The 55,634-nt window shown below is 62.2% G+C and carries 55 protein-coding genes (2 of these 55 cut by a window edge); 25 read left to right on the top strand and 30 right to left on the bottom strand.

Annotation, left to right across the window (positions count from 1 at the left end):
- From ATY78_RS18585 to ATY78_RS18575, 3 genes are all read right to left on the bottom strand, one after another.
- Window positions 1-1,144, bottom strand: the 5' portion of a protein-coding gene (locus ATY78_RS18585) for an ABC transporter substrate-binding protein (RefSeq protein ID WP_088683766.1). The gene continues 761 nt to the left of window position 1, outside the view; only the first 1,144 of its 1,905 coding nucleotides appear in the window; the start codon lies at window positions 1,142-1,144; its stop codon lies off the left edge, out of view.
- A 188-nt stretch (window positions 1,145-1,332) separates the two neighbouring features.
- The gene (locus ATY78_RS18580) at window positions 1,333-2,841 is read right to left on the bottom strand and encodes an alpha-N-arabinofuranosidase (RefSeq protein ID WP_088683765.1); all 1,509 of its coding nucleotides are present in this window, start codon (window positions 2,839-2,841) and stop codon (window positions 1,333-1,335) included.
- Between the two features lie 211 nt (window positions 2,842-3,052).
- Window positions 3,053-3,979 (bottom strand): ArsR family transcriptional regulator, encoded by a 927-nt coding sequence (locus ATY78_RS18575; protein ID WP_190237487.1) that lies wholly within the window; start codon window positions 3,977-3,979, stop codon window positions 3,053-3,055.
- Between the two features lie 204 nt (window positions 3,980-4,183).
- Here ATY78_RS18575 and ATY78_RS29000 point away from each other — a divergent pair, with 204 nt between their 5' ends.
- The 3 genes from ATY78_RS29000 to ATY78_RS18560 all read left to right on the top strand — a co-directional run bounded on the left by ATY78_RS29000 (window position 4,184) and on the right by ATY78_RS18560 (window position 6,249).
- A complete protein-coding gene (locus ATY78_RS29000; protein WP_280950450.1) occupies window positions 4,184-4,318 on the top strand; it encodes a hypothetical protein in 135 nt (44 codons plus the stop codon).
- A gap of 559 nt (window positions 4,319-4,877) precedes the next feature.
- On the top strand, window positions 4,878-5,141 hold the full coding sequence (locus ATY78_RS28905) for an ankyrin repeat domain-containing protein (protein WP_245313598.1): 264 nt from the start codon (window positions 4,878-4,880) through the stop codon (window positions 5,139-5,141).
- Window positions 5,142-5,343: 202 nt separating this feature from the next.
- Entirely contained in the window at window positions 5,344-6,249 is a 906-nt protein-coding gene (locus ATY78_RS18560) for a hypothetical protein (protein ID WP_088683763.1), read from the top strand.
- A 13-nt stretch (window positions 6,250-6,262) separates the two neighbouring features.
- On the opposite strand, the gene ATY78_RS18555 is transcribed toward ATY78_RS18560, so the two are convergent.
- Window positions 6,263-7,567 carry a cytochrome c peroxidase gene (locus ATY78_RS18555; protein ID WP_088683797.1) on the bottom strand — a complete coding sequence of 435 codons (1,305 nt, stop codon included), beginning with the start codon at window positions 7,565-7,567 and terminating at the stop codon, window positions 6,263-6,265.
- Window positions 7,568-7,763: 196 nt separating this feature from the next.
- On the opposite strand from ATY78_RS18555, the gene ATY78_RS18550 reads away from it, so the two are divergent.
- Window positions 7,764-9,308 (top strand): acid phosphatase, encoded by a 1,545-nt coding sequence (locus ATY78_RS18550; protein ID WP_088683762.1) that lies wholly within the window; start codon window positions 7,764-7,766, stop codon window positions 9,306-9,308.
- Between the two features lie 52 nt (window positions 9,309-9,360).
- On the opposite strand, the gene ATY78_RS18545 is transcribed toward ATY78_RS18550, so the two are convergent.
- Window positions 9,361-10,119 carry an IclR family transcriptional regulator C-terminal domain-containing protein gene (locus tag ATY78_RS18545; RefSeq protein WP_088683761.1) on the bottom strand — a complete coding sequence of 253 codons (759 nt, stop codon included), beginning with the start codon at window positions 10,117-10,119 and terminating at the stop codon, window positions 9,361-9,363.
- 130 nt (window positions 10,120-10,249) lie between these two features.
- Here ATY78_RS18545 and ATY78_RS18540 point away from each other — a divergent pair, with 130 nt between their 5' ends.
- From ATY78_RS18540 to ligD, 9 genes are all read left to right on the top strand, one after another.
- Complete coding sequence (locus ATY78_RS18540) at window positions 10,250-10,957, top strand: 3-oxoacid CoA-transferase subunit A (RefSeq protein ID WP_088683760.1); 708 nt, start codon at window positions 10,250-10,252, stop codon at window positions 10,955-10,957.
- Window positions 10,954-11,643 (top strand): CoA transferase subunit B, encoded by a 690-nt coding sequence (locus ATY78_RS18535; RefSeq protein WP_088683759.1) that lies wholly within the window; start codon window positions 10,954-10,956, stop codon window positions 11,641-11,643. Before ATY78_RS18540 ends, ATY78_RS18535 begins: the two co-directional genes overlap by 4 nt.
- Before the next feature lie 10 nt (window positions 11,644-11,653).
- Window positions 11,654-12,859, top strand: coding sequence for a 3-oxoadipyl-CoA thiolase (gene pcaF / locus ATY78_RS18530; protein WP_088683758.1), 1,206 nt, complete (start codon window positions 11,654-11,656; stop codon window positions 12,857-12,859).
- A gap of 49 nt (window positions 12,860-12,908) precedes the next feature.
- A complete protein-coding gene (locus ATY78_RS18525; protein ID WP_088683757.1) occupies window positions 12,909-13,391 on the top strand; it encodes an N-acetyltransferase in 483 nt (160 codons plus the stop codon).
- Window positions 13,392-13,526: 135 nt separating this feature from the next.
- Window positions 13,527-14,741 (top strand): MFS transporter, encoded by a 1,215-nt coding sequence (locus ATY78_RS18520; protein ID WP_088683756.1) that lies wholly within the window; start codon window positions 13,527-13,529, stop codon window positions 14,739-14,741.
- A gap of 324 nt (window positions 14,742-15,065) precedes the next feature.
- The gene (locus tag ATY78_RS18515) at window positions 15,066-15,860 is read left to right on the top strand and encodes an SDR family NAD(P)-dependent oxidoreductase (RefSeq protein ID WP_088683755.1); all 795 of its coding nucleotides are present in this window, start codon (window positions 15,066-15,068) and stop codon (window positions 15,858-15,860) included.
- A gap of 104 nt (window positions 15,861-15,964) precedes the next feature.
- Window positions 15,965-18,121, top strand: a complete 2,157-nt coding sequence (glgX, locus tag ATY78_RS18510; protein ID WP_088683796.1) for a glycogen debranching protein GlgX — start codon at window positions 15,965-15,967, stop codon at window positions 18,119-18,121.
- Between the two features lie 15 nt (window positions 18,122-18,136).
- On the top strand, window positions 18,137-19,144 hold the full coding sequence (locus ATY78_RS18505) for a DNA topoisomerase IB (RefSeq protein WP_088683754.1): 1,008 nt from the start codon (window positions 18,137-18,139) through the stop codon (window positions 19,142-19,144).
- A complete protein-coding gene (gene ligD / locus ATY78_RS18500) occupies window positions 19,141-20,019 on the top strand; it encodes a non-homologous end-joining DNA ligase (protein WP_088683753.1) in 879 nt (292 codons plus the stop codon). The genes ATY78_RS18505 and ligD overlap by 4 nt, the downstream gene beginning before the upstream one ends.
- A 12-nt stretch (window positions 20,020-20,031) precedes the next feature.
- Here the strand turns inward: ligD and ATY78_RS18495 are convergent, their stop codons facing one another.
- The 6 genes from ATY78_RS18495 to ATY78_RS18470 form a co-directional block, all read right to left on the bottom strand.
- Window positions 20,032-20,757: a glutathione S-transferase gene (locus tag ATY78_RS18495; RefSeq protein WP_088683752.1), complete on the bottom strand. Its 726-nt coding sequence runs from the start codon at window positions 20,755-20,757 to the stop codon at window positions 20,032-20,034.
- A 6-nt stretch (window positions 20,758-20,763) separates the two neighbouring features.
- On the bottom strand, window positions 20,764-21,054 hold the full coding sequence (locus tag ATY78_RS18490; protein WP_088683751.1) for a DUF3175 domain-containing protein: 291 nt from the start codon (window positions 21,052-21,054) through the stop codon (window positions 20,764-20,766).
- A gap of 38 nt (window positions 21,055-21,092) precedes the next feature.
- The gene (locus tag ATY78_RS18485) at window positions 21,093-21,407 is read right to left on the bottom strand and encodes a plasmid stabilization protein (RefSeq protein WP_088683750.1); all 315 of its coding nucleotides are present in this window, start codon (window positions 21,405-21,407) and stop codon (window positions 21,093-21,095) included.
- A 140-nt stretch (window positions 21,408-21,547) separates the two neighbouring features.
- Window positions 21,548-21,727 carry a hypothetical protein gene (locus tag ATY78_RS18480; RefSeq protein ID WP_088683749.1) on the bottom strand — a complete coding sequence of 60 codons (180 nt, stop codon included), beginning with the start codon at window positions 21,725-21,727 and terminating at the stop codon, window positions 21,548-21,550.
- Between the two features lie 231 nt (window positions 21,728-21,958).
- Window positions 21,959-22,213: a DUF2934 domain-containing protein gene (locus ATY78_RS18475; protein ID WP_088683748.1), complete on the bottom strand. Its 255-nt coding sequence runs from the start codon at window positions 22,211-22,213 to the stop codon at window positions 21,959-21,961.
- A 143-nt stretch (window positions 22,214-22,356) separates the two neighbouring features.
- The gene (locus ATY78_RS18470) at window positions 22,357-22,998 is read right to left on the bottom strand and encodes a UdgX family uracil-DNA binding protein (protein WP_088683747.1); all 642 of its coding nucleotides are present in this window, start codon (window positions 22,996-22,998) and stop codon (window positions 22,357-22,359) included.
- Between the two features lie 163 nt (window positions 22,999-23,161).
- Between ATY78_RS18470 and ATY78_RS18465 the strand changes: the two genes are divergently transcribed.
- Both ATY78_RS18465 and ATY78_RS18460 read left to right on the top strand, forming a co-directional pair.
- Window positions 23,162-24,625: a phosphatidylserine/phosphatidylglycerophosphate/cardiolipin synthase family protein gene (locus tag ATY78_RS18465; protein ID WP_088683746.1), complete on the top strand. Its 1,464-nt coding sequence runs from the start codon at window positions 23,162-23,164 to the stop codon at window positions 24,623-24,625.
- A 96-nt stretch (window positions 24,626-24,721) separates the two neighbouring features.
- Window positions 24,722-25,537, top strand: a complete 816-nt coding sequence (locus ATY78_RS18460) for an endonuclease/exonuclease/phosphatase family protein (RefSeq protein WP_088683745.1) — start codon at window positions 24,722-24,724, stop codon at window positions 25,535-25,537.
- A gap of 4 nt (window positions 25,538-25,541) precedes the next feature.
- Here ATY78_RS18460 and ATY78_RS18455 read toward each other — a convergent pair whose 3' ends face one another.
- Window positions 25,542-26,117 (bottom strand): hypothetical protein, encoded by a 576-nt coding sequence (locus ATY78_RS18455; RefSeq protein WP_088683744.1) that lies wholly within the window; start codon window positions 26,115-26,117, stop codon window positions 25,542-25,544.
- Window positions 26,118-26,385: 268 nt separating this feature from the next.
- On the opposite strand from ATY78_RS18455, the gene ATY78_RS18450 reads away from it, so the two are divergent.
- The 7 genes from ATY78_RS18450 (at window position 26,386) to pepT (ending at window position 33,923) form a co-directional block, all read left to right on the top strand.
- Window positions 26,386-27,108, top strand: coding sequence for a FadR/GntR family transcriptional regulator (locus ATY78_RS18450; protein ID WP_088683743.1), 723 nt, complete (start codon window positions 26,386-26,388; stop codon window positions 27,106-27,108).
- Window positions 27,105-28,277: a PLP-dependent transferase gene (locus ATY78_RS18445; protein WP_088683742.1), complete on the top strand. Its 1,173-nt coding sequence runs from the start codon at window positions 27,105-27,107 to the stop codon at window positions 28,275-28,277. The genes ATY78_RS18450 and ATY78_RS18445 overlap by 4 nt, the downstream gene beginning before the upstream one ends.
- Before the next feature lie 33 nt (window positions 28,278-28,310).
- Window positions 28,311-29,570 carry a sugar ABC transporter substrate-binding protein gene (locus ATY78_RS18440; RefSeq protein WP_088683741.1) on the top strand — a complete coding sequence of 420 codons (1,260 nt, stop codon included), beginning with the start codon at window positions 28,311-28,313 and terminating at the stop codon, window positions 29,568-29,570.
- 192 nt (window positions 29,571-29,762) lie between these two features.
- Window positions 29,763-30,698, top strand: a complete 936-nt coding sequence (locus ATY78_RS18435) for a sugar ABC transporter permease (protein ID WP_088683740.1) — start codon at window positions 29,763-29,765, stop codon at window positions 30,696-30,698.
- A 4-nt stretch (window positions 30,699-30,702) separates the two neighbouring features.
- Window positions 30,703-31,533 (top strand): carbohydrate ABC transporter permease, encoded by an 831-nt coding sequence (locus ATY78_RS18430; protein WP_088683739.1) that lies wholly within the window; start codon window positions 30,703-30,705, stop codon window positions 31,531-31,533.
- Window positions 31,534-31,537: 4 nt separating this feature from the next.
- Entirely contained in the window at window positions 31,538-32,596 is a 1,059-nt protein-coding gene (ugpC, locus tag ATY78_RS18425; protein ID WP_088683738.1) for a sn-glycerol-3-phosphate ABC transporter ATP-binding protein UgpC, read from the top strand.
- Window positions 32,597-32,690: 94 nt separating this feature from the next.
- A complete protein-coding gene (gene pepT / locus ATY78_RS18420) occupies window positions 32,691-33,923 on the top strand; it encodes a peptidase T (protein ID WP_088683795.1) in 1,233 nt (410 codons plus the stop codon).
- Window positions 33,924-33,955: 32 nt separating this feature from the next.
- Here the strand turns inward: pepT and ATY78_RS18415 are convergent, their stop codons facing one another.
- From ATY78_RS18415 to ATY78_RS18395, 5 genes are all read right to left on the bottom strand, one after another.
- Window positions 33,956-34,834 (bottom strand): cell wall hydrolase, encoded by an 879-nt coding sequence (locus tag ATY78_RS18415; RefSeq protein ID WP_088683737.1) that lies wholly within the window; start codon window positions 34,832-34,834, stop codon window positions 33,956-33,958.
- 161 nt (window positions 34,835-34,995) lie between these two features.
- Window positions 34,996-36,036: a sulfate/molybdate ABC transporter ATP-binding protein gene (locus ATY78_RS18410; protein WP_088683736.1), complete on the bottom strand. Its 1,041-nt coding sequence runs from the start codon at window positions 36,034-36,036 to the stop codon at window positions 34,996-34,998.
- Between the two features lie 10 nt (window positions 36,037-36,046).
- Window positions 36,047-36,919: a sulfate ABC transporter permease subunit CysW gene (cysW, locus tag ATY78_RS18405; RefSeq protein ID WP_088683735.1), complete on the bottom strand. Its 873-nt coding sequence runs from the start codon at window positions 36,917-36,919 to the stop codon at window positions 36,047-36,049.
- Window positions 36,909-37,766, bottom strand: coding sequence for a sulfate ABC transporter permease subunit CysT (gene cysT / locus ATY78_RS18400; protein WP_088683734.1), 858 nt, complete (start codon window positions 37,764-37,766; stop codon window positions 36,909-36,911). Before cysT ends, cysW begins: the two co-directional genes overlap by 11 nt.
- 8 nt (window positions 37,767-37,774) lie before the next feature.
- Window positions 37,775-38,800, bottom strand: coding sequence for a sulfate ABC transporter substrate-binding protein (locus tag ATY78_RS18395; protein ID WP_088683733.1), 1,026 nt, complete (start codon window positions 38,798-38,800; stop codon window positions 37,775-37,777).
- A 362-nt stretch (window positions 38,801-39,162) separates the two neighbouring features.
- Between ATY78_RS18395 and ATY78_RS18390 the strand changes: the two genes are divergently transcribed.
- A complete protein-coding gene (locus ATY78_RS18390; protein ID WP_088683732.1) occupies window positions 39,163-40,179 on the top strand; it encodes a porin in 1,017 nt (338 codons plus the stop codon).
- Window positions 40,180-40,223: 44 nt separating this feature from the next.
- Here ATY78_RS18390 and ATY78_RS18385 read toward each other — a convergent pair whose 3' ends face one another.
- From ATY78_RS18385 to ATY78_RS18345, 8 genes are all read right to left on the bottom strand, one after another.
- The gene (locus ATY78_RS18385; protein WP_088683731.1) at window positions 40,224-40,679 is read right to left on the bottom strand and encodes a PTS sugar transporter subunit IIA; all 456 of its coding nucleotides are present in this window, start codon (window positions 40,677-40,679) and stop codon (window positions 40,224-40,226) included.
- A gap of 70 nt (window positions 40,680-40,749) precedes the next feature.
- The gene (locus ATY78_RS18380) at window positions 40,750-41,442 is read right to left on the bottom strand and encodes a response regulator transcription factor (RefSeq protein WP_088683730.1); all 693 of its coding nucleotides are present in this window, start codon (window positions 41,440-41,442) and stop codon (window positions 40,750-40,752) included.
- Complete coding sequence (locus ATY78_RS18375) at window positions 41,439-44,147, bottom strand: sensor histidine kinase KdpD (RefSeq protein ID WP_088683729.1); 2,709 nt, start codon at window positions 44,145-44,147, stop codon at window positions 41,439-41,441. Before ATY78_RS18375 ends, ATY78_RS18380 begins: the two co-directional genes overlap by 4 nt.
- A 177-nt stretch (window positions 44,148-44,324) precedes the next feature.
- Window positions 44,325-44,894, bottom strand: a complete 570-nt coding sequence (gene kdpC, locus ATY78_RS18370; protein WP_088683728.1) for a potassium-transporting ATPase subunit KdpC — start codon at window positions 44,892-44,894, stop codon at window positions 44,325-44,327.
- A gap of 19 nt (window positions 44,895-44,913) precedes the next feature.
- Window positions 44,914-46,974 (bottom strand): potassium-transporting ATPase subunit KdpB, encoded by a 2,061-nt coding sequence (gene kdpB / locus ATY78_RS18365; RefSeq protein ID WP_088683727.1) that lies wholly within the window; start codon window positions 46,972-46,974, stop codon window positions 44,914-44,916.
- Between the two features lie 65 nt (window positions 46,975-47,039).
- Window positions 47,040-48,743, bottom strand: coding sequence for a potassium-transporting ATPase subunit KdpA (kdpA, locus tag ATY78_RS18360; RefSeq protein ID WP_088683726.1), 1,704 nt, complete (start codon window positions 48,741-48,743; stop codon window positions 47,040-47,042).
- A gap of 68 nt (window positions 48,744-48,811) precedes the next feature.
- Window positions 48,812-48,901: a K(+)-transporting ATPase subunit F gene (locus ATY78_RS18355; RefSeq protein WP_003547774.1), complete on the bottom strand. Its 90-nt coding sequence runs from the start codon at window positions 48,899-48,901 to the stop codon at window positions 48,812-48,814.
- Between the two features lie 306 nt (window positions 48,902-49,207).
- A complete protein-coding gene (locus tag ATY78_RS18345; RefSeq protein WP_088683794.1) occupies window positions 49,208-49,570 on the bottom strand; it encodes a copper resistance protein CopC in 363 nt (120 codons plus the stop codon).
- Between the two features lie 498 nt (window positions 49,571-50,068).
- Between ATY78_RS18345 and ATY78_RS18335 the strand changes: the two genes are divergently transcribed.
- Window positions 50,069-51,112 (top strand): NAD(P)-dependent alcohol dehydrogenase, encoded by a 1,044-nt coding sequence (locus ATY78_RS18335; RefSeq protein WP_088683723.1) that lies wholly within the window; start codon window positions 50,069-50,071, stop codon window positions 51,110-51,112.
- 12 nt (window positions 51,113-51,124) lie between these two features.
- On the opposite strand, the gene ATY78_RS18330 is transcribed toward ATY78_RS18335, so the two are convergent.
- The 4 genes from ATY78_RS18330 to ATY78_RS18315 form a co-directional block, all read right to left on the bottom strand.
- Window positions 51,125-51,694, bottom strand: a complete 570-nt coding sequence (locus ATY78_RS18330; protein WP_088683722.1) for a DedA family protein — start codon at window positions 51,692-51,694, stop codon at window positions 51,125-51,127.
- A gap of 33 nt (window positions 51,695-51,727) precedes the next feature.
- On the bottom strand, window positions 51,728-53,095 hold the full coding sequence (locus ATY78_RS18325; RefSeq protein WP_088683721.1) for an FAD-containing oxidoreductase: 1,368 nt from the start codon (window positions 53,093-53,095) through the stop codon (window positions 51,728-51,730).
- Window positions 53,092-53,553 carry a DUF4126 family protein gene (locus tag ATY78_RS18320; RefSeq protein ID WP_088683720.1) on the bottom strand — a complete coding sequence of 154 codons (462 nt, stop codon included), beginning with the start codon at window positions 53,551-53,553 and terminating at the stop codon, window positions 53,092-53,094. Before ATY78_RS18320 ends, ATY78_RS18325 begins: the two co-directional genes overlap by 4 nt.
- Window positions 53,554-53,634: 81 nt before the next feature.
- A complete protein-coding gene (locus ATY78_RS18315) occupies window positions 53,635-54,822 on the bottom strand; it encodes an acyl-CoA dehydrogenase (RefSeq protein ID WP_088683719.1) in 1,188 nt (395 codons plus the stop codon).
- A 172-nt stretch (window positions 54,823-54,994) separates the two neighbouring features.
- On the opposite strand from ATY78_RS18315, the gene ATY78_RS18310 reads away from it, so the two are divergent.
- Window positions 54,995-55,333 (top strand): cupin domain-containing protein, encoded by a 339-nt coding sequence (locus tag ATY78_RS18310; RefSeq protein ID WP_088683718.1) that lies wholly within the window; start codon window positions 54,995-54,997, stop codon window positions 55,331-55,333.
- Here ATY78_RS18310 and ATY78_RS18305 read toward each other — a convergent pair whose 3' ends face one another.
- Window positions 55,334-55,634, bottom strand: partial view of a LysR family transcriptional regulator gene (locus ATY78_RS18305; RefSeq protein WP_088683793.1) — the end only. 653 nt of this gene lie beyond the right edge of the window; 301 of the gene's 954 nt are visible here — the last part of the coding sequence; the start codon falls outside the window, past its right edge; the stop codon is at window positions 55,334-55,336.

Raw genomic sequence — 55,634 nt, 5'->3', positions numbered from 1 at the left:
AGGGCTTGATCTTGCTCTTGCCGGTATCGATCTCGAAATCCTTCAGCCAGTCCTGCATCGGCGCCTGATAGTCTTTCATGGCGACCGCCGTCGGCGGCACGCCGAGCGCCGAGAGCGTCGCCGCCCCGCGGTAGCTCGCCATGTCGACGGCCTTGATGTCGATCAGCAGAGCCAGCGCCCAGCGCACGTCGGCATTGTCGAACGGCGGATTCTGGTTGTTGAAGATGACAGCCGGCAGCGTCGGGTCCGGATGGGCGAAGGGGAAGCCCGGGAACCAGGTGTCGATGGTCTTCGACTTCTCCTTGAGGGTGAACATGCCCTCCGGCGTATTGTCGTGAATGATATCGAGATTGTGCTCGAGCTGGGCGATCGTGCGCTTATCCGGCGGGCCGGGATCGGTATAGGTCACATATTTCGGGGCCGGCTCGCCGAAGCGGGCAAGCGAGGTCCGCTGCCAGTCGTCGCGCTTCTCCCAGGTATACCATTTGCCCTGCGGATCGTAGGATTTCAGCTTATAGGCGCCGAGCGAGACGGGATTGGCGAAATCGTAGCGAAGCGGATCGGCCACCTTTTCGAACACGTGCTTGGGCATGATCCAGGCGCCGTTCCAGCGCACGGTGAAGATGGCGTGGAAGCGCGAATTCGGCTTCTTCAGCTTGAACACCACGGTTTGGGGATCGGTCGCTTCGACACTTGCCACCTGCACCGAGAAGGCCGCACTCCAGATCATGCCGGGGTGATCCATCTGCGTCTTGACGGTATAGACGACGTCATCGGCGGTGAATTCCACGCCGTCGCTCCAGAAGAGCCCCTTGCGCAGTTTCACGGTCATCTCGGTGAAGTCAGCATTATATTGCGGCTTGTCGGCGGCGAGCGAATTGTCCCAGGCCGCGCCGCCAAGCCCCTGTTCGGGGTCGATATACCAGAGTGTATCCATGGTCAGCTGCTGCAGGCCTGTGGAAACACCGCCGCCGCCATTGACCCAGATGTTGAACCAGCCGGGATTCTTGATCGTCCCTTCCGGATTTTCGACGATGAGCGTCTCCTTGCGCGGCAAGGAGGTATAGTCATCGGCCTTGGCTGTCGCTGTCAGGCCGAGTGCGGCCAGCGCGACGCCAAATGCGAGCCTCTTCCACTGTTGCATGAACTCCTCCCTAGAAAGCGACGATATGGCGGCCGCTGAGGCACGCATGGGCACGTCGCGGTTGTCGGTTCGCAGCCACCAGGGCTTCACAAGCCCCGGCCTCAGTGAACCATCCCTCCAGCTCGTCTGCCTCCTCGCAGTCGAGCCGAATACCCTCAGCCGGGGCCGATCGGCGCCCGGCGCAGCTGTCAAACCGACAGCCGGATGACGTTGTAGGACAGCGGTTTCAGCGCCGCCCGCACCCGACCGTCCTCGATATTGGCACTCTCGACAGTGACCGGGGCGACTGTTTGCGGCCGCTGTGCCGTGTTGACGGCTTCGAGGTCGCCATGGGTCATTTCCACCTGCTCGATCAGGCGGGCGCCACCAAACCCTTCCAGCCGCACGTTGAGATCGAGCGCACTATCCGGATGACGGTTGACGGCAAAGAAGGTCAGCGTCCTGCCATCCTCGGAATGGACGGCCGAGACGTCGAGATAGGGAACCTCGTTCTCCTCGTCGCTGTCATAGGTCGGGCCGTCGACAACGAGTTGCAGCGCCGTGCCGCGGCCATATCGGGAGGCGTAGTAGAAGGGATAGTAGATCGTCTGGCGCCAGGCAGCCCCGCCGTCCTCGGTCATGATCGGGGCGATGACGTTGACGAGCTGGGCGATGCAGGCGATGCGCACGCGGTCGGAGCGGCGGATGAAGGTGTTCAGGATACCGCCGACCTGCAGTACGTCCTCGAAATTATAGACGTCTTCCAAAAGATGCGGCGCATCCGGCCATTCGTCGCGCGCCAGGATCTCCTTGTCCTGCTGGTTGGAGTGATACCAGACGTTCCATTCGTCGAAGGAAATGCCGATCGTCTTCTTCGAGCGCTTCTTCGCCTTGATGTAGTCGATCACCCCGCCGATCGTGGTGATGTAGCGGTCGAGTTTGGTCGCGCGAGCGAGGTAGTTGAGCGTGTTTTTCTCGCGATTGGCGAAATACATATGCAGCGAGATGTAATCGGCGCTGTCATAGCACTGTTCGAGGACTTGGGCCTCCCAATCGGGATAGGTCTTCATGTCGGAATTGGACGAGCCGCAGACCACGAGTTCGAGCGATTTGTCGAAGCCGCGCATCGCCTTCGCCGTCTCGTCCGCCAGCCGGCCATATTCATAGGCCGATTTATGGCCGACCTGCCAGGGGCCGTCCATCTCGTTGCCGAGGCACCACAATTTGACATCGTGCGGATTGGACCAGCCGTGCTTGCGGCGCAGGTCCGACCAGTAGGTACCGCCGGGGTGATTGCAATATTCCAGGAAATTGCGGGCGGCGTCGAGGCCGCGCGAGCCGAGATTGACGGCGAGCATCGGCTTGGTATTGGCCTTCTTGCACCAGTCGACGAATTCGTTGACGCCGATCTGGTTGGCTTCACGGGTGCGCCAGGCCAGGTCGAGGCGAACCGGGCGCTCCGAACGCGGGCCGACGCCGTCTTCCCAATTATAGGCCGAGACGAAATTGCCGCCGGGATAACGGCAGTAGGGCGTATCGAGCTCACGGACGAGATCGAGCACGTCGCGGCGGAAGCCATCCTCATCGGCCGTGGGGTGTCCGGGCTCGTAGATGCCGCCGTAGATCGCTCTGCCGAGATGCTCGAGAAATGAGCTGTAGAGCCTGGCGTCAATGGTCGCGATGCGAAAATCGCGGTGGGCAACGACATTCGTCTTCAACGGATCCTCCCGTTTATGTATCAGGAATTTTGTTTTCTTGCCCCTAACTTGATATCAGGAATGTTGGGATGTCAACCGAAACGCGGATTTAATCATACTAATGCGACAGACGATAAAATACATTTTATTTCAAGTGCTTAGATATGTTCCTCTATCGCCGAGGCACGAAATAAATGCGATTTCCAAATCAGGATATCCGATATTATAAAATTCAGACATGCAGCCGCATGATGATATCGCGGCCGTGATTTCCGAAGCCGCGGCCGAAGATATTGACGCCGCCGGTATGGCCGGCATTCTCGGCGATGCCGACGCGCAGGCGGATGGAGGAATGCTGGCCAAGCGCCAGATCGTTGAGCGTGACATTCGATGCGGCGACACCGTCGATGAAGGTGCCGCGCGTCGAGATGCGCCAGGTCTTCATCATCCCGTATTGCGAACCTTCGAGCTTCCACCAGGCCGGCGTGAAGGCGCCGCGCTTGTCGCCGTAATCGCCCGGCGACGTCCAGGTTCCGATCGCCATGCCGTTGACCCAGAGCGTGATGTCGGAAGGCCAGTCCGGATTGGTGCCGGGCACCTCGGACGACAGCTCCAGCGAAAATTCGATGGCGCGGATATCCTTGTTCAACACCTTGGCATTATTGGGGAATTTATATTCCACATAGCCCCGGCCGAACCACACCAGCCCAGCCTGCATGCGCTGCGGATCAAGGAAATAATCGGGCACATCGAGCGGGCCGATGACGCTCTCGCTGGAGCAGAGACCGCAGGGCGCATGGACATCGCAGCTGGTGTAGAGCCCGACCGGCATCTCGACTTCGATGATATTGTTCGCCCGTTGCGCCGCACTTTCCTCGAAGCTGATCAGGATTTCGCTATAGGTCGCCGAGCAGATCTTCTGGTTTCCCTTGCGCGCCTTCGCCAGCCGGGAATCGACAAGCCCGGCATCTTCCAGGATCTGAATACCGGTCGCGACAGTGGATTGGGGAAGGGAAAGCGCCTGCGCGATGTCGTTGATATTAAGCGGCCCCTTGGCGCAGAGCAGCTTCAGAATCTCGATCCGCGCCGGCGCCGAAAGCGCCCGTATCGCATCATTATTCTCGCCGGCGGCGATCGTCAAAAACGAACGTTCCATCATTTCCCCATCATTTCCGATAGAATGATGTATATCGGAAATTATGATACGGCAAGTGCGTAGGAACAAACGGAACGGACATGGCCCCTGGGAAGCTCAATAGCAGGCCGAATGGTACATACTCTATATTAAAATAACGACCCCGGCCGGACCGTTTACAACCTGCAAACCGCTGTGCCAGAAGAACTAGGCTCTCGGGGTTACGAGATGGGTTATATCGCTGCCACATGTAAATACGGGTTGGTAATATGGAAAGCTGCTCTGGCCGAAAAAACCCTTGCCCGGCAAGCTCTTGACGACGTGATGCAGGGCATCGAAGGCTTTTGCTCGGTTGACCGCTGAGGCGGACGAGATTGAAAGGTGGGGTAACTGACGGATGCCGTTTCAAGGCTGTGTGCCTGGTTTGAGGGACAATGCATAGACGAATGGCATGAGGACCGCGGGATCAAAATCGATACCATCGACAATCCCGGTTGGTCGATGAAAGCCGACCTCAAGGGAACGGTCCTTCAAGGCAAGGAATTTGAGGAGGTCCGAGTCGAAAGATCGGAGCGTGATTGGTTTGTCGCTCGCAGAAATGGGCAAACCTTTGAGGCATTTGGTGGGCCAACGAACCTCACTGAAATGATTGAAAGCTTTCTCGCATGGGCGGTGTAACTGTTGCTGAGACGGACTGCGACCGTCTCTCCTAAGGCAGGTGATCAATGGAAACCATTGCGGGGACTGACGACATACTGAACCGAGTTGAACTCGGCAACTTCAGCATGCTTCCATGAACGGCCAGTCGAAGATTGAGCAATTCATTGGGCGAATAGTGGCCGGCGCTTCACAAGCTTAGCTGGAGGTCGAGTCTAAGGAACTCGACTTGAACCAAGTCGGCCTACATGGTCGGACACCGCTCATGGTCTCCGCAGCTGAAGGTTTGCTTGCAGCGGTTGAGACGCTGGTGCGAAACGGTGCATCAGTAGACGCGGCAGGTCGTGGTGAAGTGATGGCGCTGCACGAGGCATCTGCGAATGGCGAAGCAGCCGTTGCAAACTACCTCCTATCCCTTGGCGCGGACGTTAACGCCGAGACGGTCGATGGCGTGACCCCGCTGATGTGCGCGGCGGCTTGGGGAAACACCAAGTTGCAAAGCTATTGCTGGAGAACCATGCGGACGTGACAAAGACCGATCGCACTGGCGCGACGGCCGCCGATATTGCACGCGAGAAAGGTGAGGACGATGCCGCGGACTTGATCAACTCATACTCGTCGCGGGAGAGTGCATAGTCCTCTGAAAGCTGATTTCTTGAAGGCGTTCGGCATCGAGCCAGCCGAAAAAGTCCGCGCATAGCGCACCGCGGGATCGATGGGCTTAGGAGGAGGTGGATGTCTTCTTCGGCGCAATTGCCGGGCCGTTCCAGGTGGTGCTGCGATATGACGGCACAGAAGTGGTGACGGTGTCGTCGTTGAGATCGACGAACGCGAACGGCGAGCCTGGGAGGCGGAGCTTCAAGATCGAAAAAACGAAGAGAAGAAAAGTAATCAAGATAAAAACGGTGATGATAGACACAACGAAAGCGAGAACAACACAAATGGCGGAACCTGGGGGCAAAAATCAAGATAGGTATGGTCTCTCATCCCATTCAACGGCATCGTTGCTTGGCTTGATAAAGGATGAAAAGATCGCCGACGAGGACTTAAAATTTGATGCTCACCTACACTTGTTCAGAAGGTGGCAGGATGGTCAAGATTTGGACTTCCTTGTTGGGTTCTTGATTTCTCCAACGACCGAGGAACGATTAAGGGGCGCTTATTATCTCAGTGAATCAATGCCCAAAAGCGAGGTCGTGAGGGATGCCGCAATCGAGCTTGCCGATGACCCCCTTGGCTATTGCAGACGAATATTCATCGAATACGTTTTAAGTTCGAAGCTTTATGATGATGTCGTTGCTGTTCGCTTGGCAAACAGCCTATACGATTTCGACATCCACGTTCGAATTGAAACAATATATTGGGCAGCCTCTACGCACGACCAAAGATTTGACCATTTTTCCAAATTAGTTTTGTCGGGGGCGGGCGCCAGAAAGCCTGAACCCTGGCGGGCCTTCGACCTCAAGCGCGGTGCGAGAGGGCTGGAAATTGCACGACGCATAAGAGACGGCGAAGTCATCGAGAAAATTGCGGAGGACATGCCGGGCGAGGATAGCTTCACCTTCGACTACCTAAAGAATTTTGAGGGCCGGTTATCGCGCTATCGTGAAAAACGCAAGGCACGCCCATTACACTAGGACCCGTTGAGATTCATCGTGAGTTTATGACTGCTGCGCTCACCTGCGGCTGCAGATCGGCATCCGTGAGAGTCCCCAGGAAGGCGACGATATCGTCGATCTCGGGATCGGTCAGCGCAGGCGCGTCTCCGGGTTTCCGGCCGAAGGGCGGGTCCTGGTTGAGATTGTCCCAATAGGCCTGCGGCAGGTCGTCATATTTACGAACCGTGCCGTCTGCATTTTTCGGATACCAGCGGCCGGGATCGCTGTCGCGGGTCGCGTAGAAGGAGACGACGTCGCGCAGCGTGTGGAAGTAGCCGTTGTGGAAGAAGCTCTTCTTCAGCGCCACATTGCGCAGCGTCGGCGTGCGGAACAGGCCGCAATATTCGCTGTGGCCGGCAAGGTCTGTGCGCTGAGGGCCGCAGAGGCCGAGGTCGTGATAGCCGGGGTTGGCGTTGGCCGGGATCGCCATGTTGCGCGGTGCGCCGAGGCCGAGGAAGCCGAAATCGGAAAAGAGTGGCGGCTCGCCGTCATTGGCGGGTTCGCTGAGATGGCAGCTCGAACAATTGCCCTTTGCGGGATCTTCGAACAGCTGCCGCCCGTGCAATTCCTGAGCCGTCAGCGTCGCCTTGCCGGCGAGGAAGGCGTCGTAGCGGCTGGAATAGGGATAGAAATCCGGGCCGCTCTGTTCGAAGGTGGCGAGCGCCTCGGCGGCGGCGGTGAACGTGTCTTGCGGATTGTCGAACACGGTCGCGCCGAAGGCAGCCTCGATGTCGGCGGCGTAGGGCGCCTTGCGCAATTTGGCGGCGACCTCGGCCGCATCCTTGTTGCCCATCTCGAAGGGCGAGAGCAGCGGGATCCTCGCCTGGTCGGCGCCGTGGTCGACCCGGCCGTCCCAGGTCAGGCCGCCGGTCGGGCCATTGTCGACGCTTTCGTCGCCCTCGTCCTCGGAATCGTAATAATGCTCGGTGAATGCGGGCACGGCCTGCAGATAGCGCAGCGTCGGGATCGCGCGTAGACCCGGCCGATCCATGTGTTCGCCGCCCATTTCGATCGGCGCGGCGGATGCCGGGCCGAAAGCGCGAGCCGGGTCATGGCAGGAGGCGCAGGCCTGCAATCCCGAGGCCGACAGCGAAGTATCTGAGAATATCTTCCGGCCGAGCGCGGTCAGCGTTTCGGCCCGGGCGAAGGCCTCGGCGCGCGACATCGGGCCGGGATGCACGCCGGAAGCTGCCGCCGCGCTGCTTTGCCGCAGCGGCAGAATGGCCAGACACAGTGCCGTAACACCGATGCCGACCGCCAGTCTGGACCGCGCAAACCGGAAAGTCGTCTTCGTCATCATAAGGATTCCAATAGCTTAGGACTGCCTTCCATCATCATCAAACCTCGCTGCAACAAATTGATGACGGTCGCTCTCCCGCCGCTTCGTGACAGAACCATGTCACAAAGTTGATAGATGGCGGGTCTAGCGTCGGTGCGCCCCCGAGCGTTCCCCGCTCCCTCTAGCCAACGCCCCCTAGCCATGAGGTACCCCCGTGAAAAGACTGAAACTCCTCGCCTCGATCTGTCTCGCCGGATCGGCCTTCGTTCCGCTCGCCATGGCGGCATCAGCCCATGCCGCACCGGCCGGTTACGACAAGATCGACAATATCGTCGTCATCTATGCCGAAAACCGCAGCTTCGATAATCTCTATGGCGGCTTTCCCGGCGCCAACGGTCTTTCCAATGTCAGCCCCGAGCAGGCCCGCCAGCTCGACCGTGACGGTCAGCCGCTCGCCGAACTGCCGCCGGCCTGGGGCGGCCTGACCGCCAAGGGCGTCACGCCTGCCATCACCGAGGCGCAGTCGGCCCATCTTGCCAATGCCAGCTTCGCAATCGACGATCCCAAGGGTTTTGCGCAGGCGCCGACGGTCATTACCCGCGATCTCTGGCATCGTTTCTACCAGGAGCAAATGCAGATCGACGGCGGCAAGAACGACAAGTTCGTCGCCTGGGCCGATTCCGGCAGTCTCGTCATGGGCCATTATGACGGCTCGATCCTGCCGATGTGGCAGGTCGCCAGGAAATACGTCCTTGCCGACAACTTCTTCCAGGGCGCCTTCGGCGGCTCCTTCCTCAACCACTTCGCGCTGGTCTGCGCCTGTGCGCCCTATTATCCCGATGCCGACAAGAGCCCGGCCAAGCCTGTGATCGCCAAGGTCGATGCCGACGGCACGTCGCTTGTTGTAGCGGACAATGCCCCGAAATCGGCGCTGGACGGCGCGCCGAAATTCGTCTCCGATGGAACGCTGACGCCCGATTTCTACGCCGTCAACACCATGCAGCCGCCTTACGAGCCGAGCGCCAATCCGCCAGCCAAGGACGGCGATCCGGCCTATGCCGATCCCACCGCGGCGACGACGCTGCCGCCGCAGCATGAGACCACCATCGGCGACCTCCTGTCGGAGAAAGGCGTCAGCTGGGCCTGGTATGGTGGCGCCTGGCAGGCGGCACTCGACGGCAAGAACGCGACGCCGGTGCCGAACTTCCAGTTCCATCACCAGCCCTTCAACTATTTCGCCAATTTCGCCCCGGGCACCCCTGATCGCGCCGAACATCTGAAGGATGGCGGCCTTGCCGGCGAGGCCTTCCTCAGGGATATCGACGGCGGCAAGCTGCCGGCGGTTTCCTTCTACAAGCCGCAGGGCAACCTCAACGAACATGGCGGTTATGCCGATGTTTCGAGCGGCGACCAGCATCTTGCCGATATCGTCTCGCATCTCGAAAAGAGCCCGCAATGGGGCCATATGCTCGTCATCGTCACCTATGACGAGAATGGCGGCTTCTGGGATCACGTCGCGCCGCCGAAGGCCGACCGCTGGGGCCCGGGCAACCGCATTCCGGCCTTCATCATCTCGCCATTCGCTAAGGCCGGCACGGTCGATCACACCCAGTACGACACGACCTCGATCATCCGCCTGATCACCGCGCGCTACGACCTGCCTGTTTTGCCCGGCATCGTCGCCCGCGACACGGCGCTGCGCGAAAACGGCGAGCCGCCGATGGGCGATCTCACTGCCGCGCTCGACCTGACGCATTGACCAATTGGAGCGGCTCCGGTGTCGGTCGGAGCCGCTGCTTTCAGGTTGGTCATCACCGGCGCAGCAGCGGTCGCAATGCGGCCTGTGCTTCCTTCAGCAATAGTAGGTACCGTTCCTTCATCTCGGCCGCCGGGACAAGGGCGGCGGGTGCGCCGATATTGATCGCCGCGACCGTTTCGCCGCGGTCGTTTTCGATCGGCACGGCGATCGAGCAGAGACCAATCTCCAGCTCCTGGTCGATGATGGCGTAGCCTTCGGCGCGCACGCGGCGGAATTCGGCGATCAGCTCGTCCGGATCGATCTTGGTATTGGCCGTGTTTTGCTTGAGTTCGCTGCGGGCCAGGATGGCGCGCGCCTCGTTTTCCGCGAGAGCCGCAAGCAGCACGCGGCCCATCGAGGCGCAATAGGCGGGCAGGCGGCTGCCCGGTGTGAGATTGATCGACATGACGCGGCGCTGTGCTGCGCGGGCGATATAGACGATTTCTGTTCCGTCGAGCACCGAGGCCGAGGCGCTCTGGCCGGCCTTTTCCGAGAGATGATCGAGATGCGGCTGCAAGAGCGCCGGCAGCGGTGTGGCCGCAAGATAAGCATGGCCAAGCCGCAATATCTTCGGCGTCAGGGTGAAGAACTTGCCGTCATAATCGGCATAACCGAGCTCGGCGAGCGTCAGCAGCGAGCGACGCACGGTGGCGCGGTCGAGCGCCGTCAGCTTGGCGGCCTCGGCGATGGAAAGCCGCGGGCGCGTTTCGCCGAAGGCTTCGATGACTTTCAGGCCGCGGGCAAAGCCGCTGACGAAATCCGTTTCGCGCATGGTTCGGGTCTCCAGTCTTTTATCCATAATGTGCGATATACGAACAAATGTCAAATAACGCACAAACATCTTGCCGCTGTTCCTGCTGCGGTTTATTTCTGACGCCAAGAACGGGCTGAGGAGATCCTATATGGACAAGACAATCGGGAGCACGGCGGAGGCCGTCTCCGAGATCGGGGACGGAGCGACCGTCATGATCGGTGGTTTCGGCGGCTCGGGTGCGCCGATCGAATTGATTCATGCCCTGATCGACAAGGGGCCTAGGAATCTCACCGTGATCAACAACAACGCCGGCAACGGGCGCATCGGCATCGCTGCGATGATCGATGCCGGGATGGTCCGGAAAATGATCTGCTCGTTCCCGCGTTCGTCCGATCCGCGCGCCTTTACCGACAAATATCTGGCAGGCGAAATCGAGCTCGAACTCGTGCCGCAGGGAACGCTGGCCGAGCGCATCCGCGCCGGCGGCGCCGGCATTCCCGCCTTCTACACGCCCACCGGCTATGGCACCGAACTGGCGGAAGGCAAGGTCATCGCCGAATTCGACGGCCGCCATTATGTGCAGGAGCGCTGGCTGAAGGCCGATTTTGCCATCGTCAAGGCTTTGGTCGGCGATACCCACGGCAACCTCACCTACAACAAGGCCGGCCGCAACTTCAATCCGCTGATGTGCATGGCGGCAGCCAAGACCATCGCCCAGGTCTCATCCATCGTGCCGGCCGGCGGCATCGATCCCGAGTATGTCGTCACCCCCGGCATCTTCGTCGATCGTGTCGTCACGGTTCCCAATCCCCAGCAGGAAGAAGAGCTCATCCGAGCCGGAGTGGCCTACGTATGACCATCGATATCAGGGATGACATCAAGCTTTCCAATGCGCAGATCGCCTGGCGTGCCGCGCAGGACATTGCCGACGGCGCCTATGTGAACCTCGGCATCGGCTTTCCCGAAATGGTCGCGCGCTATCAGCCGCCCGGCCGACAGGCGATCTTCCACACCGAAAACGGTATCCTCAATTTCGGTGAGCCGCCTGATGAAGGTAAAGAGGACTGGGATCTGATCAATGCCGGCAAGAAGGCGGTGACGCTGAAGCCCGGCGCGGCCTTCTTCCACCATGCCGACAGCTTTGCCATGGTGCGCGGCGGCCATCTCGACGTCGCGATTCTCGGCGCCTATCAGGTCGCCCAGAATGGCGACCTCGCCAATTGGCGGGTCGGCAGCAAGGGCGTGCCGGCCGTCGGCGGCGCCATGGACCTCGTGCATGGCGCAAAGCAGGTCTGCGTCATCACCGAGCACGTCACGAAGACGGGCGAGCCGAAGCTGGTGGAGAAATGCACCTTTCCGCTGACCGGCGTCGCCTGCATCACCCGCATCTATACGAGCCATGCCGTCATCGACATCGTCGATGGGCGCTTCGTCCTGCGGGAGAAGCTTGCCGCCATGTCGCTGGAGGAATTGCAGGCGATGACCGGCGCGCCGCTCCATCTCGACGGGCCGGTGGGCGACCTCGTCGTTCCGAAACTCTAAAGGAAAAGCCATGACCGAAGCCTTTATCTGCGACTATATCAGGACGCCGATCGGCCGCTTCGCCGGCGCGCTTTCCCAGGTGCGGGCCGACGATCTCGGCGCCATCCCGCTGAAGGCGCTGATGGAACGCAACGCTGCCATCGACTGGGAAGCCGTCGACGACGTGATCTTCGGCTGCGCCAACCAGGCGGGCGAGGACAACCGCAACGTCGCGCGCATGTCCGCCCTTCTGGCCGGCCTGCCGATCGCTGTTCCGGGCACGACGATCAACCGGCTCTGCGGCTCCGGCATGGATGCAGTGATGACAGCTGCGCGCGCCATCCGCGCCGGCGAGGCGGAACTGATGATCGCGGGCGGTGTCGAAAGCATGTCGCGGGCGCCCTTCGTCATGCCGAAGGCCGAAACGGCGTTTTCGCGAGCGGCCGAAATCCACGACACGACAATCGGCTGGCGCTTCGTCAACCCGCTGATGAAGAAGCAGTACGGTGTCGATTCCATGCCGGAGACCGGCGAGAACGTCGCTGAGGATTACAAGGTCAGCCGTGAGGACCAGGATGCGTTTGCAGTGCGCAGCCAGGCGAAGGCGGCCGCCGCGCAGGCGAACGGACGGCTGGCGAAGGAGATAACCCCGGTCATCATCCCGCAGCGCAAGGGCGATCCCATCGTCGTCGAGAAGGACGAGCATCCGCGCACAACGACGATCGAAACCCTGGCGAAGCTCGCCACGCCCTTCAGGAAGGAAGGCGGTACGGTGACGGCAGGCAATGCTTCCGGCGTCAATGACGGAGCGGCGGCGCTGATCGTCGCGTCCGAAGCGGCGGCGCGAAAATATGGCCTGACGCCGATCGCCCGCATCCTCGGTGGCGCCGCTGCCGGTGTTGCGCCAAGGGTCATGGGTGTGGGGCCGATCCCGGCTTCCCGCAAGCTGATGGCGCGGCTCGGCATGACTCAGGAACAGTTCGACGTGATCGAACTCAACGAGGCCTTCGCCAGTCAGGGGCTGGCGGTGCTGCGTGAACTCGGGATTGCCGATGACGACCAGCGGGTGAACCGCAATGGCGGCGCGATCGCGCTCGGCCATCCCCTCGGCATGTCCGGCGCCCGCATCACCGGCACGGCGGCGCTGGAGCTTCTGGAAACCGGCGGACGCTATTCGCTGTCGACCATGTGCATCGGCGTCGGGCAGGGGATTGCGATCGCGCTCGAAAGGGTTTGAGGGCGCTTGAACCGTTGCGCCCGGTGCCTGGCTTCTGTAGAAATCGGGCATGCTGATCCGGCCCGCAAACAATGATGATCGAGATGCGATCTGGAGGATCATCGGCCCGACGATCCGCGCCGGCGAGACCTATGCGCTCGATCGCGATCTCACGGAAGCGGATGCGCTCGCCTATTGGATGGGGCCGGACCGCGAGACTTTCGTCGCGGAAGAGGATGGCGACATCCTCGGCACCTATTACATCAAGGCCAATCAGGCCGGCGGCGGGCGGCATGTCTGCAACTGCGGATATATGACCGATCCCGCCGCGGGCGGCCGGGGCGTTGCCCGCCGCATGCATGAACATTCCCTGGAGCATGCACGCTTGCGGGGCTTTCGCGCCATGCAGTTCAATTTCGTCATCAGCAGCAACCGCCGCGCCGTCGCGCTGTGGCAATCGCTCGGCTTCGAGATCGTCGGCCGTCTTCCCGGCGCCTTCCTTCATCCCACCGAGGGCTATGTCGACGCACTGGTGATGTTCCGGACTCTCTAGGCGACGCGGCAGAAAAAAATCTGAGGGCGCTGTCGAATTCGCAGCCGCCCGGACGTCTTTAGATCGCGAGGCGTGGAGTGCAGTGGACCGGCCGCATGCGTCGCGATCACTCTGTCGGCATGGAGGTACGAAGCCATGAGTGTTTCCTATCGTTGGGTCATCGTCGCCGTAGGCGCCTTGATGTCGTGCGTAGCCATCGGCGCGATGTTCTCGCTGGCGATCTTCCAGGAGCCGATCGCCACCGCGACCGGCTGGTCGCATGTCGGCATCGCCAGCGCGATGACGCTGAATTTCATCGTCATGGGTTTCGGCGGTTTCCTCTGGGGTGCGGCCAGCGACCGCTTCGGCCCGCGCCCCGTCGTGCTGATCGGCTACGTGCTGCTCGGCGTGGCGCTGGTGCTCGCAAGCCGCGCCGAGACGCTGATGCAGTTTCAGCTCACCTACGGCATCCTCGTCGGCCTGGCCGCCAGCGCTTTCTTCGCGCCGATGATCGCGGCGACCACGGCCTGGTTCGACGAGAACCGCGGTCTTGCGGTGTCGCTCGTCTCCGCCGGCATGGGGGTCGCGCCGATGACGATCTCGCCTTTCGCGCGCTGGCTGATCTCAGCCTATGAATGGCGCCCCGCCATGCTGATCATCGGTGTTGCGGCCTGGGCGCTGCTCCTGCCGGCCGCCCTGCTGGTCAGGCGTCCGCCTGCGGACGCGGTGGATGCGGGTACGGATTTCTCGGCGGAAGGCGCCCGGCCACAGCTGTCGAAAGTCTTCCGGTCGCCGCAATTCATCGTGCTCGGCCTCACCTTCTTTGCCTGCTGCGCGGCCCATTCCGGCCCGATCTTCCATATGGTGAGCTATGCGACGATCTGCGGCGTCGCCCCGATGGCGGCCGTCAGCATCTACAGCGTCGAAGGCCTCGCGGGCCTTGGCGGCCGGCTGCTCTATGGCAGCCTTGCCGACAGGATCGGGGTGAAGCCGGTCCTGGTTGCCGGCCTGTTGGTGCAGGCGGGCGCTCTCGCGACCTATCTCTTCGTCAGCCGGCTCGGGGAATTCTATGCGCTCGCCATTATCTTCGGCAGCGCCTATGGCGGCGTGATGCCGCTCTATGCGGTGCTGGCGCGCGAATATTTCGGCCAGCGCATCATCGGCACCGTCCTGGGCGCGGCGACGATGCTCTCCAGCCTCGGCATGGCCTTCGGGCCTCTGATCGGCGGCTGGATATTCGATACTTTCGCCAATTATTCCTGGCTGTTCATCGGTTCGGCCATGGTCGGACTCGGGGCCGCTGCGATCGCGCTGGCCTTTCCGCCTCTTGCTCGTCAGAAACCACAGCCGGCTCTCGGCGTGCCTTTGTGAGGAGGTTCTCTAGTCAACGAGCTCTACCTGACCAAGCCTCAAGAAAGACCCCTCCCCAACCCCTCCCCACAAGGGGGAGGGGTTAACCTGGAGCACCGTCTCGCTCCTTCCGAAACGCCAAAGATTTGGAATGCGGGTGCGGCAAGTTAAGCCCTCCCCCTTGTGGGGAGGGGTCTTCGGTTGCTCCGAACTGGCCAGCCATCAGCATTCCCCCACGACGCAGATCTCCCGCTTTCGTGCATTGCCCATCGCCGATTCCCCCTGATAGACTTCCCCTGTCTGTTTCATCACCTATGTCCGTGATTTTGGGAGGCTATCCTAGCCATGGTAGAACTTGCTCAATTGCTCGCATCCATCAAGCTGCCGGATCTTGCCGGCAAGGCCGTGCTGATTACCGGCGCCTCGACCGGGATCGGGGCGGCGCTTGCCCGCGCCTTTGCGGCTCAAGGGGCCAAGGTCGGCGTGCATTACAATGCCAGCCGCGAGCCGGCGGAGGCACTCGCCGAGGAGATCCGCGCTGCCGGCGGCACCGTGCATCTGATCCAGGGCGACGTATCGAGGGAAGGCGAGACGGAGCGTGTCGTCGAGGAGACGGCGAAAACCTTCGGTCATCTCGACGGGCTCATCAACAATGCCGGCGGCATGCTCGGGCGCAAGCCGACCGCCGAATATACCGATGCGCATTATGCCGCGGTGATGGATCTCAATGCCCGCTCTGTGCTGGCGGCGACGCGGGCGGCCCATCCGTGGCTGAAGAAGCAGGGCGGCTTCATCATCAACACCACCTCGATCGCTGCCCGCAACGGCGGCGGCAATGGCGCGATCCTCTATGCGGCGTCGAAGGGTTTCGTCTCGACGATCACGCGCGGCCATGCCAAGGAATTCGTCGCCGACAGAATCCGCGTGAACGCCGTAGCCCCGGGTGTGATCGCCACGCCCTTCCATGAGCGTTATACCAATGACGAGCAGATGGAGCTGCAGCGCAAGTCGATCCCGATGGGTTTCGTCGGCTCGTCGGAGGATTGCGTCGGCGCCTATCTCTTCCTCGCCTCGCCGACGCTGTCGGGCTACATCACCGGTCAGATCATCGAGGTCAATGGCGGCCAGCTGATGCCGTAAGATCGTCCTCGGGGACGGGCGTCATGTCCTTTTGCCCCGGGGATGACGGAACTTTCGAAGCGCCTTCACGTTTCCTGCTTGATCAAGTCTTCAAGCGGGGCGCCATGAGCTTTTCATTTTCGGAACTCGACTTCCTCAAACCGGAGCTCGGGGCGGAATATATTGGTTCAGGTACCCATTTCGCCGTTTTTTCGGCCCATGCGGAACAGATAGAACTTTGTCTTTTCTCGCCTGACGGCAAGGATGAGATTGCCCGTATGCCGCTGCCGAAGCGCGAGGGCGACATCTGGTCCGGCTATATCGCCGGCGTCGGCCCCGGCACGGTTTACGGCTATCGCGCCCATGGCCCCTATGACCCGCAAGCCGGCCATCGCTTCAATCCCAACAAGCTGCTGCTCGACCCCTACGCCAAGCAGGTAGCCGGTCAGCTCCAATGGGACGACGCGCTTTTCGGCTATCGGATCGGCGAGGATGACCTCTCTTTCGATGAGCGCGACAGCGCGCCCTTCATGGTCAAGAGCGTGGTGCAGGACCCGGATTTCGATTGGGCGGGGGAAGAGGCGATCCGCCGTCCCTGGCCCGACACCATCATCTATGAGGCGCATGTTCGCGGCCTGACGATGACGCATCCGAAAGTGCCGGACCGGCTGCGCGGTACCTTTCTCGGCATGTGCAGCGATCCGATCATAGATCATCTCGTGAAGCTCGGCGTGTCCGCGATAGAGCTTCTGCCGATCCAGTATTTCCTCGACGATCGTTATCTCTCGGAAATGAACCTCAGCAATTATTGGGGCTACCAGACGCTCGGTTTCTTCGCGCCGCAATCGCGCTACATGTCCAGCGACAAGATCACCGAAATCAAGACAATGGTGAAGAAGTTCCATGCCGCCGGCATCGAGGTGATCATGGACGTGGTCTACAATCACACGGCCGAGGGCAGCGAGAAAGGGCCGACGCTCTCCTTCCGCGGGCTCGACAATGCGAGCTATTACATCCTCTCTCCCGACGATCCGCGCCATACCTTCGATACGACGGGCACCGGCAACACTCTGAATGTCGCCAATCCCATGGTGATGCGCATGGTGCTCGACAGCCTGCGTTACTGGGTCGGCGTCATGCATATCGACGGCTTCCGTTTCGATCTCGCCAGCACGCTCGGGCGGCAGGATCTGGAGTTCGACCGTCAGGGACTATTTTTCGGCGCCATTCGTCAGGATCCGATCCTTGCTGGCGTCAAGCTGATCGCCGAACCCTGGGATATCGGCGAGGGTGGCTATCAGGTCGGTGGTTTCCCGCACCCTTTCCGCGAGTGGAACGACAAGTTCCGCGACGACGTGCGCCGTTTCTGGAAGGGCGACGGCGGCATGGTGTCGGAGCTTGCGGCGCGCGTCACCGGCTCGGCGTTGCAATTCAACCATTCGGACCGGGGCGCGACCTCCTCGATCAATCTCCTGTCGGCCCATGACGGTTTCACGCTGATGGACACGGTCTCCTTCGACGGCAAGCACAACGAGGCGAACGGCGAGGACAACAGGGACGGCCATTCGGACAATCATTCCGACAATATGGGCGCCGAAGGCGCCACCGATAATGCCGACATCAACGCGGCGCGGGCGCGCCGCCGCCGCAACATGATGGCGACGCTGATGCTGTCCCAGGGTGTGCCGATGATCCTGGCCGGCGACGAACTCGGCAACAGCCAGGGCGGCAACAACAACGCCTATTGCCAGGACAACGAGATCGGCTGGACGGGCTGGGAAGGGCTCGACGATCCCTTCCTCGATTTCTGCCGGCAGGCCGTCGCCTTCCGCAAAGCCCATCCCGTCCTGCGGCAGGAGCGGTTCCTGACCGGCGAAACCAGTGACGACGGCCGCATCGAGATCGCCTGGTACAAGCCGGACGGCAGTTTCATGGATGACGGCGCCTGGAACGACGACGGATTGCAGGTGCTCGGCGTCTACCTCTCCAAGAGCGTGCATGCGCTCGACACCGAGACGATGGACGATCTCTTTCTCGTCTTCAACGCCGGCGGCGATTGCGAAGTCCACCTGCCCGAGGTGAACGGGCTGACGCAATGGTCGCGGGTTCTCGACACGGGAGCGGAGACCGGCGCCTTCGAGGTGCACGATCAGGACAACCCGGTCATCGTTTATACCCAGAGCGCGGCCGTCTTTGCGCCGACAGGGCAGACCCAGCCGCCGGAGGGCGCGACCAAGGCCCAGCGCCGCCGGTGGTTCCAGTTCGGCCGGCGCGGCAAATAGCAGGTTGCCCGAAGCATGAATGCCGAAGCGATCACCGATCTTGGCCTTGTCTATGTCAGCGATACCGAACCCGGCATCCGCCGGCGCAGGAAGGGCAAGGGCTTCAGCTATGTGATGCCAGACGGCACGACGCTTGCCGACGAATTGCAGCGGGCGCGCATCGGCGCGCTCGGCCTGCCGCCGGCCTATGAGAATGTCTGGATCTGCCTTTACGAGAATGGCCATCTGCAGGCGACGGGTTTCGATGCGCGCGGGCGCAAGCAATATCGCTATCACAAGGACTGGCAGTCCTTCCGCAGCGCCGGGAAATTCCACCAGCTGATCGAATTCGGCTGGGCGCTGCCGAAGATACGCCGCACGGTGCTGCGCCATCTCGATACCGGCGCGGAGGATATCAACGGCGTGCTTGCGGCTTTGACGACGCTGCTCGACGAGGCGCACTTGCGTGTTGGCAACCAGGCCTATGTCCGGGAAAACGGCACCTATGGCGCGACGACCTTGCTCAAGCGGCACCTGAAGATCGTCGACGGGCAGATCGAGCTGAAGTTCCGCGCCAAGGGCGGCAAGCGCGTCCAGCGCAGCCTCAGGCATCCCAGGCTCCAGAAGATCCTGGAGGAGATAGCGGATCTGCCCGGCCGTCAGCTTTTCGTCTGGAAGGACGAGAGCGGAGCGTTGAAACCGGTCGATTCCGGCCGGCTGAACGCTTACCTCGCCGAGATATCGGACATCCCCATTTCGGCGAAAACCTTCCGCACCTGGGCCGGCTCGCTGGCGGCTTTCGGTGCGGCGCGCGAAAAGATCATGGGAGGCGGCCGGCCGACGGTGAAGGAAATGTCGGAGGCGGCGGCCGAGGCGCTGCACAACACGCCGGCGATCTCGCGCTCGAGCTATATCCATCCCGCGATCATCGCGCTTGCCGGCAACGACCATTCGCTTCCCGAGGATGGCGGCGAGCCGTTGCGCGGCTTGCGCGCGGGGGAAAACAGGCTACTTGATTTCCTGACACGCGAGATCGAAGGATGAGCCCGAGCAATTCGCAGAGATCAGATGTATCGCTGACCCACCCCGACCGGCTCTACTGGCCGGACGAAGGCGTGACCAAGCAGGGGCTGGCGGATTATTACGCCGAGGTCTGGCGCTTCATGGCGCCTTATCTCGTCAATCGGCCCCTGGCGCTGCTGCGTCTGCCGGACGGGATCAAAAGCCACCAGCGGTTTTTCCAGAAACATGCCTGGAAGGGCATGAATGCCCATATCGAGGAGATCGCCGATCCCCAGGATGCGGATGGCGAAAAGCTGCTGCGCATTGCCGATTTCGACGGGCTGGTGGCGCTGGTGCAATCGGCCGTGCTGGAAATCCATCCCTGGGGCACGACAACAGACCATTGGGAAAAACCCGATATGATCACCATGGACCTCGATCCCGGTGAGGATGTCGCCTGGGATGCGGTGACCGCGGCTGCGCTTGACGTGAAGGCGCGGCTGGAAGCACGCGGTCTTGCCGCCTTCGTCAAGACCTCAGGCGGCAAGGGGCTGCATGTGGTGACACCGCTTGCGCCGAAGGCCGGCTGGACCGAGGTGAAGGATTTCGCCCATTCGCTTGCCGAGAGCATGGCGGCCGACGCGCCGGAGAAGTATCTGGCAACCGCGACGAAAGCAAAGCGCGGCGGACACATCTATATCGACTATCTCCGCAACGGCCGCGGCAACACGGCGGTCGCGGCCTATTCGACACGGGCGCGGCCGGGTGCCCCGGTTTCGATGCCGCTCGATTGGCGTGAACTGCATGAGGTGACAGGTCCAGCGGCCTTCACGCTCGCCAACGTGCCGCAGCGCCTGCAGATCCGGCCATCGGACCCCTGGGGTGATTTCTTCGCTGCCGCCGTGCCGCTGGATTGAACTGATCTCAACTCATTCCGCACCATCGAGCTCGGGATAATGCCGGAAGATCCCTTCCTCGTTGAAGGCGAGGCGGCGAGGGGATGCGAGATAGCGGGCAATGTTCGGACGCTTCGCCACCGCACCATGCAGGGCGAGCAGGCCGGGATATTCCGCCCTGCGCTTCGCTATGGCCTTCGGAAAGGCATAGCTCAAGCCCTCGATCACCTGGAAGAGCGACAGGTCGACATAGGTGAGCGCGCCGCCGACCAGGTGGTTGGTTCCTTCGGGATTTTGCCGCAGCACGCGCTCGAAATAGCCGAGGAATTTCGGAATGCGCTCGCGGATGAAGGCGGCGGAGCGGGCTTTCGCCTCCTGCTTCTGGTCCTCGTAATAGAGCGAGGTGTCGATCGGATGGTGCGTGTCGTGCACTTCGGCGACGAAATCGGTGACGGTGAGCTGCAGGCCGTTGGCGACGTAGCGAAGCCTTTCGTTCTCAGGCGTCAGGCCGAGCTTCGGGCCGAGATAGAAGAGGATGTTGGCGACGTGCGGGATGATGAGATCGCCGTCCTTCAGGAAAGGCGGCGCAAAGGGAATGTGCGGCTCGCTTTCGCTCTTCATGATCGCCAGCATCGCGCCGGTCCCGCGCCCCGGCTCACGGGCGACGTCGATGTAGTCGGCTCCGGCTTCCTCCAGCGCGAGCCGAACGAATTCGCCGCGGCCCTGAATGCCGTCCCAATAGTAAAGCTCGTATGCCATCTGTCCCTAACCTTTCGGCTTCCGACCGAAGTCTTTTCGCAGTTCGTCCTTGGCTTTTTCAAGGGTGCCGCGCTGCTTCTTCGTCAATTGCTCGCCCGCGCGGTTGATATAGAAGGTCAGCATCGACATTGCGGCGCGGAATGGGCTCGACTTGCGGCGATCGCTCTCCTCGGCGGAATGCTTGACCGAGCGGGCGATCTTCTTCGGATCGTCCGACTTGAATACGCCTTCCCTAAGGTCCATCGCGTTGCTGTGTTCGGTAACGTCCTGCGACCATTTCTTCTTCGATTTGGCCATGGCTGAATTCCTTTGCCGGATGCGTCCGGCGGGCTTTGCTAATGGTGGCTATGGTGTTCATGGCGCTTGCGCGTCGCGGCTGCCTTCTTGGCGGAAGCCGATTTCTCCTCCTTCGAGCGGGCGGCGGATGCAGCGCCGCCGATGCGGCCACCCTTTTCGGAGGATTCATGCGTATCCTTCTTGCCGCGGCCGGAACCGGATTTGTTGCCGCCGCCGCTTTCCTTGTTGACGGTCGCCCAGGCCCGCCGTTCGGCTTCCTTCTCGGAAACGCCGCGCTCCTCGTAGCTCTCCTCGATGTGCTCGGCTTTGCGTTTCTGCTTGTCGGTATAGTCGGATTTGTCACCTCTCGGCATCGTCGCCTCCTCTGGTTTGCAAAGAGGTTGAACCGGCGGCGCTTCCAAAAGTTCCGGCCCCATCGGGCAAGCTCGGAGCTCTTCAAGGGCCGGGCGGGCGCCCAACACCATGGTCGGTCCGGAGGACGCCGCAGTGAACTTTATTTTCGATAGAGTTTTTGCGACGCAGCGAAGGCGCGGCCAAGATCGAAGAGGGACGGTTGTGCCGGCGCGCGCGGATCGCGGAAAATCAATCCGACGAGATTGTCGACGACAAGGATGAAACCGAGCGCGAGACCGAGATAGAGCAAGGCCGCGATGAGCACGAGTGACATCTCCATCCCTTACATCCTGGCCGGAACGCGGTTGCTGGCTGTGAAGACCATGCCGGAATCGACTTTTTGGGGAAGCCTCGAAACGTGCAGCGTCATCCGGCTTTTGTTCACCCCCGCATGGAATCCCCACCTCCGCAATTCAATAAGGCACAACTGATTCAGGCATATGACACATGATATCGAAGGGCGCCGCAACGACGCCCCTTTTTCATCGCTGTGCTCGGTATTCCTGCTCTCTCAGGACGCCGTCTTGCGGCTCGCGGTCCGTTTCGGCGCCGGCGTCACGCCGCCGTTCGTCTTGGCGCTGGCGACGGTGCGTTTTGCCCTGGGCTTTGCTTCCTTGCTTTTGGAAGTCGCAGCAGTACCCTCGAGCGCATCGCGCTCGTGTCGTGCCTGTTCCCAATGGATGGAATCTCGCCCCGTTGGATGGCCCTCTTCTTCCCAGAGGGCGTATGCACGTTTTTTGATCCACTCTTCCCGAGTTTCTGCCATCGCTGATCTCCAGTCACATGATGCCGTCGTTCGAACGCGATACTGGGTGAGATGGTTCCAGAGGAGCGGGGCTGTTTCAAGCGAAATCGCGCCGCAACCGGAAATATTTCGCATTGCAGCATATCAGGGTTATGAAACGGCGTTTATCGCGGCCGAAACTCCGCCGCCTTGTGCAGATCTGAGACGAAATCCCGTCGCTGCCGGCGCCGGTCCTCCTCATCGCGGATGCGCAGGAGATAGGAGGGGTGGATGGTCACCAGCACGGGCGGATGGTTTGCCGGGTAGAGGATATGCCCGCGTTCCGGCGTCAGCTTCGCCTTCGGCCCGAGCAGCGCATAAAGCGCGGTCGCACCGAGCGCCACGACGAGTTTCGGCTTGATGATATTGAGCTCGGCCCCGAGCCACCAGGCGCAACGCCTGATCTCGCCGGCATTCGGCTTCGAATGCAGCCGCCGCTTGCCGCGCGGCGTGAACTTGAAGTGCTTGACCGCATTGGTGACGTAGCAGCGCCGGCGCTCGATGCCGGCTTCTTCGAGGCAGCGGTCGAGCAGGCGGCCGGCAGGGCCGACGAAAGGCCTGCCGGCCAGATCCTCCTGGTCGCCCGGCTGCTCGCCGACGAGGACGATCTCGGCCTTCCCCAGGCCTTCGCCGAAGACGATCTGCGTGGCATTTCTGTAGAGATCACAGCGGGTACAGCCTTCGGCCTGATGCCGGAGTTCGGCGATGCTTTCCGCATCCGCGACTTCGAGCGCCAAGGCGGGACCGACATTTGCGGCGATGTTCATGGTGCGATCCTCATCTTCTCGGGATCAATCGATCCGTACCGGGATTGTTCCCGCGGTGAAACGGGCGCAGGGGCGGCGAAAATGATCACGGCGAAAAATTTCGCGTCATGGGAGAGCGGCGGCGCAATTGAACGCCGCCGTTTCCCAGCTATATTTGCCAGCGATGTTCTATCTCCTGTCGACCTACTGGCCGCATATCCTCTTTGTCGTTTCGATCGCCATGGGGGCCGCGGCGGCGATCCATGCCGCCATGACCAAGGAAGAGGTGCGCGCCGCGATCGGCTGGGTCGGCGTCATCATGCTTTCACCGATCATCGGCGCGCTGCTCTATGCGATTGCCGGCATCAACCGCATTCGCCGGAAATCGCTGGGCATCCGCCGCGACGCGCTGCTGCGCGCGGCTGAGATCGACGAGCTGGAAACCTTCGATGCCGAGGCCGAGACGGTGATCAGCCAGTACGGCCGCCGCTTCGCGGCGTTGCAGACGCTCGGCGACCGGGTGACGCGCAATCCGCTGACCTCGGGCAATACGATAGACGTGTTGGAAACCGGCGACGAGGCCTATGCGGCGATGAAATCGGCCATCGACGAGGCGACGCGCGGCATCCTGCTCGAAACCTATATTTTCGACCGCGACGTCATCGGGCTTCGGATCGCCGACGCGCTGATTGCGGCCGTCAGGCGCGGCGTGGAGGTCCGGGTGCTGATCGACGCGGTCGGTGCGCGTTATTCGGTGCCGAGCATTCTCGGCTATCTCAAGGAGGGCGGCGTCACTGTCGCCGTTTTCAACGGCAACGTCATCATGGGCCTGAGGCTTCCCTATGCCAATCTGCGCACCCACCGCAAGATCCTGATCGTCGACGGCCGCATTGCGCTGACGGGCGGCATGAACATCCGGGCTGGGTTCAGCGAGGAGGCGACGGGTGAGACCTTCGCCCACGACACGCATTTCAGCGTCACCGGCCCTGTCGTTGCCGACCTCTTCGACCTTGCTGCCGAAGACTGGCGCTTCTCCACGCAGGAACTGTTGAACGGCGAGGCCTGGCGCATCGAGCCGCCGGAGCGCAACCCCGGCGATCCGATCCTGATGCGGGTCGTCGCCTCCGGGCCGGACCGCAGCCTCGAGACGAACCACAAGATGCTGACGGGCGCCTTTTCCGTGGCGCGCCAGTCGATCCGCATCATGTCGCCCTATTTCCTGCCGGACCGCGAGCTGATCGGCGCCCTGGTGACGGCGGCACGGCGCGGTGTCGAGGTCGATATCATCGTGCCTGCGGTCAACAACCTGCTGCTGGTCGACCGGGCGATGACGGCGCAATTCGACCAGATCCTCAAGAATTACTGCCGCATCTGGCGGTCGACCGGCAGCTTCAGCCATTCGAAGCTGCTGACGATCGACGGCACCTGGGCCTATGTCGGCTCATCCAATCTCGACCCGCGTTCGCTCAGGCTGAATTTCGAGGTCGATCTCGAAGTGCTGAACGAGGGTTTCGTCACCGAAATCGACGAGCACATCGAGGAAACCCTGAAATCGGCAACGCCGGTGACGCTCGACGGGCTGCGCGCGCGGCCCTTTCCGGTGCGGCTGCTCGAGAAGGTGCTGTGGCTGGGTTCGCCCTATCTCTGAGCGGATTTTTTGAGATCGGACATGGCAAGTTCCGTCGCCCGGCCTATACTCCCGGCAGAAGCGTTTTGATCAACGGGGGAACAAGTGCGCCGTCCGATGCACGCCAGAAAAGACAGTCTTCCCTCCAGCATTCTTGCCTCGATCAGGAACAGGAAAAAGCGGCTCGATCCCGCCTATACGGAGTCGAGGCCGCACAGCGCGGGAACGCTGATCGCTTCCTATAACGTGCACAAATGCGTCGGCACCGACCGGCGTTTCGATCCGGAGCGCACCAGCCGGGTGATCCATGAAATCGGCGCCGACGTGATCGCGCTGCAGGAGGCCGATACCCGCTTCGGCGAGCGCACGGGCATCCTCGATCTCGGGCGGCTGGAAAGGGAGACGGGACTGATCCCGGTGCCGGTTGCCGGCATGGCGAAGGCGCATGGCTGGCACGGCAATGTCGTGCTGTTCAAGAAAGGGCTGGTGCATGACGTGCACCAGGTCAAGCTGCCGGGGCTGGAGCCGCGCGGCGCGCTCGTCGCCGAGATCGAGCTGGAGCAGGGCGGGGTGCTTCGCATCATCGCCGCGCATTTCGGCCTGCTGCGCCACAGCAGAGCCCAGCAGGCCCACACGCTGGTCGAGCTCATCAAGGACAGGCACGAGATGCCGACCATCCTGCTCGGCGACCTCAACGAATGGCGGCTCGGCGACCGCTCTTCGCTCAACACCTTCCAATCCGCCTTCGGCCCGCTGCCGCCTGCCGTCCCGAGCTTTCCCGCCGGCCTGCCACTGCTGGCGCTCGACCGCATCATCGCCAACCGCAAGGGCATCATCACCGAGGTGGAAGCGCACGACACGCCGCTGGCGCGCATCGCGTCCGATCATCTGCCGATCAAGGCGCTGGTCGATTTGAAACCGGTGGCCGGCTAGAACCTCACCTGGAGCGGAAAAAACCCATGATACGGCGAAACCGCTGGGCCCACAGCTGCGGATCGACTGTTTCGGGCGAGGAAGGTGCGATCAGCCGCTCGAGCCGAGGCAAGAGAAAAGCAGCCCAATCGTCAAGATCGCCTTTGCTGAAATAAGGCAGCCAGACGTCGGCGGGACCCTCCCACTGGCGTGAATTTGCTCGCGGGAGATCGCCGAGCTTCACCAATACGGTCCCGCCGTTATCTCCGACGACTTCAATCTCCGGATCAGGATCGGGCCTGGGCAGGCGCGCGATGATGTCCTCTTCCAGAGCTCTGCCAACCGCTCGATCCGCCTCGTTCAGCCGAAAAAGTACTCTGGTGTTGCCGGCGGAGCTGGAGCCCTCGGTCATGTTGATCGTAAATTTGGCGCCCATGAGGCTGTTCGAATATTGCGATACCTGCAGCCAACAAACCCTTCCGCCCCGGGCAAAGCTGCACTTGCCGGCCGCTTGCGATTCCCATCCGAGTTCCTGAAATCGCGGAGCCAGCAGCGACCGCATATGCCGATGAAAATCTTTGCTTTTTACATAGTCGCGCATGCTTCAGAGCCTGTCCTTAGGGGCTTATCTCAAGAGCATCTCATGGTGCTCGAAGGTACAATGGAGGCTTGCGTCGTCGCAAGCGTTTCTCAGGGCGGACCGTTGGCTGCGGCGTTTCGAGGAACTGCCGCGGCATAGCCTTGTACCATCTCCGCTAATCAATTTTCGCTCCTGTCGCCAAGACGGCTTGACGATTTACCATCTTTGCGAAATGCTAAGATGTCAGACCAATTTCAAGCCCGACTGCCTGATAAGAAAATGGGGAACCATGAAGGCAAATCGTAGCGACAGGCCGGTGATCCGGCCGCTTCCCGTCATGGACCGGGCGCGTCAGGTGACCGATGCGCTGGCGGATTATGTCGAGCAGGCGAGGTTGCAGGCGGGGGAGCGTTTGCCGGCGGAGCGCGAGCTGATGGCGGCCCTTGCCGTCGGGCGTTCGACCATTCGCGAAGCGATCCGACATTTTCAGGCGCTCGGCGTCATCGAGACGCGCAAGGGCAGCGGCACCTATCTGCTGAAGCCGGTTTCCCGGGCGACGATCCATATGCCGCTGTCGTTCGACGCGGTGCATCTGCGCGACGCGCTGCTGCAGACGTTGGAGGTTCGCCGCGGCATCGAATGCGAGGCCGGCATGGTCGCGGCCCGGCGGCGCACCGAGAAGGATCTGGTCGTCATCGAGGAAAAGCTTGATGAAATGGAGCGGGTGCATTTGGAAAAAGGCACCTCGGGGCCGGAGGACCTCGCCTTCCATCTCGCCGTCTACGACGCCACGCATAACCCGCTATTTCGCCAGCTTCTCGAACAGATGCGCGAGACCTTCGAGCGCTTTTGGGAGCACCCGTTCGACCGGCAGGATTTTGCCCGGCGGTCCTTTCCCTTTCACCGCACCCTTTTCAACGCGATCGCTGCCCGGGACCCGGAGGCGGCGCGCGCGGAAACATTGAAAATTCTCGACATCGTCGAAGAAGACATCAAGGAAATGTCCAAATGAGCAACGGCGCAGAACCGTTCGATCTTGCTTCCCTCATCACGGCCCACGACGAAGGCAATTTCGCCGAAGCCGTCGTGCCGCCGATCTTCCAGACCTCGCTTTTCACCTTTTCCGATTATGACGAGATGATTGCCGCCTATCGCGGCGAGAAGGTGCGCCCGATCTATACGCGCGGGCTGAACCCGACGGTGCGCGCTTTCGAGGAAATGCTGGCAAAGCTCGAAGGTGCTGAGGATGCGCTCGGCTTTGCGAGCGGCATGGCGGCGATCTCTTCGGCCGTGCTGAGCTTCGTCGAGCCGGGCGACCGCATCGTCGCCGTCAAGCACGTCTATCCCGATGCCTTCCGCCTGTTCGGCACCATCCTGAAGCGGATGAAGATCGAAGTGACCTATGTCGACGGTCGCGACGAGGAGGCGGTCGCCAGGGCGCTGCCCGGCGCCAAGGTCCTGTACCTGGAAAGCCCGACGAGCTGGGTGATGGAAGCCCATGACGTCGGCGCGCTTGCGGCACTCGCCAGGCATCACGGCGCCGTCTCGATGATCGACAACAGCTGGGCGAGCCCGTTCTTCCAGCGGCCGCTGACGCTCGGCGTCGATCTCGTCATCCATTCCGCCTCGAAATATCTCGGTGGCCACAGCGATGTGGTGGCGGGCGTCGTTGCCGGCTCGAAGGAGATGATCGCGCGCATCAAGGCCGAGGCCTATCCCTATCTCGGCGGCAAGCTTTCGCCGTTCGACGCCTGGCTGCTGATCCGCGGCCTGCGCACGCTGCCGCTGCGCATGAAGGCGCATGAGGCCTCCGCGCTTGAAATCGCCAGGCGCCTGCAGCGGCTCGATATGGTGGAGACCGTCTGCCATCCAGGCCTCGCTAACCGCCTACCCGCCGGGCTCAACGGCACTTCGGGGCTGTTCTCGTTCATCTTCCGCGAGGGTGTCGATATCCGCGCCTTCGCCGACCATCTCAAGCTTTTCAAACTGGGTGTAAGCTGGGGTGGGCATGAAAGCCTGATCGTACCGGGCGAGGTGGTGCTTCAGCAGAAGGCGCAGCCGAATTCCGCGCATGCCTTTGGCATTCATGCGCGATCCGTACGCCTCCATGTCGGCCTCGAAGGAACCGAGGCGCTGTGGAGGGACATCGAGGAGGCGCTCGCCGCCGCCTCACGATCCTGAAACCCGAGAGAAACCAAAAAGGGGGAACTGAGCATGAAAAAACTAATAATCTCGACGCTCTTTGCTTCAATGATGGCAGGTACGGCCTTTGCCGATACGACATTGAAGCTTGTCGAAGTTATCACCAGCCCGGAGCGCACGGAAACGCTGAAGTCGATCGTCGGCAAGTTCGAGGCCGCCAATCCCGGCACCAAGGTCGAAATCATTTCACTGCCCTGGAACGAAGCCTTCCAGAAGTTCGCGACCATGGTATCGGCCGGCGACGTGCCCGATGTGATGGAGATGCCCGATACCTGGCTGTCGCTCTATGCCAATAACGGCATGCTCGAAAGCCTGGAGCCCTATCTCGAAAAATGGGAACACACCAAGGAGCTGACGCCGCGCGCGCTCGAACTCGGCCGCGACGTCAAGGACACCGCCTATATGCTGCCTTACGGCTTCTATTTGAGGGCGATGTTCTACAACAAGAAGCTGCTTGCCGAGGCCGGCGTCGCCGAACCGCCGAAGACGCTGGAGGAATTCACGGCCGCTTCGGAGAAGGTCTCCAAGCTGCCGGGTAAATACGGCTACTGCATGCGCGGCGGACCGGGCGGGCTGAACGGCTGGATGATCTTTGCCGCCTCCATGGCAGGCGACAACACGTACTTCAAGGAAGACGGCACCTCGACCATGAACAGCGAAGGCTGGGCAAAGGGCATCGAATGGATGGTCGATCTCTACAAGAAGGGCTATGCGCCGAAAGACAGCGTCAACTGGGGGTTCAACGAAGTCGTCGCCGGCTTCTATTCCGGCACCTGCGCTTTCCTCGACCAGGACCCGGATGCGCTGATCGCCATCGCCGAGCGTATGAAGAAGGAGGATTTCGGTGTCGCGCCGCTGCCGAAGGGGCCTGACGGCAAGTCCTTCCCGACCATCGGCTATGGCGGCTGGTCGATGTTCACGACGAGCGAGAACAAGGATCTCTCCTGGAAGCTGATCGCCACGCTCGAAGGGCCGGAAGGCAATATCGAGTGGAACAAGCGCATCGGCGCGCTGCCGGCCTATACCGCGGCCGAGAAGGATCCCTTCTATGCCGGTGACCAGTTCAAGGGCTGGTTCGAGGAACTGGCCGACCCGAACACGGTGCCGACGGTCATGCCGACCTATCTCGAGGAATTCGCCTTCTTCAAGGATTCGCTGGCGATCAAGACCTCGCAGCAGGCCCTGCTCGGCGATATCTCCGCGAAGGATCTGGCCGACCAGTGGGCGGAATATCTGACCAAGGCGCAGCAGAAGTTTCTGAGCAAGAAGTAGAGATAGAGGAGCTTTGAGATTGAAGCCCCCTCATCCGCCTGCCGGCACCTTCTCCCCGCTGGGGAGAAGGGAAAATGCCGCAACGCCTCCGTTCCCTTCTCCCCAGCGGGGAGAAGGTGGCCCGTAGGGTCGGATGAGGGGGCCGCACGCGCATTCGAAGCTTGATCTACACATTATGGAAACCGCAATCCGATGACCATTTCCGCCGATACGCTCGACATGCGTCGCGACCGCAGGCCGTGGCTGCGTCGCCTGGCCGATGCTTCGGAGCCCTATCTCTACAGTGCGCCGTCGCTGATCCTGATCATCGCGGTGATGCTGGTGCCGCTGACATTGGGCGTTTCCTACGCCTTCCGCGACATCCAGCTGCTCAATCCGTTCTCCGGCGGCTTCATCGGGCTCGATCATTTCCGCGAGCTTGCGAGTGACGCGGCCTTCTACGGTGCGCTGAGGAACACGCTCTGGTGGACGGGCGCCTCCGTCGTGCTGCAATTCGTCTTCGGGCTCATTCTGGCGCTGCTGCTCGACAAGCCGTTCCCGGGCCGGGCGATCGCGCAGGCGCTGGTCTTCCTGCCCTGGGCCGTGCCATCCTTCCTCGCCGGCCTCAACTGGGCCTGGCTGTTCAATCCTGTCATCGGACCGATCCCGCATTGGCTCTTCGCGCTCGGGCTGATGCATGAGCCGGGCAATATTCTTTCCGATCCCAATTATGCGATGTGGGGACCGATCATCGCCAATGTCTGGTGGGGCATTCCGTTCTTCGCCATCACGCTGCTTGCCGCCCTGCAGGCGATCCCGCGCGATCTCTACGAGGCCGCCTCGATCGACGGCGCCGGCTGGTTCCAGCGTTTCCGCTCGATCACCCTGCCGTTCCTCGCGCCGACGATCGCCATCACCGTGCTTTTGCGCACCGTCTGGATTTCCAATTTCGCTGATCTCATCGTCGTCATGACCAATGGTGGGCCGGCGGACCGGACGCAGATCGTCGCGAGCTACATCTTCACGACGGCCTTCAAGCGACTCGATTTCGGTTATGCCTCGGCCATCGCGTTGGTGCTGCTGGCGCTGCTGCTCGCCTATTCGATGCTGATCATCCTGCTGCGGCAGACGCTGCTGAACAAGGATTGAGACCATGAGACGATCCGTCCTTCCCACGATCGCGCACCGCCTGGCGATCCTCTGCTATATCGCTTTCGCGCTCTTCCCGCTGTTCTGGCTGCTCAAGGTCTCGGTGACGCCGAACGACCTGCTCTATACCGAGGGCGTGCGCATGTGGCCGTCGCGCACGAGCTGGGATCATTATGCCTTCGTGCTGCAGCACAGCGCCTTTCCCACCTTCTTCAAGAACAGCCTGATCGTCTCGGCCTCGACGGCGGTGACGGTGACGATCTGCGCCTCGCTCTCCGGCTATGCGCTGTCGCGCTTCAATTTCCGGGCGAAATACTGGATCGTCGCGCTGATGCTGCTGACCCAGATGTTTCCGCTCGTCATGCTGGTCGCGCCGATCTTCAAGATCCTGTCGCCCTTGCATCTGACGGACAGCCTGACCGGGCTCGTCATCGTCTACACCGCCTTCAACGTGCCCTTCGCCACCTTCCTGATGCAGTCCTTCTTCGACGGCATTCCTAAGGATCTCGAAGAGGCGGCGATGATCGACGGGGCGACGCAGTTCACGGCGTTTCGCCAGATCATCCTGCCGCTGACGCTGCCGGGGATTGCCGCGACGCTCGGCTTCGTCTTCACCGCCGCCTGGAGCGAGCTGCTCTTTGCGCTGATGCTGATCAACGGCAATGACGCGGCGACCTTCCCGGTCGGGCTTCTCACCTTCGTTTCGAAATTCTCGGTGGATTTCGGGCAGATGATGGCGGCGGGCGTCATGGCGCTCATTCCGGCCGGCCTCTTCTTCCTGCTCATCCAGCGTTATCTCGTCCAGGGCCTGACGGCCGGCGCGGTCAAGGGTTAAACACATGGCATCGATCGATATCCAGAATATCCGCAAAGCCTATGGCCACGTGCAGGTGCTGCACGACGTCGATTTGAAGATCCGGGACGGCGAATTCGTCGTGCTCGTCGGCCCCTCCGGCTGCGGCAAGTCCACGCTCCTGCGCATGATCGCCGGATTGGAGGACGTCACCGGCGGCGAGATCCGCATTGCGGGCGCCAGAGTGAACGAGCTGCACCCTAGGGATCGCGACATTGCCATGGTGTTCCAGTCCTATGCGCTCTATCCGCATATGAACGTCGCCGGCAATATGAGCTACAGCCTGAAGCTCCGGAAGACGGCGAAGGAGAAGATCGCCGGCGCGGTGGCGGCGGCCGCCGCCAAACTCGGCCTCGATCCGTTGCTCGAACGGCGGCCGAAGGCACTTTCCGGCGGCCAGCGCCAGCGTGTCGCCATGGGCCGCGCCATCGTGCGCCAGCCGAAGGCCTTCCTCTTCGACGAGCCGTTGTCCAACCTCGACGCGCGCTTGCGCGAACAGATGCGCGCCGAGATCAAGAAGCTGCACGGCGACCTGAAGGCGACCTCGATCTACGTGACCCATGACCAGATCGAGGCGATGACGCTGGCCGACCGGATCGTCGCCATGCATGGCGGCGTGGTGCAGCAGGTCGGCAGTCCGCTGGAACTCTACGATCGCCCCGCCAATCTCTTCGTCGCCGGCTTCATCGGCTCGCCGGGCATGAATTTCCTCGACGCGACTTATGACGCCGGCGGAGTGCGGCTGAAGGAAGGAACGATCGGGCCGCTGGCAAGGCCGCTTGCTCTTTCCGACGGGGCGAAGGTGACGCTCGGCATCCGGCCCGAGCATGTGCTGATGACGAATGACGGGGCGGGTCTTGCCACGGATGTGGAACTCATCGAACCCACGGGCTTCGGCATCATCCTGCACCTTGCCCTGCATGGCCTGCCTTTCAAGATCTTCACGCTGAACCGCGAGGCGCTGAAGGCCGGTCCGAAGGTCAATGTGGCTTTCCCGCCGCAATATCTGCATGTGTTCGATGCCGAGGGAAAACGCGTCGACTGAGCGGTGAAACCTCACGCTTGGCGCGCGGAAAAGTCTTTTGCCGTATCGCCCGCGAGGGCTATATCGTCAGATGACCTTGCTGGATTGGATTGACATGACCGACACTGTTCTCGACCGCTTTCTCCGCTATGTCGTGATCGACACGCAATCCGATCCATCCTCGTCGGCGCAGCCGACGACCGAAAAGCAGAAGGATCTCGGCCGGGTGCTGGTCGAGGAGTTGCTGAAGATCGGCCTTTCCGACGCGCATCTCGATGAGCATGGCTATGTCTATGCGACCATCCCGGCCAATAGCGATAAGCCGGTTCCGGTCATCTGTTTCTGCTCGCATATGGATACGGCGCCGGATTTCAGCGGCACCGATGTCAAGCCGCAGATCGTCAGCAATTATGCGGGTGGGGATATCCAGCTTGTCGGCGACACCAGCCGGGTAATTCGTGTTTCCGAACATCCCGAGCTGAAAAACCAGATCGGCAACGATATCGTCACCACCGACGGAACGACATTGCTCGGCGCCGACGACAAGGCCGGACTGGCGGAAATCATGACGGCGGCCGCGATCCTCGTCGGCAATCCCTCCATCCGGCACGGGACGGTCAAGATCCTGTTCACGCCTGACGAGGAAGTCGGGCGCGGCGTCAACAAGGTCGATCTGAAGAAGCTCGGCGCCGACTTCGCCTATACGATGGACGGCGAAACGGCAGGCCATATCGAGGACGAGACCTTCTCGGCGGACGGCGTCGAAATCAGCATATCCGGCGTGGCGATTCATCCGGGCTTTGCCAAGGACCGCATGGAAAACGCCATCAAGATCGCAGGCGCCATCATCGACCGCTTGCCGAGGGATATCGCGCCCGAGACCACGGAAGGCAAACAGGGCTTCATCCATCCGGTCGGCGTGGCCGGCTCGATGGAGAAAGCGTCCTTGAGCCTGATCATCCGTGATTTCACGGAAAAGGGGCTCACTGAAAAGGAAGCCATGCTCGAAGCGATCGTCAAGGAAGTGATGTCAGCCTATCCCGGCTCGACCTATCAGTTCCAGGTGAAGGAGCAGTATCGCAACATGAAGGTGGTGCTCGACCGTCACCCGGAGATCGTCGACAACGCCATCGAAGCCGTGCGGCGGGCCGGCATGACGCCGGTGCGCGGCAGCATTCGCGGCGGCACTGATGGCTCGCGCCTCTCCTTCATGGGCCTGCCGTGCCCGAACATCTTCGCCGGCGGCCACGCTTTCCACTCGCCGCTGGAATGGGTCAGCCGCCAGGATATGGAAAAGGCAGTTCAGACGATCGTGGAACTCGCAAGGGTCTGGGAAGAGCGCGCTTAAATCGCGCTCCTTTCACTCAAACTGAAACGGCGTTAGCCGCCGTTCCCCGGGATAGCCCCGCGCAGCATCACGCTGTCATAGGCGGGGCGTGGCGTGGGGATCGCGATCGGCATGCCGGGTTCGGGCTCGATCGAGGTTTCCGGCGCGGTCACTGGCGCCGTGATCGGCATCGGCATGGGATTGGCGACGGGCGCAACATGCGCCGTGGGCATCGTATTCACCGTGGACACCGTGCTCGCCGTCGCCATGACATCAGGCGCCGGGAGGGGAACGGGAACCGCCGAGGGGATCAGTGCCTCGAATTGCGGGGGCAGCATGGTTTCGCCCGGCACATAATTCATCGCCACCTCATAGGAGGGCAGCGGAGGCGGGGTTTGAAGCATGCCGTTGGGATCGCGCTTCTCGTAAAAGGCGTTGCCGCCGGCGACCGTGACATAATGCATGTTGTTGTAAGGGAATTTCAGTCCTTCGGTGTGGAAGAACATCGCATCCTTCACGGCAGGATGGCGTGCGCCTTTCAAGAGGATCGCATCGGCCGCCGTGGTCAGCTGTGTTTCGGCTTGCGGCTTGACTTCGCGCGTCATCACGCCGGGCGCAAACTGCCGTTCCTGGGCGACGACGCCGCAGATCGACGGAGGATAGGCGCCTGAGGTCAGCCGGTTCATGACGACGGTTCCGACGGCCATGTAGCCGTCCTCGTCGGAATGCTGCGATTCGAAATACATCGCGCGCTTCAGGCAGTCGCGATCCTTGGCCGTATAATTGAACGTGACTTTCGCGGGTTGAACCTGCGTCGTCTTGGTCTTCGCCGCCGTTGCCGCCGGCTTCTGTGTTGTGGTGCAGCTTGCGGCTGCCAGTCCTACGAACAAAATCCCGATCAGGGATTTTCCAAAGGAAATCTCCGCCCTCAACGCCAGGTGCCTCCTATCGGATTAGTCCAGCCCTTTATGATTAACGTGAAAATCTTTTACTCGTCATATGATACAAATACAAACAACTTGTGATCACAAAAAGCCTGAAGGACTCTCGCCGAATACGATTCCGGCGACAATCCCCTGTTTCCCACTCCTGATCAGCCGCGAAACAGCTTCCAGCGGGTTGGTTTGAACGCCACCCGGTTGCGGTCGAGCCGATCGGCCTCGCTCGGCGGCAGCTCGATTTCGATATGCGGGCGGTCATTGCCGATATCGAGTTCGATATGGCGGGTGCCCGCCACGCGGCGGCTGGAAACCGGATGGCCGGCAATACAGTTCTCAGCTGATTCGCAAAGCCTGACGTCATGCGGGCGGAAATAGAGCTGAGCTGCGCCATCCGGCTCGCCGGCGGCATTCAGACCGAGCGAGCGGCCGTCGAAGCGGATGTCGCCATCCGATATCTCGACCTGCAGGCAATTGGACTGGCCGATAAAGCCAAAGACGAAGGGAGAATTCGGGTTGTCGTAGACCTCGTCAGGCGTGCCGACCTGTTCGATCGCGCCCTGGCTCATGACGACGACGCGGTCGGCTAGCTCCAGCGCCTCATCCTGGTCGTGGGTGACGAAGACGGTTGTATGACCGGTGCGGTCGTGGATCTCGCGCAGCCATTTGCGCAGGTCCTTGCGCACCTGGGCATCGAGCGCGCCGAAGGGTTCGTCGAGCAGCAGCACATTCGGCTCGACCGCCATGGCGCGGGCGAGCGCCACGCGCTGGCGCTGGCCGCCGGAAAGCTGCGCGGGATAACGCTTCTCCAGGCCGGAAAGCTGCACGAGCTCGAGCAGTTCCAGCGCCCGCCGGCGAATGTCGGCCTTGGGAGGCCGCCGCGCGCCCTTTCTGACCTTCAGGCCGAAGGAGACGTTGTCGAGCACCGTCATATAACGGAAGAGGGCATAATGCTGGAAGACGAAACCGATGTTGCGCTGCTGCACTGTCTTCTTGGAGGCATCCTCGTCGCCGAAGAAGATCTGTCCCTCCGTCGGGCTTTCCAGGCCGGCGATCAGACGCAGCAATGTCGTCTTGCCGGAGCCCGAAGGGCCGAGCAGTGCGATCAGCTCGCCGGAGCGGATGCTGAGCGAGACCTCATGCAGCGCCGGAAAACGATCGAATTCCTTGCGGATGTTTTGAACGCGTACTTCCATTCCAAATCCTTCAGTGCCGCCGGCTGGCGGAGATTTCCGCGCTGTAGCGCATTTCCAGCAGCGTCTTCAAAACAAGAGTCACCAGCGCGAGCAAGGCCAAAAGCGTGGCGACGGCAAAAGCGCCGGTGAAATTATACTCGTTGTAGAGAATTTCGACCTGCAGCGGCATGGTATTCGTCTGGCCGCGGATGTGGCCGGAGACGACCGACACGGCGCCGAATTCGCCCATGGCGCGGGCGTTGCAGAGCAGCACGCCATAGAGCAGGCCCCATTTGATGTTCGGCAGCGTCACGTACCAGAAGGTCTGCCAGCCGCTGGCGCCGAGCGAAAGGGCTGCCTCCTCGTCCGCCGTTCCCTGTTCCTGCATCAGCGGGATCAGTTCGCGGGCGACGAAGGGGAAGGTGACGAACATGGTTGCGAGCACCAGCCCCGGTACGGCGAACAGGATCTTGATGTCGTTGGCGCTGAGCCAGTGACCGAGCCATGTATTGGCGCCGAACAGAAGCACGAAGACCAGGCCCGATATGACAGGCGAAACCGAGAAGGGCAGGTCGATCAGCGTCGTCAGAAACGCTTTGCCCTTGAACTCGAATTTGGCGATCGCCCAGGCGGCGGCGACCCCGAAGACGAGATTGAGCGGCACGCTGATGCCGGCGACGATCAGTGTCAGACGGATCGCCGAGAAGGTTTCCACATCGCCGAGCGCCTCGATGAAGGGGCCGGCGCCCTTGCGGAAGGCCTCGACGAAAACGGCGGTCAGCGGCAGCAGCAGGATCAGCAGCAGGAAGACGAGCGAGAGGATGATCAGGCTGTAGCGCGCGATCCGGTTTTCGGTGGTCACCGAACGCAGCTTGACTGGTTGAGCGGTCGTATCAAGCGCCATAGCCGTACCTCCGCCTGCTCCAGCTCTGGATGAGATTGATGACGAGCAGCATCGCAAACGAGATGATCAGCATGATCGCCGCGATGCCCGTCGCTGCCGCGTAGTTATACTCTTCGAGTTTGATGACGATCAGCAGCGGTGCGATCTCCGATTTGAACGGCAGGTTGCCGGCAATGAAGATGACCGAGCCGTATTCGCCGACGCCGCGGGCAAAGGCGAGCGCGAAGCCGGTGAGCACGGCCGGCGCCAGCCCCGGCAGCAGCACGCGGAAAATCGTCTGGAAGCGGTTGGCGCCGAGCGTTGCCGCGGCCTCTTCCACTTCCTTGTCGATTTCCTCCATCACGGGCTGCACGGTGCGCACCACGAAGGGCAGGCCGACGAAGATCAGCGCCACGACGATGCCGGCCGGCGTGAAGGCGATCTTGATGCCGAGCGGCGTCAGGAACTGGCCGATCCAGCCGTTCGGCGCGTAGAGCGTCGTCAGCGCGATGCCGGCGACGGCGGTCGGCAGCGCGAAGGGCAGGTCGACCATGGCATCGATGACGCGCTTGCCGGGGAAACGGTAACGCACCAGCACCCAGGCGAGGATGATGCCGAAGACGACATTGACGATCGCGGCGATGAAGGCGCTGCCGAAGCTGATGCGCAGCGCGTTCAACGTGCGCGGATCGACCGCGATCGACCAGAATTTCTCCCAGCCGAGCGCGCTCGACCGGACGGCAAGGCCCGAGAGCGGGATGAGGATCAGAAGGGTGAGCCAGGTCAAGGTAAGGCCGAGCGCCATTCCGAAACCCGGAATGACGCTCGGCCGCTTGAACCGCCACCGCATGGGGCTATGTGCTTTCATGAAGTCTATTATTGTGCCGGCTTGTAGATTTGGTCAAATACTCCGCCGTCGCCGAAGAATTTCGGCTGGGCTTCCTTCCAGCCGCCGAAGTCGTCGATGGTGGCGAGCGTCAGCTTCGGAAAGCGGGCGATATCGGCCGGATCGGCAGCTTCCGGCTTGATCGGCCGGTAATAGTGCTTGGCGGCGATCTTCTGGCCTTCGTCCGAATAGAGATAGTTGAGATAGGCTTCGGCGACCTTGCGCGTGCCCTTCTTGTCGACGTTGCCGTCGACCACGGCGACCGGCGGGTCGGCACGGATGGAGAAGCTCGGCGTCACGATCTCGAACTGGTCGGGACCGAGTTCCTCTAGCGAAAGATAGGCTTCGTTTTCCCAGGCGAGCAGCACGTCGCCGAGGCCGCGCTGGACGAAGGTGGTCGTGGCGCCGCGCGCGCCGGTGTCGAGAACGGGAACGTGCTGGAGCAGCTTGGCGACATAGTCCTGCGCCTTTGCGTCGTCACCGCCATTCGCCTGCTTGGCCCATGCCCAGGCGGCCAGGAAGTTCCAGCGGGCGCCGCCCGATGTCTTCGGGTTCGGGGTGATGACCTGCACGTCGTCCTTGATCAGGTCGCCCCAATCCTTGATGCCCTTCGGGTTGCCCTTGCGGACCAGGAAGACGATCGTCGAGGTGTAGGGCGTCGAATTGTTCGGGAGCTTGCTCTTCCAGTCGGCCGGGATCTTGCCGGTCGCCTTGGCGATGGCGTCGATGTCGCCTTCGAGTGCAAGTGTGACGACATCAGCGTCGAGGCCGTCGATGACGGAGCGCGCCTGGGCGCCGGAACCGCCATGCGAGGCCTGGATCGTGACGGCTTCGCCATTGTCCTTCTGCCACTTGGCAGCAAAAGCAGCATTGAAATCCTTGTACAATTCGCGGGTCGGATCATAGGAAACGTTGAGCAGCGTCTGATCCGCGAACGCAGGAGCAATGCTCCCGATCGCGAAGCTGCCTGCTATGACCGCGGCCGCGAGGAACCGGGTGAGCCTTTGTGTCTGCATGGGAACCCTCCTGTTTTCTGTCTTAACTCTATCAAGTCAGTCGTATAATGAAACGAAGGTTCTTCCGGTTCCGGCCGGGTGGTTAGAATGTCATTCCATTTAGAAGGCTATTTCGGAATGAGCTTGCCGGAGTTGGCCGCGGCCAATTGTTGCCTCTCGCCCGTCCGCGCCAGCCCCGTGTTTTTTCGGCCACAGTTCCTCCACGAAAAGGACATGGTGGCGCTGATTTTTGCCCGGATTTTGCCGCGATGTCACTTGCGCATTCCTATATGGCGCCGGTGCGGCCGTCATTAGCCGGTCGCTACGCGGGGGCATCCTTGAAATGCGCCTCGCATTCCAAACCTGTCAAAGGCCATTGAAAAATGAATATCAAGACTATCCTTTTTGCTTCCGTTGCCGCCCTTGCCGCGGCATCCGGAGCCCGCGCTGCCGACGCCATCGTGGCGGCGGAACCCGAGCCCGTGGAATATGTTCGCGTTTGCGACGCCTACGGGACCGGCTATTTTTATATTCCGGGAACGGAAACATGCCTTTCGATCGGCGGTTACATCCGCACCGAAGTGCGCTTCGGTGACAATATCGCTGGCGATTCCGACGTAAACTTCTGGACTCGCGGTCAGGTCACCTTCCAGGCCAAGAACGACACCGAGTACGGCACGCTCACCGGCGTCATCACGCTGCGTTACAATGCCGACAGCGCCTCCGACCAGGAAGCGCTGCTTGACGAAGGCTACATCGACATCGCCGGGTTCCGCGTCGGTAAGCTGTACAGCTGGTGGGACGACGACATGAGCGGCGAGACCGATACGCTCGCCAGCAACGAGACGACCCACAACTCGATCCGTTATCAGTACGAGAATGGTGCCTTCGCGGCCGGCCTCTCGATCGACGAGCTGGAAGACGACTACGCCACCAAGCCGGGCGAAGGCCCGAATAACTTCGGTGTCGCAGGCCAGGTCTCCTACAAGGCCGGCGCCATTAGCGCTTACCTGCTTGCCGGTTATGACACCGACACCAGCGAAGTCGCCGTCCGCGGTATCGTCTATGCCGACATCGGTCCGGGCACGCTCGGCATCGCCGGCGTATGGGCAAGCGGCGCCAACTACTACTACGAAGAGTCCGAATGGACGATCGCAGCGGAATACGCCCTGAAGATCAACGAAAAGTGGTCGGTCACCCCCGGCTTCCAGTACTTCGAAAACATCGCGCTCGAGGCTGACGGTAACGGCTTCACCGGTGGCAGCGCCTATACGACGGGTGTGACGATCGACTACCGCATCGTCGATGACCTCAGGACCAAGCTCAGCGTGCAGTATCACGATGAGGACGAAGGCGACGACGAAGTCTTCGGCTTCCTGCGCTTCCAGCGCGATTTCTAAGATCGTTGCAGACGAGTGGGCGCGGCCTTCGGGCCGCGCCTTTTTCATACCCGTGAATCGGCGATGAAATCGGAATAGAATTCGTCGACCGTCCTTGCCTTGCGCATGGCGGCAAGCACGCCGTCCGATTGCAGCCGCCGCGCGATGGCGGACAGCACGTTCAGATATTCGCCGCGGTTGTTCTCCCCGAAGAGCAGCACGAAGGCGATGTCGGTCGGGATATCGTCGATCGCCTCGAAATCCAGCGGCTGGGTGAAGCGGATGAGAAGACCGCGCGGGCTGGTCATGCCCTCGATTGCCGCATGCGGGATGGCGATGCCGTTGCCGATACCGGTGGAGCCGAGCTTCTCTCGCGCTTCGAGCGCCTTCAGGATGATCTGTCCGTCGACGGAGAAAGCCTTGGCGGCCTTGTCTGCTATGGTTTGCAGCGCGCGCCATTTCGTCGGCGCCGACACGCCGATGAAAGTGTGCTCCGGCCGGATGATATTGGGAAGGTTCATGTCATTCTCGATGCTGTTGGGCTCGATGCTGTTCGGGCTCGATACTGTACGGGCAGCGGGAGGGAAGGGATCAATCCGGTTCCCTGAGCCGGTAGCCGACGCCGGTCTCGGTGGTGATATAGTGCGGCTGGTCCGGAATCTGCTCGACCTTTTGCCGCAGTTGCCTGATGTAGACGCGCAAATACTGCACGTCGGCCGCCGGTCCCCATATCTGCTTGAGAAGAAACTGGTGCGTCAACACCTTGCCGGCATGCTGGGCGAGCACGCGCAGGATGTCGTATTCCTTCGGCGACAGTTTTATTTCCTTGCCGTCGATCCTGACGATGCGCTTGACGAGATCGATCGACAGCCCGCCGGTCTGAAACACCGCCTTTTCCCCTTGCTGCTGCAGGCGATGGCGCAGCGCCACGCGGATGCGGGCGCCGAGTTCGTTGATGCCGAAGGGCTTGGTGACGTAGTCGTCGGCGCCGCTCTCCAGCGCCTTGACGATACCGGCCTCGTCGGTGCGGCTGGAGAGGATGACGACGGGCATGGAGAGCCCCTCGTCGCGCCATTCCTGCAGCAGGTCATGGCCCGGCTTGTCGGGCAGGCCGAGGTCGAGCACGACGAGGTCGGGCATGTCGTCGGCGACCGACTGGCGGGCGCCGGCGGCGTTCGGCGCTTCCTGCACCTCGTAGCCTTGCGCGGTCAGGCCGACGCGAAGCAGCTTGCGGATCGGAGGTTCGTCGTCGACGACGAGGATTTTGACGGCTGAACCGGTCATTTGAGTTCATCCAGTATTGGAATGTCGGTGGGTTTCGGCAGGCGGATGGTGAAGACGGCGCCCGGGCGGCCCGTCCGGTTGCCGGCGGCGATCGTGCCGCCCATCGCCTCGATGAAGCCGCGGCAGATGGAAAGGCCGAGACCGGTGCCGGCGCGCACCTGATCGCCCTTGCGCACGCGGTAGAAAGTGTCGAAGACACGGGTGAGATCGGCCGGCGGGATGCCGGGGCCCTCGTCCGAGATCTGCACGACGACCTGGTCGGCATCGGCCCAGCCGCCGATCTGGATCACCGATCCCTCGGGCGCGTATTTCGCGGCATTGTCGAGCAGGTTGAAGATCACCTGCTCGAACAGGACGGGATCGACGCGGACCATCGGCAGGTCGGCGGGGATATTCATCTGCGTCTTGTGACGCTCGAGGATCTTGGCGGCGCGGGCCAGCGCACTGCCGACGATATCGCCGGCATAGTGCAGCGCTGAGTTCGGCTCCATCGCGCCGGATTCGATCTTGGTCATGTCGAGCAGGTTGGCGATGAAGCGGTTCAGCCGCTCCGATTCGTCGACGACCGTGGAGAGTAGGTCGGCGCGATCTTCCTCGGGCATGGAGACGAAATAGTCGCGCAGCGTGCCGGCGGCACCGAGGATGGCGGCAAGCGGCGTCTTCAGGTCATGCGAGATCGAGGTGAGCAGGGCCGAGCGCAGCCGGTCGGCTTCCGCCGCAAGCCTGGCCCGATCGACATCGGCGACGAGCTGGACGCGTTCGATGGCAAGGGCCGCCTGGTCGGCCAGCGCGTCGAGCAGGCGCTGCTGTTCAGGCGTCAGCAACGGCCCGTCGCGTCGGTCGCTGTCGAGGCCGATGACGCCGACGGCGGTGCGCCCGGTTCTAAGCGGTACATAGAGCCGCTTGGCGCCGGGCAAGGTGTCGGCGCCGCTTCCGGCGGCGTGATTGTGCTCCCAGGCCCAGCGCGCGGCGGCGATATCGGCATCGTCGAGCGTATCGTCGGGCGGATAGCCCGCCTTGACGGCGATGCTGCCTTCCTCCGGCAGCAGCAGCACGACGCGGACCTTCAGCATCGAGGCAAGCTGGAAGGCGGTCGCCCAGAGCACGTCGTCGAGCGTGCCGGTGCCGGCGAGCTTCTTCGAGAAGAGATAGAGATCCTCGGTCGTGCGCGCCCGCTGGCGGGCTGCTGCGGCCTGGCGCTGTACCGTGGCGGTCAGGTTGCTGGCGATGATGGCGACGCCGAGGAAGAAAAAGAGGGCGAGCACGCTTTCCGGATCGCTGATCGTCAGCGTGTAGCGCGGCGGCAGGAAGAAGAAGTTGAAGGACAGCGCGCTGAGGATGCAGCTGAAGAGCGCCGGTCTCAGGCCATGGATGACGGCGGAGGTCAGCACCGCCATCAGGAAGACGAGCGCGAGGTTGCGCACGTCGAGCACCTGGTCGAGCACGACGCTGACGCCGAGCGCGACGGCGACATAGGCGGTCGCCAGCAGATAGGCCCAGAAATCTATCTGCGGCGCGATGGCGGCGGCTCTGACGCCGCGCGCGGTGGTCCCGTCCTTTTCGTTGCCCGATATGACGTGGACGCTGATCTCGCCGGTCTTGCGGATCAGTTCGTCGGTGATCGAGCGGCTCCACCAGTCGCGCCATGTCGGCTTCTTCGGGGCGCCGATGACGATATGGGTGACGTTGTTGGCGGCGGCGTGGCGGACGAGTTCCTCGGCGACTTCGCGGCCCGGAATGGTGATCGCCTCGCCGCCGAGCTGTTCGGCAAGCCGCAGCGTCGCGGCGACACTGTCGCGCTCCGTTTCCGTCAGATTGATCGAGCGATTGGTCTCGATATAGACGGCGGCCCAGGGCGCGCGCAGCCGCGACGCCATGCGGGAGGCGTAGCGCACCAGCGAAGCGGAACGCGGGTGATGGTCGACCGAGACGAGCACCCTCTCGCCCGCCGCCCAAGGGCCCGAGATAGCATGGGCCTGCATATGGGTGAGCAACTGGTCGTCGACGCGCTGGGCGGTTTTGCGCAGCGCCAGTTCTCTCAGCGCCGTCAGGTTGCCGGGCGTGAAATAGTTGGTCAGCGCCCGCTCGGCGGTGCGGGGCATATAGACCTTGCCGTCATGCAGACGCTTGATGAGATCGTCCGGCGTCAGGTCGATGATCTCGACATCGTCGGCAAGGTCGATGATCGAGTCCGGCACCGTCTCGCGCACGCGGATGCGGGTGATCTGCGAGACGACGTCGTTGAGGCTCTCGACATGCTGGATATTCAGCGTCGTATAGACGTCGATGCCGCGATCGAGCAGCTCCTTGACGTCGAGATAGCGCTTGGGGTGGCGGCTGCCTTCGGCATTGGTATGAGCGAGTTCGTCGACCAGCACGAGATCGGGCCGGCGGGCGAGGATGCCGTCGAGATCCATTTCCTCGAGCGTCTGGCCGCGATAGGCGACCTTCACGCGCGGAATGATCTCGAAGCCGGCCAGCAGCGCCTCGGTCTCCTTGCGGCCGTGGGTCTCGACGACGCCGATGACGACATCGAGACCGTCGGCGATCTTGGCGCGGCCGGAGATCAGCATCTCGTAGGTCTTGCCGACGCCGGGGGCGGCGCCGAGGAAGATCTTCAGACGGCCGCGTGTTTCCGCCCGGGCTTTTTCAAGAAGCGCATCGGGCGAGGGCCTGCCGGCCTGGTCGCGATTGTCGTCTGGCATACGTGTGGTCTTTCCTATCGGGGAGGCTTGCTCCCCTTCCCTCATCCCTGTGCTCGTCACAGGGATCCAGCAGCGCCGCGTCTGCGGCGCGGAAGACTCTTTTCACGCGAAGGACTTCGCGTGGCTGGATTCCTGTGACGAGCACAGGAATGAGGGAGAGGTTGTAGCCCGCAACCTTCACTCAGTCATAGAAGCATCAAGGCTCTGGTTCAACGCCAGAACATTGACGGTGGGTTCGCCCAATATGCCGAGTTCGCGATCGTGCACGGCGCCGTCGACCAGCATCTTGACCTTGGCCTCGTCGATGTTGCGCGCCTTGGCGACGCGGGCCACCTGGAAGTAGGCGGCCTCGGGCGAAATATGCGGATCGAGGCCGCTGCCGGAAGCGGTGACGAGGTCGGGCGGAACCTCGGCATTCGGGTTCGTGGCTTTGGCGGCCTCATAGTCGCCCTTGACGCGGTCGATCAGCTTCTGGCTGGTCGGGCCGAGGTTCGAGCCGCTGGAGGCGGCGGCATTGTAGCCGTCGCCGGCGGCCGACGGCCGGCCGTGGAAATATTTGTCGCTGGTGAAGGCCTGGCCGATCAGCGTCGAGCCGATCACCTGGCCGTTCTTCTCGATCAGGCTGCCGTTCGCCTGAGCGGGGAAGAGCGCTTGGGCCGCGCCCGTCATGGCGAGGGGATAGAGCAGGCCTGTTATGGCGGTGGTGGCAACGATCATGACGACCGCGGGACGAAATTCTCTAAACATTGTTCTGCTCCTTGCGTATTCAGGCGAGGCCGAGCGCCGCGACGGCCATGTCGATCGCCTTGATGCCGATAAAGGGGACGATGATGCCGCCGAGGCCGTAGATCAGCAGGTTGCGCGACAGAAGCGCGCCGGCGCCGATCGGACGGTAGCGGACACCCTTCAGCGACAGCGGGATCAGCGCGATGATGATCAAAGCGTTGAAGATGATCGCCGAGAGGATGGCGCTCTGCGGCGTCGAAAGCCCCATGATGTTGAGCACGCCGAGCTGCGGGTAGAAGGTCAGGAACATCGCCGGGATGATGGCGAAATATTTGGCGATGTCGTTGGCGATCGAGAAAGTCGTCAGCGCGCCGCGCGTCATCAGGAGCTGCTTGCCGATCTCGACGATCTCGATGAGCTTTGTCGGGTCCGAGTCGAGGTCGACCATGTTGCCGGCCTCGCGGGCGGCGACCGTGCCGGTGTTCATGGCGACGCCGACATCGGCCTGGGCGAGTGCGGGCGCGTCGTTGGTGCCGTCGCCGCACATGGCGACAAGCTTGCCCTTGGACTGTTCCTCGCGCATCAGCGCCAGCTTCATCTCCGGCGTCGCCTGGGCGAGGAAATCGTCGACGCCGGCTTCTGCGGCGATGGCCGCGGCCGTCAGCGGATTGTCGCCCGTGATCATCACGGTGCGGATGCCCATGCGGCGTAGTTCGGTGAAGCGTTCGCGGATGCCGCCCTTGACGATGTCCTTCAGCTGGATGATGCCGAGCAGCCTGCCGTCGCGGGCGACGGCGAGCGGCGTGCCGCCCAATTTGGCGACCTCGTCAGATATCGACTGTAACTCGCGCACGACCTCGCCGCCGTTCTTCGAAGGCGCGTCGCCGTTGACGTGAGCCAGTACCGCGTCGACTGCCCCCTTGCGGATCGAGGCGCCTTCGAGATCGACGCCGCTCATGCGGCTCTGGGCCGTGAAGGGCACGAAGGTGGCCTTGAGGCTTGCCATGTCGCGGCCGCGGATCGCGTATTTCTCCTTGGCGAGCACGACGATGGAGCGGCCTTCCGGCGTTTCGTCGGCAAGCGAGGCGAGCTGGGCGGCATCGGCGAGATCCTGTTCGGAAATGCCGCGAACCGGGCGGAAGGCCGTCGCCTGGCGATTGCCGAGGGTGATCGTGCCCGTCTTATCGAGCAGCAGCGTGTCGACATCGCCGGCGGCTTCCACGGCGCGGCCGGACATGGCGAGCACGTTGAAGCGGACGAGGCGATCCATGCCGGCGATGCCGATCGCCGACAGGAGCGCGCCGATCGTCGTCGGGATCAGGGTGACGAACAGGGCGACGAGCACGATGATCGGGATCGAGCCGCCGGCATAGATGGCAAAGCTCGGGATCGTCGCCGTCGCAAGCACGAAGATCAGCGTCATGCCGGCAAGCAGAATGTTGAGCGCGATCTCGTTCGGCGTCTTCTGGCGTTCCGCGCCTTCGACAAGCGAGATCATCCGGTCGAGAAAGGTGGAGCCGGCCGCGGCGGTGATGCGCACGCGGATCCAGTCTGAGAGCACCTGCGTGCCGCCCGTCACCGCCGAGCGATCGCCGCCGGATTCACGAATGACGGGGGCGGATTCGCCCGTGATCGCCGCTTCGTTGACGGAGGCCACACCTTCGATGACTTCGCCGTCCGAGGGGATGATATCGCCAGCCTCGACGAGCACGATGTCGCCGACCTTGAGGCAGGTGCCCGGCACCATGCGGTAATCGCTGCCATTGTTGGCGGTCAGCAGCTTCGCCTGCGTTTCGGTGCGCGCCTTGCGCAGCGAATCCGCCTGTGCCTTGCCGCGCCCTTCGGCGACGGCTTCGGCGAAATTGGCGAAAAGCACGGTGAACCAGAGCCAGAGATTGATCTGGAAGGAGAAGCCGAGATTGCCGTTGCCGGCGACGAGGTCGCGCAGGAAGAGCACGGTGGTCAGCACCGAGACTGTGGCGACCACGAACATGACCGGGTTTCTGGCAAGCGCGCGCGGGTCGAGCTTCTTGAAAGCGGCGCTCACGGCCGGAATGAGGATGCGAGAATCCATGATGCTCGCGGATTTTGCCTGGCTCATAAGAGACTCCAGCTTTGAAACGAGGATGGTGATGGAAACCTATGACGGAGCGTCACGGCATCACCTCAGAAGGTCTGGCCGGCGATCATGACCAGATGCTCGACGACGGGGCCGAGGGCCAGCGCCGGGAAGAAGGTCAGGCCGCCGACGATCAGGATCGTGCCGACGAGCAGGCCGACGAAGAGCGGGCCGTCCGTCGGGAAGGTGCCTGCCGAAGCCGGAACCGCCTTCTTGGCGATCAGCGAGCCGGCGATGGCAAGGGCCGGGATGATGACCAGGAAACGGCCGGCGAGCATGCCGATACCGAGTGTCACGTTGTACCAGGGCGTATTGCCCGTCAGGCCGCCGAAAGCCGAGCCGTTATTGGCCGCAGCCGAGGTATAGGCATAGAGGATCTCGGAGAAGCCGTGCGGGCCGGCGGTGCCGATCGAGGCGACGGCGCTCGGCAAAACCGTGGCGATCGCGGTGAAAACGAGCATGGCGAGCGGCAGGCAGAGGATGGCGAGAACGGCCATTTTCATCTCCTTCGCCTCGATCTTCTTGCCGAGATATTCCGGCGTACGGCCGACCATCAGCCCGGCGACGAAGACGGCGACGATGATGAAGAGCAGGATGCCGTAGAAACCCGCGCCGACACCGCCGACGATGATTTCGCCGAGCTGCATGTTGATGAGCGGGATCAGGCCGCCGAGAGCGGTGAACGAACCGTGCATGGCGTTGACCGCGCCGCAGGAAGCCGCCGTGGTGATGACCGCAAAGAGCGAGGACAGGGCGACGCCGAAACGGACTTCCTTGCCTTCCATGTTGCCGCCAGCCAAGCCGAAGGCATGTATCAGCGGGTTGCCGGCCGCTTCGGCCCAATAGGTGACGATGACGCCTGCGATGAAGAGAATGCCCATCGTAGCGAGGATCGCCCAGCCCTGTCGCTGATTGCCGACCATGCGGCCGAAGACGTTGGTCAGAGCCGCGCCGATCGCGAAGATCGAGACCATCTGGATGAGATTGGAGATCGCATCGGGGTTTTCGAAAGGATGGGCGGAGTTGGCGTTGAAGAAGCCGCCGCCGTTTGTGCCGAGCATCTTGATGGCAAGCTGCGAGGCGACGGGGCCGACCGCGATCGTCTGCTGCGCGCCTTCGAGCGTCGTCGCATTGACATAGGGTCCGAGCGTCTGCGGCACGCCGAGATAGACATAGACGAGTGTCAGCGCCACGCAGATCGGCAGCAGCACGTAAAAGGTCGCCCTCGTCATATCGACCCAGAAATTGCCGATGGCCTTGCCCGAAGAGCGCGCGAAGGCGCGGATGAAGGCGAGCGCGATGGCAATGCCTGTTGCAGCCGAGACGAAGTTCTGGACGGTGAAGCCCGCCATCTGGGTCAGATAGGACATCGTGCTTTCGCCGCCGTAGTTCTGCCAGTTGGTGTTGCTGACGAAGCTGACGGCGGTGTTGAACGAAAGCTCGGGCGGGACGGCCGCCATCCCGGCCGGATTATAGGGAAGGCCCGCCTGGAGGCGCTGCAGCGCGTAAAGCACGATGACGCCGAGCAGGTTGAAGGCCAGCATGGCGAAAGCATAGGAGGTCCAATGCTGCTCCTCCCGTTCGCCGGTGCCGGCAAGACGGTAAAGTCCCCGTTCGATCGGAACGAGAACTGGTGAGAGAAGAGTGCGCTCGCCGCTGAAGACGCGCGTCATATAGGCGCCGAGCGGTTTGACGAGCACGAGGACGATCCCGCAGAAAAGCAGGATCTGAAGCCATCCGTTGAGGGTCATGGAGTTAAACTTTCAATACCCGGTTGGTTCCCGGTCGCGCATGCGCGACCTCGGAAGCGCGAGTTTTTTCAGAAGCGCTCCGGGCGAAGGAGAGCGTAGGTGAGATAAACGGTGAGAAACACGGTCACTGCGCCGCTCAAGACATAATCGAGGGTCATCGTCGTTTCTCCACTAAAGCCTGTCGCAGGCTCTGACGTAGGCAAAGCACAGCGCGAAGAATATGGTCGCCGTGCCGAGTAGAATGATATCCATCATGATCGTGACTCCTGTTGTTTTTCTTGGAGTCAGACAAGACAAAGGGCGCCGTCCCGGAGGGGCCGCCTTTCATGCTTTCTGGCGTGGAGATGATCTTTTCGATCTCTCGGACATGAATATGGAGCCGAAGGGCATAAAGGTTCGAGACGGGCGAACGGCCATCAATATAAAAATCTTATAAATGCTTTTATGCGGTCACGGCCGGCGCGCTAGGGATCGACGCGGAACTGATATTGGCCTTCGGCGCTATGGCCGTCCATCGAGAGCACGCGCCAGTCGAGGGTGTAGAGGCCGGGGGCCATGGAGGGATCGAGCGGGACCTTGAAGATGGAGCCTTCGGGGCCGGAGAGAAACGGCTTGCCTGTGGGAAGGGCCAAGCCCTGGGCATCCAGCAGGACGGCCGTCGAGCGGGCAAGATCGACCGGGCCGGTGAAGGTAAGCTCGAGATTGGCGGGCACCAGCTCTTCTTCCTGCTCCAGCGGCGGGAGCGATGCCTGCTCCAGGGCCGCAGACGCCTCACTTGCGGCGAAGAGAAGGGATGCGAACAGGCAGAATGACACGATCGACTTCATGATGGTCTTCCTTATCTCGCCGATCCGCATGGTGCCCGGAGCCGTCATGCTTCCGAAACGCCATGCCGGCGCATGGCTAATAACGCTGCCGGGGATGATTTCGATCCGTCGTTTCTGCGACAACGCGCACCGGCTTCGGCTGCCAGCCTTGCCGAAGTGCGGTGATCGGCTCCACGAGCCAGTGCCAGAGGTCCCGGAATGGCCTTGATATCGTCGATCCGAAAGGCCGGTTTCTGCCGACTTTGTCTTTATCGTGCTTCATTTCTTTGCCTGTCCTCATTGCCCGGGGAACCTGAATGAGAATGTACTCCCCGTCGGCCTCGGCTGGAATCATACAGAGGTCTTGGAACGTGAATCTTTCGGATTATAGGAAATGGGCATTTCATCGAATGCTGAGCAAAAGCCTGATTGCGTGATTGAATTGCCGCCCCCTACGGTCTTATAGTCGCGTCAGCGGCACTCGCTGAATCCGGCGCGCCATAGGGAAGGAAACCGATCATGACCAAAGTCCGTGCGCTGGTGCTGGAGCGCCAGCATGAGCTTGCTCTTCGCGATATCGATCTGCCTCTGGAAACGGGGCCGGGGCAGGTGAAGATCAGGATTCATACCGTGGGCGTCTGCGGTTCGGACGTCCATTATTACACCCACGGCAAGATCGGTCCCTTCGTCGTCAACGCGCCGATGGTACTCGGTCACGAGGCGGCCGGGACGGTGGTCGAGGTCGGGCCTGGGGTGACTCATCTCAAGGTCGGCGACCGCGTCTGCATGGAGCCCGGTATTCCCGATCCGAACTCCAAGGCGAGCCGGCTCGGCATGTACAATATCGATCCTGCCGTCATCTTCTGGGCAACGCCGCCGATCCATGGCGTGCTGACGCCCGAGGTCGTGCATCCGGCAAATTATACCTTCAAGCTGCCCGACAATGTCAGCTTCGCCGAAGGCGCGATGGTCGAGCCTTTCGCGGTCGGCATGCAGGCGGCGAGCAAGGCGAAGATCGCGCCTGGCGATACCGCCATCGTCCTCGGCGCCGGGCCGATCGGCACGATGGTGGCGATTGCTGCGCTCGCCGGCGGCTGCGCCCGCGCGATCGTTGCCGATCTCGCCCAGCCGAAGCTCGATATATCAGCGCAGTATCAGGGCGTCATTCCGGTCAACATCCGTGAGAAGAACCTGATCGAAGAGGTCGGCCGGCTGACCAATGGCTGGGGCGCCGATGTCGTCTTCGAATGCTCCGGCTCGCCGAAGGCCTGGGAGACGATCATGGCGCTGCCGCGCCCTGGCGGCGTCATCGTTGCCGTCGGCCTGCCGGTCAACCCGGTCGGCTTCGATGTTTCGACGGCCACCACCAAGGAGATCCGCATCGAGACGGTGTTCCGCTATGCGCACCAGTATGAGCGCTCGATCGCGCTGCTGGCATCGGGCCGCGTCGACCTGAAGCCGTTGATCTCCGAGACCTTCAAATTCGAGGACTCGATCAAGGCGTTCGACCGCGCCGTCGAGGCGCGGCCGAGCGACGTGAAGCTGCAGATCGTCATGGAGTAGGGCGCCGCGCTCTTATGAGTGGCCGGCACTCGGTTTCATCTTGCGAAAGGCAAGGACCGCGGCCGCGACGACAGCCGCGGCGCCGACCGCGATCAGCAGGTGACGGTGAAGGGGAAGGTGGCCGAGTGTCTGCTGGATGCTGTGTCCGAACAGATAACCGAGCGCCGTGAAAAGCTGCCCCCAGACCAGCGCGGCTACAGCATTCAGGGCGATGAATTTTCCGGTCGGTATCCGGGTCGTGCCGATGACAACAGGGCTGATCGTCCGCAATCCCACCAGAAAACGAAACGCCAGGATGAAACCTGTGGGATATTGCTCCAGAAGCCCGGTTGCGCGAGCAAGCGCCGGCTTTTCCATCAGCCGGCGCACGACGCTCCATTGCGCGGCATAACGGCCGGCGAAGAACCAGAGCTGGTCGCCGGCGAAGGAGCCTGCGGTGGCCGCAAGCGACGCCGACCAATAGGTGAGCAGTTCGCGATGAGCGACCACGCCGCCGAGGAAGGCGGCCGTCTCGCCTTCGAAGGCCGCGCCCAGGAATATAGCCAGCAGGCCGTAGTTCTCGATCAGCGCTTCGATAGACATGCCCGCCCGCCTCCAGCTCTTCCCGAGGTCAAGTCACGGCTGAACCGGCTTCAGGTCGCCAAGCAGCGTCGGAATCAGTTCCGACACGGTGGGATGGATCGGCACCGACCATTGCAGCGTCTGATAGGTCGTTCCCGCATTCATCGCATCGATCAAGCCGTGGATCACTTCGTCGCCTTCGATGCCCAGGATTGCCGCGCCGAGTATCTCCTTGGTCTCGGCGTCGGCGATCACTTTCATGAAGCCCTTGGTCTCGCCGCGTTCGTTGGCCCGGCCGACGCGGCTCATCGGGCGCGTCGAGACCAGGATCTTGCGCCCCGAGGCGCGCGCCTGCTTCTCGGTCATCCCGACGCGGCCGAGCGGCGGATCGATATAGAGCGCATAGGCCAGGATGCGGCTCGACACCTTGCGGTCATCGCCGTCGAGCAGATTGGCGGCGGCAATCTCGAAATCATTGTAGGAAGTATGCGTGAAGGCGCCGTGGCCGTTGCAGTCGCCAAGCGCGAAGATGCCCTCGACATTGGTGGCGAGCCTGTCGTCGACGGTGATGTAACCGCGCTTATCCGTAGCCACACCGGCGGCATCGAGGCCGAGATCGTCGGTGTTCGGCTTGCGGCCGGTGGCGATCAGCACATGGCTCGCATCGATCTTCGTGGAGCCGGCGGTGACGGTCGCCCCGCCGCCATGTCTAGCGAACGCGATATTACCGGCATCGGTGTGGACATCGATACCCTCGGCGCGCAGGATCTCGGCGATCGCGTCCGATATGTCCTCGTCCTCGCGCGATGCGAGCTTCGGGCCGTGTTCGATGACGCTCACTTCGGCGCCGAAGCGGCGATACATCTGCGCGAATTCCAGCCCGATATAGCTGCCGCCGATCACGGCGAGATGCCTTGGCAGCGTGTCGAGCCCGATGATCGAGGTGCTGGTGAGGTAATCGATATCGTCGATACCAGGCAGTTCGGGGATGACGGGCCGCGCGCCGACATTGAGGAAGATGCGCGGTGCGGTCAGCGTCTCCCCGTTGACGCTGACGGTCTTCGGGCCTTCGAAGCGGGCATGACCGTAGATCACGCTCATGCCGTCCATGCCGCCGAGCCAGCCGATCAGGCCGTTGCGGGCATTCATCGTCACGGTTTCGGCGCGAGCTCTCACCACCTTCATGTCGACGGCGACCTCGCCGGGGATTTTGACGCCGTAGGCCGCGCCGCTTCTTGCGACATGGGCGGCGCGGGCGCTGGCGACCAGCGTCTTCGTCGGCATGCAGCCGGCATTGACGCAGGTGCCGCCGAGGAACTTGCGCTCGATCAGCGCCACTTTCATGCCCTTGTCGACCATTCGGGCGGCAAGCGACGGGCCGGCCTGGCCGGCGCCGATGACGATGGCGTCGAAGCTTTTCATGCGACGGCCCCCGCGATCAGCACCGCGCCGACGACGGCGACGGCATCCTCGATGAGGGCGGCCGGCAGATCCCTGCCGAAGGAGGCGGCAAGCCTGCCGCGGACGGCCGCCCCGCCATAGGTGCCGATCACGGCGCCGATCACGCCGGCGACCAACCCGCCGAAGAGCAGGCTGCTGGCCGCGCCGATCGCGGCGCCTGAGAGCGCGCCCGAGACGATACGGGCTGCGAACTGCATCGGCACCTTGCGCGACGGCGTTGACGGCAACTGGTCGGCGATCAGTTCGATCACAGCGAGGACCGTGAAGATCCACGGCGTCCAGCGGTAGCCCATGAAGGCAAGCGGCGTCTGCGACACGTCGAACCAGCCGAGAGCCGCGCCCCAGGCAACGGCGGCCGGCGCAGTCATGGTGCGAAGGCCCGAGACGACACCGATCAGCAATGCAAGAAGCAGAAACATGCGATCCCCCTCTTCGCCGGCTTCGTGCCGCAATCAGGGAAGGTTGCACATTGTCAGGCGCGTGGCAAATTTGCCGATTATTCAGTTCGCGAAGGCGGCGATACCCGTGATCGCGCGGCCGATGATCAGTGCGTGGATGTCGTGCGTGCCCTCATAGGTGTTGACCACTTCGAGGTTGACGAGATGGCGGGCGATGCCGAATTCGTCGGAGATGCCGTTGCCGCCGAGCATGTCGCGGGAAGCGCGCGCGATGTCGAGCGCCTTGCCGCAGCTGTTGCGCTTGAGGATCGAGGTCAGCTCCACCGGCGGATGGCCTTCCTCCTTCATGCGGCCGAGCCGCAGGCAGCCCTGCAGGCCGAGCGAGATTTCCGCCGCCATGTCGGCGAGCTTCTTCTGGATCAACTGGTTGGCGGCGAGCGGCCGGCCGAACTGTTTGCGCTCCAGCGTGTATTGCCGGGCTCTCGCATAACAATCCTCGGCAGCGCCGAGCGCGCCCCAGGCGATGCCGAAGCGGGCCGAGTTGAGGCAGGTGAACGGTCCCTTGAGGCCGGTGACGCCGGGCAGCAGGTTTTCCTCGGGCACGAAGACCCCGTCCATCACCACTTCGCCTGTGATCGAGGCGCGCAGGCCCACCTTGCCGTGGATGGCGGGAGCCGAAAGTCCCTTCCAGCCCTTTTCGAGGATGAAGCCGCGGATGAGGCCGTCCTCGGTCTTGGCCCAGACGACGAAGACATCGGCGATCGGCGCGTTCGATATCCAGGTTTTGGAGCCGGTGAGGCTGTAGCCGCCGTCGACCTTTCTGGCGCGCGTCGCCATGGAGCCGGGGTCGGAGCCGTGATCGGGTTCGGTCAGGCCGAAGCAGCCGATCCATTCGCCGGTTGCAAGCTTCGGCAGGTATTTCTGCTTCTGCGGCTCCGAACCGAAAGTATCGATCGGCACCATGACGAGCGAGGACTGGACGCTCATCATCGAGCGGTAGCCGCTGTCGACCCGCTCGACCTCGCGGGCGATCAGGCCGTAGGCGACGTAGCCGAGGCCGGCGCCGCCGTAATCGGGCGAGATCGTCGGGCCGAGCAGACCGAGTTCGCCCATTTCGCGGAAGATTTCGGGATCGGTCTTTTCATTGCGGAAGGCGTCGAGAACGCGCGGAGCAAGCTTTTCCTGCGCGTAAGAATGGGCGGTGTCCTGCACCATGCGCTCTTCGTCGGTGAGCTGTTCCGCCAGCCGGAAAGGGTCGGTCCAGTCGAAAACCTCGCGCGTATGCTGCATGGCGGCGTCTCCTCACCGTGAATTCAGGCTTGCCTCGTTCAATCTGGCCATAGACCCGCCAGCCGACTGCGTCAACAGAAGTCGACCCACATCAAAAGGTGCCTTTCGGCCCTTTTCAAAGGCCGCGGCATGATCCACTTTGCGCGCAAGATTCTGGAACGAGGAGGCGGAAATGTCGTCAAGCGATCTGTTCGTATCGGCCGAAGGCGCCGAATGGGTCAATCCGGAGCCCGGCGTCACCAGGCGCATCATGACCTATCTGCCCGAGATGATGATGGTGGAAGTGGCCTTCGAAAGCGGCGCGGTGGGTGCTGCTCATTCGCATCCGCATATCCAGGCAAGTTATGTGGCGGAAGGCAGCTTCGAAGTGACGATCGATGGCCGCACCGAATTGCTCAGGCAGGGCGGCAGCTTCATCGTGCCGCCCAATCTCGTCCACGGCGTCCGGGCGCTGGAAAAGGGTCGGCTGATCGATACCTTCACACCGCACCGGGCGGAATTTCTGAAATAATCAGCTTTCGGCCTTCGTGCGTCGTGCCGGGCCGGCGGCGGTGACATAGGGCGGCACGAAGCGCGCATCCTCGCCGCGCACCGCCTCGCGCAGGAAATCCATGACGGCGCGCACGCGCGGCGCCTGTTTCAGATCGCGGTGGCAGGTGATCCAGTACTGGCGCTTGAGGTCGATCTCCTCGGGCAGCACGCGCACCAGTTCGGGATAACGGCTGGCGAAGAAATAGGGCAGGATACAGAGGCCGAGGCCGTTCCTGGTAGCGGTGAGCTGCGCGAAGATGCTGGAACTCTGGAATTGCGGC

It is taken from the genome of Rhizobium sp. R635, from assembly GCF_002211285.1.
Classification (GTDB): Bacteria; Pseudomonadota; Alphaproteobacteria; order Rhizobiales; family Rhizobiaceae; genus Rhizobium.
This window is presented reverse-complemented; position numbering and strand designations above follow the sequence as displayed.

What these genes read in the sequence shown, in the direction of transcription:
- cysT (WP_088683734.1), bottom strand. Translation starts at nt 37,766, where the DNA reads ATGAAAGCACATAGCCCCATGCGGTGGCGGTTCAAGCGGCCGAGCGTC.
- ATY78_RS18485 (WP_088683750.1), bottom strand. Translation starts at nt 21,407, where the DNA reads ATGCCGAGAGGTGACAAATCCGACTATACCGACAAGCAGAAACGCAAA.
- ATY78_RS18475 (WP_088683748.1), bottom strand. Translation starts at nt 22,213, where the DNA reads ATGGCAGAAACTCGGGAAGAGTGGATCAAAAAACGTGCATACGCCCTC.
- ATY78_RS18330 (WP_088683722.1), bottom strand. Translation starts at nt 51,694, where the DNA reads ATGTCTATCGAAGCGCTGATCGAGAACTACGGCCTGCTGGCTATATTC.
- ATY78_RS18375 (WP_088683729.1), bottom strand. Translation starts at nt 44,147, where the DNA reads ATGCCAGACGACAATCGCGACCAGGCCGGCAGGCCCTCGCCCGATGCG.
- glgX (WP_088683796.1), top strand. Translation starts at nt 15,965, where the DNA reads ATGAGCTTTTCATTTTCGGAACTCGACTTCCTCAAACCGGAGCTCGGG.
- ATY78_RS18480 (WP_088683749.1), bottom strand. Translation starts at nt 21,727, where the DNA reads ATGGAGATGTCACTCGTGCTCATCGCGGCCTTGCTCTATCTCGGTCTC.
- pcaF (WP_088683758.1), top strand. Translation starts at nt 11,654, where the DNA reads ATGACCGAAGCCTTTATCTGCGACTATATCAGGACGCCGATCGGCCGC.
- ATY78_RS18495 (WP_088683752.1), bottom strand. Translation starts at nt 20,757, where the DNA reads ATGGCATACGAGCTTTACTATTGGGACGGCATTCAGGGCCGCGGCGAA.
- ATY78_RS18430 (WP_088683739.1), top strand. Translation starts at nt 30,703, where the DNA reads ATGAGACGATCCGTCCTTCCCACGATCGCGCACCGCCTGGCGATCCTC.
- ATY78_RS18445 (WP_088683742.1), top strand. Translation starts at nt 27,105, where the DNA reads ATGAGCAACGGCGCAGAACCGTTCGATCTTGCTTCCCTCATCACGGCC.
- ATY78_RS18555 (WP_088683797.1), bottom strand. Translation starts at nt 7,567, where the DNA reads ATGACGAAGACGACTTTCCGGTTTGCGCGGTCCAGACTGGCGGTCGGC.
- ATY78_RS18470 (WP_088683747.1), bottom strand. Translation starts at nt 22,998, where the DNA reads ATGAACATCGCCGCAAATGTCGGTCCCGCCTTGGCGCTCGAAGTCGCG.
- ATY78_RS18465 (WP_088683746.1), top strand. Translation starts at nt 23,162, where the DNA reads ATGTTCTATCTCCTGTCGACCTACTGGCCGCATATCCTCTTTGTCGTT.
- ATY78_RS18545 (WP_088683761.1), bottom strand. Translation starts at nt 10,119, where the DNA reads ATGCGCGAAACGGATTTCGTCAGCGGCTTTGCCCGCGGCCTGAAAGTC.
- ATY78_RS18515 (WP_088683755.1), top strand. Translation starts at nt 15,066, where the DNA reads ATGGTAGAACTTGCTCAATTGCTCGCATCCATCAAGCTGCCGGATCTT.
- ATY78_RS18395 (WP_088683733.1), bottom strand. Translation starts at nt 38,800, where the DNA reads ATGCAGACACAAAGGCTCACCCGGTTCCTCGCGGCCGCGGTCATAGCA.
- ATY78_RS18525 (WP_088683757.1), top strand. Translation starts at nt 12,909, where the DNA reads ATGCTGATCCGGCCCGCAAACAATGATGATCGAGATGCGATCTGGAGG.
- ATY78_RS18455 (WP_088683744.1), bottom strand. Translation starts at nt 26,117, where the DNA reads ATGCGCGACTATGTAAAAAGCAAAGATTTTCATCGGCATATGCGGTCG.
- ATY78_RS18450 (WP_088683743.1), top strand. Translation starts at nt 26,386, where the DNA reads ATGAAGGCAAATCGTAGCGACAGGCCGGTGATCCGGCCGCTTCCCGTC.
- ATY78_RS18310 (WP_088683718.1), top strand. Translation starts at nt 54,995, where the DNA reads ATGTCGTCAAGCGATCTGTTCGTATCGGCCGAAGGCGCCGAATGGGTC.
- ligD (WP_088683753.1), top strand. Translation starts at nt 19,141, where the DNA reads ATGAGCCCGAGCAATTCGCAGAGATCAGATGTATCGCTGACCCACCCC.
- ugpC (WP_088683738.1), top strand. Translation starts at nt 31,538, where the DNA reads ATGGCATCGATCGATATCCAGAATATCCGCAAAGCCTATGGCCACGTG.
- ATY78_RS18440 (WP_088683741.1), top strand. Translation starts at nt 28,311, where the DNA reads ATGAAAAAACTAATAATCTCGACGCTCTTTGCTTCAATGATGGCAGGT.
- kdpB (WP_088683727.1), bottom strand. Translation starts at nt 46,974, where the DNA reads ATGAGCCAGGCAAAATCCGCGAGCATCATGGATTCTCGCATCCTCATT.
- ATY78_RS18490 (WP_088683751.1), bottom strand. Translation starts at nt 21,054, where the DNA reads ATGGCCAAATCGAAGAAGAAATGGTCGCAGGACGTTACCGAACACAGC.
- ATY78_RS18335 (WP_088683723.1), top strand. Translation starts at nt 50,069, where the DNA reads ATGACCAAAGTCCGTGCGCTGGTGCTGGAGCGCCAGCATGAGCTTGCT.
- ATY78_RS18315 (WP_088683719.1), bottom strand. Translation starts at nt 54,822, where the DNA reads ATGCAGCATACGCGCGAGGTTTTCGACTGGACCGACCCTTTCCGGCTG.
- ATY78_RS18355 (WP_003547774.1), bottom strand. Translation starts at nt 48,901, where the DNA reads ATGACCCTCGATTATGTCTTGAGCGGCGCAGTGACCGTGTTTCTCACC.
- ATY78_RS18410 (WP_088683736.1), bottom strand. Translation starts at nt 36,036, where the DNA reads ATGGAAGTACGCGTTCAAAACATCCGCAAGGAATTCGATCGTTTTCCG.
- ATY78_RS18380 (WP_088683730.1), bottom strand. Translation starts at nt 41,442, where the DNA reads ATGACCGGTTCAGCCGTCAAAATCCTCGTCGTCGACGACGAACCTCCG.
- ATY78_RS18435 (WP_088683740.1), top strand. Translation starts at nt 29,763, where the DNA reads ATGACCATTTCCGCCGATACGCTCGACATGCGTCGCGACCGCAGGCCG.
- ATY78_RS18385 (WP_088683731.1), bottom strand. Translation starts at nt 40,679, where the DNA reads ATGAACCTTCCCAATATCATCCGGCCGGAGCACACTTTCATCGGCGTG.
- ATY78_RS18390 (WP_088683732.1), top strand. Translation starts at nt 39,163, where the DNA reads ATGAATATCAAGACTATCCTTTTTGCTTCCGTTGCCGCCCTTGCCGCG.
- ATY78_RS18460 (WP_088683745.1), top strand. Translation starts at nt 24,722, where the DNA reads ATGCACGCCAGAAAAGACAGTCTTCCCTCCAGCATTCTTGCCTCGATC.
- kdpA (WP_088683726.1), bottom strand. Translation starts at nt 48,743, where the DNA reads ATGACCCTCAACGGATGGCTTCAGATCCTGCTTTTCTGCGGGATCGTC.
- ATY78_RS18575 (WP_190237487.1), bottom strand. Translation starts at nt 3,979, where the DNA reads ATGATGGAACGTTCGTTTTTGACGATCGCCGCCGGCGAGAATAATGAT.
- cysW (WP_088683735.1), bottom strand. Translation starts at nt 36,919, where the DNA reads ATGGCGCTTGATACGACCGCTCAACCAGTCAAGCTGCGTTCGGTGACC.
- ATY78_RS18535 (WP_088683759.1), top strand. Translation starts at nt 10,954, where the DNA reads ATGACCATCGATATCAGGGATGACATCAAGCTTTCCAATGCGCAGATC.
- ATY78_RS18520 (WP_088683756.1), top strand. Translation starts at nt 13,527, where the DNA reads ATGAGTGTTTCCTATCGTTGGGTCATCGTCGCCGTAGGCGCCTTGATG.
- kdpC (WP_088683728.1), bottom strand. Translation starts at nt 44,894, where the DNA reads ATGTTTAGAGAATTTCGTCCCGCGGTCGTCATGATCGTTGCCACCACC.
- ATY78_RS18320 (WP_088683720.1), bottom strand. Translation starts at nt 53,553, where the DNA reads ATGTTTCTGCTTCTTGCATTGCTGATCGGTGTCGTCTCGGGCCTTCGC.
- ATY78_RS28905 (WP_245313598.1), top strand. Translation starts at nt 4,878, where the DNA reads ATGGTCTCCGCAGCTGAAGGTTTGCTTGCAGCGGTTGAGACGCTGGTG.
- ATY78_RS29000 (WP_280950450.1), top strand. Translation starts at nt 4,184, where the DNA reads ATGGGTTATATCGCTGCCACATGTAAATACGGGTTGGTAATATGGAAA.
- ATY78_RS18540 (WP_088683760.1), top strand. Translation starts at nt 10,250, where the DNA reads ATGGACAAGACAATCGGGAGCACGGCGGAGGCCGTCTCCGAGATCGGG.
- ATY78_RS18345 (WP_088683794.1), bottom strand. Translation starts at nt 49,570, where the DNA reads ATGAAGTCGATCGTGTCATTCTGCCTGTTCGCATCCCTTCTCTTCGCC.
- ATY78_RS18505 (WP_088683754.1), top strand. Translation starts at nt 18,137, where the DNA reads ATGAATGCCGAAGCGATCACCGATCTTGGCCTTGTCTATGTCAGCGAT.
- ATY78_RS18325 (WP_088683721.1), bottom strand. Translation starts at nt 53,095, where the DNA reads ATGAAAAGCTTCGACGCCATCGTCATCGGCGCCGGCCAGGCCGGCCCG.
- pepT (WP_088683795.1), top strand. Translation starts at nt 32,691, where the DNA reads ATGACCGACACTGTTCTCGACCGCTTTCTCCGCTATGTCGTGATCGAC.